We start from the raw sequence: 57,671 nt of genomic DNA, 5'->3' as shown, positions 1-57,671 counted from the left end.
GCAACATGCTGCATCTCATGTTCGACCCGGCAGGCATGCGCCCGTTTATTGCCAACTGGGAAGACGTTGCCCAAAGCCTGATCCAGCGCGTTTATCGTGAATCGGTCGGACGCATTATTGACGAAAAGACCCAGGAATTACTCGCTGAGCTGCTCGCCTACCCCGATGTCCAGACCGGATGGAAATCCCCTCGGTCCCTGAGCACCACGGCCGCTACGCGCACCATGCCTGTCATACCGATCAGCTTCGTCAAAGATGACGAAGTGCTGAGTTATTTTTCCATGGTCACCACCGTCGGAACCCCGCAGACCGTCGCCGCGCAGGAACTGCGTATTGAATGTATGTTTCCGGCGGACGATGGCACAGAAACTCGCCATGTCGCAATGCTCGGCAAGGTTCCAGCGGAGTGACGAGAAAATGATGTCCGTCATGCAAGACTAACCTGTTCTTCGGGAGTTATCCGCGAGACGCTGGAAAGCGTCCCGCAATCGCCGTCATTTATTGCGGATAAACGCTCACCAGAAACTCTCCAAATGTATCGAATACAGGCCTGTTTTCGAGCACTACGTCAACCGTGGGCAGCTCCGCATTTTCCTCTTCGACGACCATAAAGCAGAACTCGGGCGCCGCCGACGAAAGCGCTGCCCGGGCATCGGCCAAATTCCGTTCCGCATCGAGAAGCAAGCTTGCCTCTTCCGTAGCCGAAGACCGTCCAGACGAAGGCGGACCTTTACGAATCATATGCACGGTCAGTCTTGGTTCGTTGAGCAACGAAGGGGGCACAAGGTGGAACTCGCAAAGCGAGAGCGTCCCCCGGGTCTCTGCAATCTCCAGAATAAATTGCATGCCCTCATAGGTCGCTGTATATCGTTTTGCCTCGCCAACCACCGTGAAACCGCCTCTCGTAAAGTGGTTTTTGAATTCGGCGACTGCCGTGCTTTTGGCCTGAACGACGGCTGCGTTCAACCGCTCGGCGAATTGCCTTTGCAACGGCCCGACCTGAGCCTTCAATTTTGCGATTTCTTTAACGGTTCGAAGATCCATCATTTTTCTCTGTGGGTTGCCAGCCGGACGGGCCGTTCTGGCGAAAGACCATTGGCACGAAATGCTCTTGTACCGGTTGCATCAGGCCGGAAGTTCCTGCGCTGTTCGAGAGCCGGCCCAGGGCGTCGGCGCCGCTATCCATTGCGCGGGATGAACAACAGTCCGCCTCCGTGCGCCGCCAGCGGATGACATATCCATTGCACGGCTGCCTTGCTCGAACGAGGCCGTCGCGTGCCTGGAATGGCGTGCGACGGCTCCATCGGTTCCGTCTGGACGAACACGCTGCCGAAGGCACGACGTCCAGCGCCGGCTCTTGCATGATCGACAAACCCGACGAAACCGACGAAACGTGACGGCTCTTTAGTCGAATGGACGGACGAACACATCCCGCCTGGTCGGGTCTGAGACAAACTGAAACAATGACATCCCTGCAGGTTTGGCTCGCAGATCGCCGTTTATGGCGGTATGTACGGCCGCGAAGGTCTGCGCGACTGCATCGCCCAGTCCGCTCGTACCGGCGAGGATAGGCGCCCGGGCACAATAATCCCGGACGAACGTATTTCCCGACGCTTGCAACATTGAAACCATGACTTCGAAGTCAGTGCCGTGTATGCGATGGCTTACAACCAATTTCCCTTCTCCGTGCCCGGCTAGCAACTCTTCAACGATCTGGCGATTCATTTCTACTGACTTCTCCTTTGGCCGTCATACAGCGACGCTGCAAGACCGGCACCCGCGACTGATACCGACATAGTGGATGCCTCCTTCAGGGGAACACAAATCGGGCAAACAAAGGCAATTCTTTTTTCTGACCTTGTTCTTGCGCAAGTCATGCATCCGTCACCGATGTGGGAAAACGCACTGGTTCGTGCATTTCAGTGGCACTTTAGGTGCGAAAACGCAAAAAACAACGCGAACGAGTCGACTAGGTGGCGCGCTTGGCGACGCTCTCTGCGGACTCGCTTTCGGTGAGGTGTGCCCAAACATGCAACGCCTGTACCCACCTTGACCGATGCGGCCCACGCCCCCGCCAGAATTCGACATTTCGCTTTACGATCCTTCGCGCTCGCTTATTGCCTGCTCTTGATAGAATCGATTCAGTCAATGGTTGTTTAACGATTGATCACACCATTGGAGTTCAATTTGGCAACGTACGAAGTCGATTTTTTCCATAGCTCGGCGGAAGCGCCGGAAGCTTACAACCAGCACGTTACTCACCATACGGTCTCCGGCGTGCCGGATTACCTTCTCGGTGAAGCCGCAGTGGCGCATATCACTGCCCGCTTGCTGCATGACAATCCTACGTTCAGGCGGATCCGCAACCTGAAAATCCTGAACACTGTGGTTTCACCGAATTCAAGCAAGTCGAGCGGCGAGTGAATCGGCTTCACGCCTGCGGTATGCAAGGGTTGAAGCGGGCAAGGGTCAACACCGGTTTCGGCTTGTTCGTGGAATTGATGACTGAGCGTTGCGCCGCTGACTGGTGAGTTAATCAAGCGGCTTAATCAAGCGGCTTAATCGAGCGGCTCAATCATGCGCGCTTCCATAGAACGTTAAAGCACCCTTGCCCCCACCTGCACACCGATCAAGCCGCGCATGGTTAGCGCTTGCATGCGACTGTCGTAGCATGATGGCTTACGAAGCGAGAAGCGAGACGTGTGCTCATGTCCGAATACCTGTCGAATCAAAAGCTGCGCCGGTTCGCCTCGATCATGGCGCTCGTTGTCGCCCTCGCTCTGGTCGGTGTCAAGGCCTGGGCATGGCTTGCGACGGGCTCGATCGCGCTGCTCACATCCGCGGCCGACGGCCTGGTCGATGTCGTCGCATCCCTCGTCACCTTTGCGGGCGTCCGCTATGCGGGGCGCCCTGCCGACCGGGGGCATCGCTATGGACATGGCAAAGCGGAAGCCGTGGCCGCGCTGGTGCAGGCGTTGTTGCTCACGGGCGCGGCCGTGGGACTTGGGATTGAATCGGTAGAGCGGCTGTTCATCCCCCAACCGCTCACCGACATGGGGTTCGGCCTGTGGGTGATCATTGCCAGCCTGTTTGCTGCAAGCGGGCTCGTCGCATTGCAAACCTATGTGGTCAAGCGAACGGGGTCGACAGCAATTGCTGCAGATCGCGCGCACTACGTCACCGACGTCGCAGTGAACATCGCAGTGCTGGTCGCGCTGGCGCTTGAGCGATTCCTTGGGTGGACCCGGGCCGACGCAATAGGCGCGCTGGCCATTTCCGGCTACATGCTGTGGAATGCGCGGGGCATGGCCCTGCATGCGTTGAATCAGTTACTCGATCGAGAGCTCGATACGTCTGACCGGGAGCGAGTCCGGTCCGCTGTGCTCGGTTGCGAAGGTGTCCGGGGCGTTCATGACATCCGGACCCGAAATGGCGGAGATCGTGTGTTCGTGGAATTCCACGTTGAGGTGGACGGTGCCATGTCGGTTGAACAGGGCCACAGCATTGGAGATCACGCAGAAGACGCCGTGAGATCGATATTTCAGGCCGCCGATGTGGTTGCTCATCTGGAGCCCGCAGGCATTGATGACCGGCGGCTGGACGATTTGGTCAAGTGATTGCGCAAGCAGCGCGCGGCCGAGGTCGACTACTAGCACGCCAGGAGGTGCGCGACGGCGTCTCGCGTGCCGGTCGGCGGCTCCCGCATGCCGTACAGGCTCAGCAGCCGATACAGCGTGACCCGGGAAATGCCGAGTTGCTGCGCGGCATCGGCGAGACGGCCCCGGTTGCGTAACAACGCAAGTTCGATAGCCCGGCGCTCGCCCACTTCCCGAGCGTGCGCCAGCGACATCGGCGCGACCTCCGCGTACTCGCCGAGCTCGAGATCAGACGCACTGATCTGCCGTGCGTCCGACATCACGATCGCGCGCCGCACGCGGTTGATGAGCTCGCGAACGTTACCGGGCCAGCCGTAGTTGTAGATTGCCGCGATCGCATCGGGAGCAAAGCCGCGAACACGTCCGGCCGCGTCGTTCTTGAAGCGGTTGAACATATGCTTCGCGAGCAACTCGATGTCGGGTCCGCGCTCACGCAGCGGCGGTTCATCGATCCGCAACACGCATAGGCGGTGATACAGGTCGGCGCGGAACCGGCCGTCGATCATCGCTTTTTCCATGTCGATGTGCGTCGCGCAAATAATGCGCACATCGACCGGCGTCGAAGCGAGACCACCGAGGCGTTCAATCTTGCGTTCCTGCAAAAAACGCAGCAGGCTTGCCTGGCTTTCCAGCGGCAAGTCGCCAATTTCATCGAGGAAAAGGGTGCCCCCGTTCGCGGCTTCCACACGGCCGATCTTGCGTTGATCCGCACCCGTGAAAGCGCCACGCTCGTAACCGAAGAGTTCCGACTGCAACAGATACGCCGGAATGGCGCCACAGTTGATCGCGATAAACGGTTGATCGCGTCGTGCAGAGCGTTTATGGATCGCTACCGCGGTCAGTTCCTTGCCCGTGCCGGATTCGCCCGAAATGAACACAGGGGCATCGGTCATTGCCACCTTGCCGATAGAGACAACAAGCGCGAGCATGGCGTCGCATGAGCCGAGCATGTCGCGCTCAAGACCTGGCTCGTACGATCCCGTCTCGTGCAGGGACACCATGCCAAAAGCGTGACGAACGGCACCCACGATCCGGTCACTCTGTATGGGCAGCGTAATGAAATCGAAGCAGAAATCGCGGATGAGTTGCCTCACTGTCTCGTCTTCGATCTGGCCGGGACTGACAATGGCGACCCAGGCAATCTGTGAGCGCGATAAGAGATCGGATAGAGAGTCAATATCCTCGGGCAACTGGCAAGTCGAAAAATCCACGATGCCTGCCGATGCAGGCAACGAATGAGGCACCTTTTTTCCGGCCAGTTGCGGCCGGACTATTTCGATGTCCCAATGTTCGGCTTCAAACCGCGCGCGCGAAGCCACAGCAGCGCTACGGGACACATAAAACAACTTGCGGACGTCATGGATCATCGTTCATTCCTTTCTGCGCAAGAATTCACGACATCCGCGACGGCGATTCGGTGCGACAGCGTAAGCCTATTGGGGTAATCAAGTACAAGAAGAGATTATGGTCGCCGCGCCGAAGCTGCAACAAGACGCAAACGTTTGGCACGCCAACAAATATATTGATCGATGCCTGCGATGCATTGTAGAAATTGAGGGAAATTCTCCGTGCTTTGCCCCTTCAATCAGCGAGCAAGTAACTGTTGCTCCCTTTGAGCGGTCGTGGCACAGCCGCGGATGGAAAGCGCCAGCGGATCAGCGAACTCGTCTTTCGCGGCATAGCGCGACTAGGGCGCTCAACTGGCTGAGGTCGGCCGGCTTGATCAGGTGGTGGTCGAAACCCGCTTGCGTGGCTCGCTGAAGATGCTCCTCCTCGCCATACCCGCTATGGGCAATCAGCAAGGTGTCGTGTTGACCCGGCATGGAACGTATGCGGCGAGCGACCTCGTAGCCATCCATTTCAGGCAGGCCAATATCGAGCAACACCACCTCAGGTTTGAATTGTTCGACACAGAGAAGCGCGGACGGACCGTCGCGCGCGGTCTGTACCTCGTGTCCGTCGATGCTTAGCAAAGCGGCGCTGCTCTCCAGCGCATCAAGATTGTCGTCAACCACAAGAATACGCATGGCTCCTAGCGACGGTATGGAATGAAGCGCCACATGCACCGGCTCTTCAGCAACCGTGCCGCGCGGCATGGCCGGCAGGCGCACCACGAACTTGCTGCCCCGGTTGGGTCCTTCGCTGTATGCGCGCACGTCGCCGCCATGCAATCCGACCAGACGATGCACCAGCGCGAGGCCAAGGCCGAGACCCGCAGCCTTGCGATCCAGCGAGCGTTCGGCCTGCACAAAGATATCGAAGATCGTCGGAATGAGTTCGGCCGTCATGCCAATGCCGCTGTCGACCACGGTCAGCACCGCGTCGTCGAGATACCGCTCAATCGAAATCCGGATATGTCCGCCGTGCGGCGTGTATTTGATCGCGTTGCCCAACAGGTTGGTCACGACCTGTTCGATCCGCATTGCGTCGCCGTTGACGGGCAGCACGCCCGTTGGAAAAGCGAGCGTGATTTCATGCGCATAAGCCTCGAATTCCGGACGCATGGCCTCAATGGCTCGACGCACCGTCTCGACGAGATCAATCGATTCGGTCTTGAGAATGATGATGCCCCGCGTGATTCGCGACACATCCAGCAGATCCTCGACCAGCCGGATCTCATGGTCGAGTTGCCGCTGTGCGCCCAAGCGTGCAATCTTCTGCGTTTCCTTGTCAGCGCTGTCGCGCTCCCAGACCTGCAGGCCGTTGCGAATAGCTGCGAGCGGATTGCGCAGCTCATGCGCGAGCATCGCCAGGAACTCGTCTTTTTGTTGATCAGCCGATTGCAAGCGGCCGAATGCCTGGTGCTGCTGGGTTACATCGGCGATGGTGAGCAGGATCAGCGCCTGCGCGGGCCATGCAATGCGCATGGCGCTGAGTTGCATCGTTCGTAGCCCGATGCCCGGGAATTCGTGCGTGATCTGATAGTCGCGAACGCTGGTTCTTTGCGGCACGAGCTCCTCGAGCAGCTCACGCAGCGCCGGAATATTCCACTGCTCGTTGCCCAGGTCATACAGCTTCGTGCCGATGGTTTTATCGGGCGATGTCTGGAAGGTCTGGTAAAACGCACGGTTCGCCAAGGTGATCTTGAGATCCGCCTCGAGCACGAGCAAAGGTTCGGACATGGTCTCCACAATCGCTTGCGAGAAGTCACGCGCGCGAGCGACTTCGTCGTTCGCGGTCTTGAGCTCATGGTTGCGATACCGCAGCTCGTCATTGGTCGTCGTCAACTCTTCGTTGACGGACTGCAGCTCTTCCTTGGCGGTCTCGAGTTCCTCGTTGGTGCTCTGGAACTCCTCATTGCTCGACAGCAGTTCCTCCTCGCTTGCCCGCAGGTCCTCCCGTGCCCGCTCGTGTTCCTCGAGTATCGCCAGCAGATGCCGGTGGCTGCCCTCGAGTTCGGCGTCCAGCCTCGCGATTTCGAGGTCCTTGCCGCTGGGGGCTCCGCGCTCGGGCTGCCGCGTGACTTGCTGCTTCACTTGCTGCTTGACTTGCCGCAAAGCCTGCGCGACGAAGTTTGTCAGCGGTTCGCGCCCTGGTCTGGACGACGGAGTGACGCCCTCAGCGGGTGCTTCGAAGAAGATCAGATACCAACGTCCCGGCACGCCCGCGATCTGCACCGGATGCACCTCGAGCGTCACGCTTGCAACGCTGCCAGAGGTGTTCAAACGCAGACTCGCCTTGCGGATAACGGTGGCTTCGCGGCGCGCCCGTCTGACTGCCTCGTCGATCGCGAGGAAAATTTCCGGCCGGGCGAGTCGCTTGAGACTGCTGCTCGGCGGCCCGTTCGGATTGGCCAGATACGCTGAGGTATCGCCGCGAAACTCGAGAATATTCAGTTCCTCGTCGCACAGCACGCTTGGCGGTGTGTACCGCTCCAAGGTCATGCGATTGACTTCGTTACGCAGCAACTCAGCACGCGTCGGGACCTCGCGACGGCCGTCCAGGGGTCTGGCGGAGACAAACGATTGTGGCATCACCGTCGACGCAGGCAGGCCCATCCTCGGACGTCCGGGGCTGGGGTTCTTGCTGTAGAGCTTGCTCGACACGCTGGGAATCACGCTGAATAGCTCAGACGACGCGCCCACCGATTCCGACGGTCCCAGCATCAGTACGCCATCGGGGGCCAGCGCATAATGAAACAGCGGCATGACCGTCCGCTGCAGCATGGGATCCAGGTAGATCAGCAGGTTGCGGCAGCTAATCAGGTCAATCCTCGAAAACGGCGGATCGGTCGCCACGTTGTGGCGGGCGAACGTGCAGAGGCTCCTGACCGACTTTTTGACACAATAGTGGTCACCATCGCGCACAAAGAACCGTTCAAGCCGCTCGGGAGAAACATTACGCGCGATATTCTCGATATAGCGGCCCGCGCGTGCGGTTTCCAGCGCATCGACGCTGACATCGGAACCGAAGACCTGAATCTTGGTACCGGCGAGACGCTCGCCCAGATACTCCACGAGGCAGATGGCGATCGAGTACGCCTCTTCTCCACTCGCGCAACCCGGTACCCAGATCCGGATGCTTGGCGGGGCATCATGGTCGCTGATCAGGCGTGGAAAGACAGTCCGGAGCAGTTCGTCGAACGTTGCGGGATCGCGGAAAAACTCGGTCACGCGAATCAGCAGGTCACGGCCCAATGCAAGCGTTTCGGCGGCATCGGAACCGAGCAAGGCGACATAGTCCGCGACCGAGGTCATTTCGCGCAATGCCATCCGGCGCGATAACCTGCGTTGGACCGTGCCGCGCTTGTAGTAGGTGAAGTCGATGTTGCAGGCGTTGCGCAACAGGCGGAACAGAGGGCGCAGGCCCTGGTCCCCGGGGTCCGTTTCCAGCCCCATGGATTCGAGTTCGTCCAGTGCGTGCCTGGAATAGCGCCCGACGCGAGCGATTTCGCGAGCGATGTCACGCGGCGCAAGCACGCTGTCGACACAACCCAGCCCCATGGCCGCGAGCGGCATGCTGCTGTGGCGCGCCGACGCCGTGTCCTGTGCAAACGTAATGCCGCCCCCGCCTTGAATGGCCTGGAGGCCAAGCGCGCCGTCCGAGCCGTTACCGGAAAGAATCACGCCGATCGCATTTGTGCCCAGGTCGCTCGCGAGCGAATCGAACAGGTCGTCGATCGGCATGGGCGGACCCAGGGTCTCTCCCCGCGGCTGCAGCGTGATTCGGTGATGCGCGATCGACATGCTCTTGTTGGGCGGGATCACGTAGACATGGTCGACTTCAATGGCCATGCCGTCGGCCGCTTCTATGACGGGCATTGAAGTATGTTTCGACAGGATTTCCGGAAGCAGGCTGGGCCGAAACGGCGAGAGATGCTGGACGATCAGGAAGGCCATTCCGCAGGACGGCGCGATTTCGCCGAGTAACTCCGAGATAGCCTCGAGTCCACCTGCTGATGCGCCAATCCCCACCACCGTGAAAGATTGAGCAGTAGCTTCGTCTGCTGTGGCACGTGTTGTCACTGTTGCTCCTGTGACGAAGTGCGGTCGTCTTTCATTCGCCGGCTCTTGTCCCGCGACAAGGAGCGATAAACGAAGTTGGCCATCCAACGTAATTATTTGAAAGGCGAAGAAGCTGTTCCGGCAATTTACAAAGAGTGAACCGCCGCAAAGCAAAGACAAGCTGGCCGTGCCCCAATTATGCACCAGTCGGCTTAACCGGGTGCTTATATAGCCATTGCTTACGGAGGTTTACGGCGCGCGTGGGGTCGTGCGCTGCGCGGAGAGCCAGGTTGGACTCACCGTCGAGTCGCCGTAATGCACAGCTTTCCTGCAGTGGGAGTTAAACCGTCGCAACCGGGCTGAGCGGCGAGCCGACTGCGCACGGCAAATGCAAGGGGGGCGCGGTCAGCAGAAAACGATTCCGCCCGTTTGCTGCAAGCCAATCCGCCAACGGACTCAATAGCCACAACTCGCCAGTCAAGCACGTCACGAAACATCATGGATCGCATTGAATAGATGCCTTTCTGTCATGTGTTTCGCGATAGCATCAAACTCTCTTTTGTGATGACTTTGGAGCTGGCATGCCATTCGATGAACGCTTGCTAAACGGGATGGGCGTCTTGTCGGCCATCGTCGACTCCGGGAGCTTTGCGGCAGCCGCGGAGGCTCTCGACATGTCGCAGTCGGGTGTCAGCCGCTCGGTGGCGAGACTGGAAGCACGACTGGGTATCAGGCTGTTCGACCGGACGACGCGATCCGTGACTCTCACTGATGAGGGTCGCCGTTTCTATACCCAGATCGTGCCCTTGCTCAACGGCCTCGAGGAAGCGGCGGCGTCTGCTACGCAAGGCGCAACGGCGGTGCGTGGGCGTTTGCGCGTGAATGTGGACCCGTTCTTTTCCAGGCTGTTTCTGGGTCCTCGCCTGGGTGCCTTCGTGGCCGACTATCCCGATCTGCAAATTGACCTGATTACCCGGGATCAACTCGGCGATATGGTGGCTGACGGTTTCGATCTTGCTGTCCGTTTTGGGCCGCCGCGGGCTTCAACATTGATCGCTCGCAAGTTGCTGGACACACGTATCATGACGGTCGCCTCGCCGGCTTACATCACGAAATACGGACGGCCGCTCACGCCTGCGGACCTTGAAAGCGATCCTCATGTCTGCATCAATTTCAGGGATCCTGAAACGGGCCATCCGTTCCAGTGGGAATTTCACCGTGGCCGCAAGAAAGTGAATGTATCAGCCCTCGGACGGCTGACCGTCAACGATGTAGGCACCATGCACGGCGTGTGTCTTGCCGGGCACGGCATTGCCCAGATCATGGCGCTAGGGGCAGAGCAATTGATCGCAAGCGGACGGCTGGTAGATCTCTTCCCCGACTGGCCGGACGAGCGCTTTCCGCTCTATGCGCTGTACCCTTCTCGGCAGCATGTGCCCGCGAAAGTTCGTGCGTTCTTCGACTTTATTGTCGCGGTTAGCGGAGCACTCGTGAGCACGGCGGCGTTGGTCTGATGCGAACTGACCCGGGTCCCTCCGCAGCTCAAACGCGCTGCACCCACTCCCGCTGACTCTCACTGGGCTTTGACCATGTCGGTCAGCGCGCGAAGTTTGCAACAGCGGTAGCTGATAAAGACGGCTGGCACCGGCCATTGAATCTATTCATTGGCCGGCATGACTGACGCACGTCCTGTCCAAATTCTAATCGGCCCCGCATTTAGTGAATATTTTTCGCTCAAGTTTCGTCGATAGCTGTCGATATTGTATGAGGAATTCAGCACTTAATACATCGTCGCGGCTGCCTTTATCCGCAACATCCAAGGATCGGTGCAATAGCAGGATAAGGCCGAGCGCGATGGAATCAGGCATCAGCGATGCCGCCGGTAGTCACTGCGAATCATGTGACTAAACGTTGTGGGGACTTACACCATGTTTCGCCGCGTTAGCACGAAAGTACTTGTCCTCCTGTGCGTGATGTACTGCATTACGTACATAGACCGCGTAAACGTCAGCACCGCGGCCGCCCAGTTTGGTAAGGAATTCGACCTCTCGCATACGCAAATAGGCTTTGTATTTTCAGCCTTTGCGTATCCGTATCTCGTCATCCAGATCTTCGGTGGCTGGCTTGCGGACCGCTTTGGTCCGCGCCGGACGCTTACCATCTGCGCGTTCGTCTGGGCCGGTGCAACCGTGTTGACGGGGCTAGCCGGTGGTCTCGTGTCGTTGGTGTTTGCTCGCCTGCTGCTGGGTCTTGGCGAGGGCGCGACCTTCCCGGCGGCCACCCGTGCAATGTCGAACTGGACAACGCCCGAGCGCCGCGGCTTCGCGCAAGGCATCACCCATGCGGCCTCGCGCATTGGCAACGCGGCCGCGCCGCCACTGGTGACGTGGCTCATGCTCACGACGAACTGGCGCGCAGCATTTGTCATTACCGGCATTGTCAGCGTGCTGTGGGCGCTCATCTGGGTCTGGTACTTCCGCGACAACCCGCGCGAGCATCGCTCGATGACCTCAGTTGAAGCGAACCGGCTGCCTGCCTACAACCTGGCGAGAATAAACGGTCCGGTACCTTGGCGAGCCCTGCTTCGACGCATGCTGCCGGTCACCGCCGTGTACTTCTGCTACGGCTGGGTCCTGTGGCTCTTTCTCGGCTGGGTGCCGCAGTATTTCCAGCATCAGCACATGCAACTGGGAAAGTCAGCGCTGTTCGCGTCAGGCGTATTTCTAACCGGCGTGTTGGGCGACTGGCTTGGTGGCGAGCTGACCGATTTCATCATGCGTCGAACGGGCAATCTGCGACTTGCGCGCAACGTCATGGTCTCGTCGTGCATGTTCCTCGCGCTACTGTCGCTTGCACCGATCATGCTGGTCCATTCGCTGTCCATTCCCCTTGCTGCGCTCGCGCTGTCGGTGGGCTTCTTCTTCAACGAGATGACGATCGGACCGATGTGGGCCGTGCCGATGGACATTGCCCCTCAATACGCGGGTACCGCGAGCGGCATCATGAACATGGGCTCGGCTGCCGCTGCGATTGTCAGCCCGGTGGTCGGCGGCTGGATTATCGATCACACCGGCAACTGGAATCTCCCGTTCATTGTCTCGATGGCGCTGATGCTGAGCGGCACGTTGCTTGCATTCGTGATGCGGCCAGATCGGCAGTTACCAGGTGAAGCGAGTAGCGGCGCGCCCTCTACCGGGTACGCTTGACGAGTACGCTTAAGTCGGCCCGTCTTGAACGTTTTGTCATGCGTTAAGGCGCATTTCATGCGTCACATCACGGGCCACATCAGGCGCCACATTACGTGGCATTTTTCCGGACCATCAAGACCCACGCGGTGGGGAGCGGGACACAACGAATCTGCGCGCGACACAGCAATGAGCTTGCCGATCGGCGCGGTAAAAAAGGAAGAAGAAATGCTGAGAAACCTGTCCATTCGCACCTGCCTGAGCGCGATGATTGCCTTCTTCGGTGTGGTGCTGCTGCTTGGCGCCGCGGCCGGCTTGCTGTCGCTGCGCGCGAGCAATGCGTCGCTGCAGCAGATGTACACCGTCGATACACCCGCCGTCGCCGACCTGGAGGGCAGCGCCGGACAGTTGCTGCGTCTGCGCCTGGCGCTCGCAACCTACGCGTCGCTCGTTGATCTCAACGATCAGGACGGCGCCGCAGCGGTGCTCAAACGCTTCGATCAGTATCTGAAGGTATCGAACGACCGCCTTGGGCACTATCTGAGCAACGCGGGGACGGACGACGACGAGCAGCGTCTCATCAAGGACATGCAGGACAAGCGTGCCACGTTCCTGCATAACGGGATCGAGCCGGCGATGGCCGCGCTCAAGGCCGGCGACAAAACCGCGTTCCAGCAGTTGCAGGCTCACCAGCTCCCTTCGCTCTACAACGGATACGAAAAGGCGATGCTCACGCTTGAGCAATTGCAGATCGATCACGGCGCACAACGCTATCAAGATGCGCACGATCGCTTCTATGCCATCAGTATTGCCGTCGCGGTGGGCATGGTGCTGGCGCTGCTGTTCTCGTGGCTGGGACGCGTCGTGCTGGTGCGTGCGATCGTTCACCCGGTCGATGCAACCATCGCGCAATTCGAGCGTATTGCGAGTGGTGACCTCACCGGCCGCATCGCCGTGACGAGCGACAATGAAATGGGCAAGCTGGCGAGCGCACTGCGCAAGATGCAGGACTCGCTGATCGCAACGGTGAACACGGTGCGCGCCGGCACGGAATCGATCGACACTGGCGTGCGTGAAATTGCATCGGGCAACACCGATCTGTCGCAACGCACCGAGGAACAGGCGGCGTCACTGGAAGAGACCGCCGCGAGCATCGAGGAACTGAACTCCACGGTCAAGCAAACCGCCGAGAACGCCAGGCAGGCCAGCTCGCTCGCACAAGGCGCGTCGAGCCTCGCCGCCGAAGGCGGCGAGTTGACCCAGCAGGTGGTTGGCACAATCCATCAGATTGTCGGCGACTCGCACCGCATGGCGGATATCGTAGGTGTCATCGAAGGCATTGCGTTCCAGACCAACATCCTTGCGCTCAACGCGGCGGTCGAAGCGGCTCGCGCAGGTGAACAAGGGCGCGGCTTTGCCGTGGTGGCAAGCGAAGTGCGTTCGCTTGCGCAGCGCAGCGCGGCAGCCGCCAAGGAGATCAAAGGCATGATCGGGGAATCAACGGCACGGGTCCAGTCGGGTGCGCAACTGGTCGAGCGCTCGGGATCGACAATGACAGAGATCGTCAAAGCCATTGCCCGTGTCAGCGCGATCATGAGCGAAATCGCCGCGGCAGCGATTGAACAGAGCTCGGGCATCGATCAGGTGAACGTAGCAGTCGCGCAGATGGACGAGGTAACGCAACAGAACGCAGCGCTCGTCGAGCAGGCAGCCGCTGCAGCGGGCTCGCTGGAAGATCAGGCGCGTCGGCTTACGGCGGCGGTGGCCGTGTTCCGCACGGACGCATCCCGGGTTTCGAATGCGCCGGATGCTCGCGGGCGCGGCATTGAACGGGAGCGTGCAGTGCACGCACTGGCGCACTCCTTCGATACTCGTTGACCGGCGCCGAGGTCGGCGCACGACGCTCCCGGCGAGGTTCTCAGCCACGCGTCGGGAGCCTTCGCCTCAGTGCTTTGACGGGAAACCTGATTGGGCCGAAAGAACGGCATTCCGCAGAGCGGATGCATTGGTGCCTTTCAGGTAGCGCCTTGCAAATGCGAAATATCGGCTCGGTGCAGGTCAGCGTGTTTGATTATCTTCCGCCCGATACCACTTCGGGTAGAACGTTTTCACGGCGTCCCCGTTGGTTCGCAACGCATGGCAGCCATCGAGCTGAAACGGCTGCTCGTCGTTCGACGCGTTGATCTCCTCACTCATGGTCTGGAACGCGGCCGTTGCCACCCCGCCAATCAACTCGGTCAAATGCGTGCAGCCCTTCGTGCCGCCGAATAACGCGCGCGTCTCGCGCGTGAAACCAGCCTTCAGCGTCAAGCCGATCAGCTTCCTGTACTCCGGCCCAATCACATCGCAGAAACCGGGATAAGGGACGACCTCGGACTCCGCATGGGCATCGACGATCAGGAAATCCGTGTTGACCGTAATCCGCAGGCGCATCTGATGAATTGCTGCACCAGCGAGGCGCGCTACACCGCTCGAATGGCGATCGTAGGTCTTCGTATCCTTGAGTATGCCTTCAATGTCGTACAGTCCGTCCGCGCGCCGGAAGCCACTCAATTCAATACGGCGCAGGTGGAGAAGTTCGCGTTCCATAGGCTCAATCAATGCGTGCAGTTCGCGACAATCCGGCTCGCGACAATTCGTTTCGCTCGATCGACAATGGGTTTATCCACCAGCTTCCCGTCAACTGCAATTGCGCCCTTCGGATTCTCCGCGAGCTTCGCCAGCACGCGCTCGGCCCACGCAACATCCGCGTCGCTGGGTGCAAAGCCCTGGTTCACCGCCTCGACCTGTCGCGGATGAATGCAAAGCTTGCCGCCGAAGCCAAACCGACGGCCGGCAGCGACATCGGCGGCAATCAGATCAGCGTCGTCGATCGATAAGGTCACGCCGTCAACGGGCGCCGCCAGCCCGGCAAAACGTGACTCGATCACGAAGTGCGAGCGCACGTAATCGAGCTCACGGCCACTGTCTTCCACGCCGGCATCGACGCAATAATCGAACGAGCCGAATGCAAGCCGAGAGACCGATTTTTCATGCGCGATACTGCGCATCTGCACAACGCCGACCACGCTCTCAATCAATGCGATCAGCGACACTCCTTCGCCGCAACGCAATGCAATATCGGCCAGTTCGCTCGCCTCTTCGGCCTTGGGCACCATCACCCGCATGACCGGCGACGCGCGCACCATCTTTACATCGTCTTCATGCCACGGCGTGCCGAACGCGTTCACCCGAATCATCACGCGCGGCTTGTCCGCATCCGCGAGACCGGTTTCAAGCCACTCTGCGAGACTTTCGCGCGCCTGGATTTTTGCATCGGGTGCGACCGCGTCTTCGAGGTCAATCACGACCTGATGCGCGGCCGTCGCGAGCGCCTTTGAAAAACGTTCCGGGCGATCTCCGGGTACGAAAAGATAACTGCGTTGCAACATGCCTGTCTCCTGACTTGAAGCGTCATCGTTCAAGGTGTTATCCGGCATTCCAGTCGCGCTGGAACGTCTCGGAATAACTGAATCGGTCGGCCGGATGAATGCTGATTGCCGCTTCGACCACTTCGCCGCGCTGATTGAGATATCGGCGGCAAAGCCAGAGCGCAGGTGTTCGCGGTTTGGTGTTAACCAGCGCGGCGATAGCCGACGGCATGGCGATAGCCCGGATCTCCTGCTGCACTTCGGTAATGCGCTCGCCAAACTGCTTCTCGATCAGCGTATAGATCGGCACATGTGATTCGCTTTCGTGCACCACCAGCGATCGAAACGCCGGTTGAATAAAAACTTCGGTATGACAAATTGGATCGGGACTGTCGCCCGAGCGCCGCAAGCCCGCAATTCGCAGCCACGTTTCGCCGGGCCTGGCCTTCAGCATGTCGCAAATCGCGGGATCCCGAACCTCGGATGTCTCCTTCGATAAAATCTGCAGGACGGTATCGGCCGTATAGCGATGCAAATCGCTCAGTTGCTGCATGACCTGCCGATACCCTCCCTCGGATCGGACGGCTTTCACTGTCGTGCCGACCCCCGCCTGTCGCACGACCATGCCCAACTGCACCAGTTGCTTCACCGCTTCGCGCACGGTCGAACGGCTCGCGCCGAACTGCTCGCACAGTTCGAACTCGGTTGGAATAGTGGAGCCGACCGGAAAGCGGCCGTTCTGAATTTCGTTGATGAGCGTCTGCGCCAATTGCATGTAACGCGGTTGCTGACCCAGGACTGTGACCATCGGCTCTTGCGTGAAGGTAGGTGAACGGGATGAATGCGCCCGTCCAGACTCGTCACGCAGCGCTTCGGCGCTCATTGCACGACGGCCTTCTCGCGGAGCGAGGCGATCCGATCAGCATCGTAACCGAGTTCCGCGAGCAGCCTGTCCGTGTCCTGCCCTAAATCGGGCGCCGCGCGCAACGGCAATGGCTCGTCCACGCGTACCGGCGCCGCTACACCGCGAATCTTGCCGAAGCGCGGATGCTCGGCATTAACCACCCCCTCGCGCTCGGCCACGAACGGATTGTCAAGCGCCTGCTTGACGTCATAGACCGGCGCCGCGGGCACGCGGCCGCCAAAGCGCTTCAGCCATTCTTCCGTGGTCGCAGTGGATAGCGCCGCGTCGAGCTCCTTTTCCAGCAAGTCGCGATTGGCCAACCGAGCCTTGAAATTGTTGAAGCGTTCGTCCGTGACCCACGACGGTTTGTCGAGGACTTCGGCCAGCACGCCCCAGAATTTCTCCTTGTTGCACATCAGGAAGATCCAGCCGTCCTGAGTCTTGTACAACTGGCTCGGCGTCAACGATGGGTGCGACGACCGGCGATCGCGACCGGTCACTACGTCACCATTCAGATACCACGTCGCGACGTAGGCAAGATTGTGCATGGCGACATCAAAGAGACTGACGTCCATGTCGCGACCAATGCCGGAGGCGCGCGCCTGCACGATTCCCGCGAGCAACGCCATGGCGGCCGTCGTGCCCGTCATCAAGTCGATGATCGACAGGCCGAAGCGCGCCGGCGGACTATCCGGCTCGCCCGTGACCGACAGATACCCCGCCTCTGCCTGCATCAGGTAGTCATAACCGGGCCATGCCGCGCGGCTTCCCGTGCGCCCGTAAGCCGACAGATGGCCGCAGACAATAGCCGGATTCGATTCCTTCAACTGGTCATAGGTCAGCCCGAGTTTGGCCGGCAGGTCGCCACGCAGGTTGTTGAAAACGGCGTCGCTTTTCTTGACCAGATCGTGCAGCACCTCGCGCGCTTCCGCCTTCTTCAGATCAAGCGTCAGGCTGCATTTGTTGCGATTGAAAGCCTCAAAAAAATGGCTGTCGCCTTCGCCGAAGAAGTACGGACCGACAGCGCGACCCACGTCGCCGCCTTCGCGGAAATTCTCGACCTTGATGATTTCTGCGCCGAGGTCGGCCAGATGCTGGGTCGCGAATGGACCCGCGCCGTATTGTTCGACCGCGACAATACGCACGCCAGAGAGCGGCAAAGTCATACCGGATTCCTCGCAATCAAGTTCTTGGCGATAATGATTCGCTGCATCTCGTTGGTACCTTCGCCAATGCATAACAACGGCGCATCGCGATACAAACGCTCCACATTGAATTCCTTCGAGTAGCCGTAGGCACCATGAATCCGCATTGCCTCAATACTGTTTTCGAGCGCCGCCTCGGTCGCGAAATACTTCGCCATGCCGGCTTCCATATCGCAGCGTTCCCCGCGGTCATAGGCAATAGCGGCCGCTTCAGTCAACAAACGCGCCGCCTGCACCCGGGTCGCCATTTCACCGAGCTTCAACGCAATTGCCTGATGCTCGCAGATCGGCTTGCCGAAGGTCTTGCGCTGCTGCGAATAGGACACGGATTCGTCAAGCGCCGCTTGCGCCACGCCTACGCCGCGCGCCGCGACATTGATGCGGCCCAGTTCGAGTCCGCCCAAAATTTGCTTCAGGCCGCGCCCTTCTTCCCCACCGATCACTTGCGAAACCGGCACGCGAAAATCCGTGAAGGTCAGCTCGCACGTATCGATGCCCTTGTAGCCCATCTTTTCGAGCTTGCGGCTGACTTCGAAGCCCGGGCCTTTTTCGACTATTAGCAGCGTCATGCCCTTATGACGCGGCTCCGCCTTAGGATCGGTTTTCACCAGCAGCGCAAGCACGTTGCCATGCAGGCTATTCGTGATCCAGGTCTTGCTGCCGTTGACCACGTACTCATCGCCTTCACGACGTGCGACCGTGCGGATTGCCTGCAAATCCGTGCCGCAATCCGGTTCCGTCAAGCCAATGCCGCCGCGCAATTCACCCGTCGCCATGCGCGGCAGATATTGGCTCTTTTGCTCCGCCGTGCCATTGCGCTGCACGGTCATCGCCATGATCAAATGCGAATTGATGATGCCGCTCACCGACATCCACACTGCCGAAATCCGGTCGACAATTTTTGCGTACGTCGATGTCGACAGACCCAGTCCCCCATATTCCTGTGAAATCAGGCAGCCGAACAAACCCATGTCCTTCATCTTCTCGACAATCTCGTGCGGGTATTCGTCGGCGGCCTCGAGCGCATGAACGTGCGGCTTGACTTCGGTCCTGAGAAAACGATCGAGCATGTCGAGAATCAATACCTCGTTTGCCCTCGCCTCTTCCGCTGTTTCTGTCGTTTCTACATCGATGGTAGCCATGAAATCTCCTGCCTTGAAGGCGTGAAGCATTAATTAGTAAGGACGGTTCAATCGGGACGGCGCAGCACACCTGCGAGCGTGGACACCGGCATACGTTCGAGATCGAGAACCGCATCGCGGACTTGGGCGGCACGTTCGTGCGAGACCGCGCGCTGGGCGTTGTCGAAGAACTTGGCAACGATGTCGTCATTGCTCAGCGGCCGGTCCGACGAGCCGCGATTGATCGCTTCACGCTGGACCAGACGACGCCCGTCGCGCGTGAAGACGATCACCTCACCGGTGTAGTGGCGCGGGAATGTGGATTCGTGATCGACCTCGTAGTCGACGCGTTGCGCCAGCGACAACACCGCGGGATCAGCGAGCGAAGCATCATCGAGATCGTCTAGCGTGAAGCGTCCCTTGAGCAGGCCGGTCGCCACGATGTACGGAATGCTGAACTGCGCGTCGTAGCTGTTCGCCGGCCGCTTCTTGTTCGAGACCGGCTCGCAGACCACGTCCACGGTCGGCCCCGGTACACGCACGATCACGTTCTCGATCTCATCGCCGGTGAGGCCATGCTGCTTGTGCAACTCGACGGCGGCGTCGGACGAAGCATGCGTGAAGTGGCAAGCGGGAATCGGCTTGAGCGCGACATGGTCAATTTCCCATTGCTCGCCAAGCCCGGTTGTCGCGATGGAAAGATCCGGCATGGCGTCGTCGTTCAGATGCAGCGCATAGAGGCCGTAGCGGCCTTCGTACGGCGCACCCGGCCCTACGAAGCCATGCTTGGCCAGCGAGGCCGCCACGGTGCCGCTGACGGCGGCCCAGCCCGGATGCAGACGCTTGGTCCAGGCGCCGTCCTGCAGGAACTCAAGACTGCCTGACGCCATGGACAGCGCAATCCCCTGGGCATGGGTTGCCCGCGCTTCGTCAAGACCGAGCAGGCGCGCAGCCGCCAGCGTGCAGCCGAACGCTCCGGCGAGTCCTGTCGGGTGAAAGCCGGCCTTGTGAAAGCCGCCTTGTGCAACAGCCCCTACTCGTGTCGATACCTCCATTGCACAAAGATACGCAGTGAGCAGATCGGCGCCGCTCGCGTTCTCGCGCTCGCCGAGGCCAAAGACGCATGGCAAGGCACTGGCAGTCGAATGGATCACGCCGCGTGCGTGGGTGTCGTCGAAATCGAGGCCGTGGATCAAAACGCCGTTCAAGAGCATCGCGTCGCGCATGGTGAGACGCTCCGAATGCGCGAAGACCGACGCGTTGCCACTGCCGAGTTCCTGCATGGCGGCCAGGGTGATGCGTGAATAATTGAATGTAGTGGTCGCGAATGCCAGGCCGATGCTATCGAGCATCAGATGCTTGGCGCGTTCGCGTACCGCTTGCGGTACATCCGGCAATTGCAGGTTGGTCGTGAAGCGGGCAAGCGCGGCGGAGATGGACGTTGTGTTCACTGTGCAATTCCTCCTTGCTTGAAATCGAGGTTGATGTCGAGTGCATCTTCATCCGGCGACGCCGCTTCAAGCGAATACTGATTCGCATCCACACCCAGCGACACGATCGCTATGATCAACAAGACGAGCACTCCGGATACCATGCCAAGCACACCGAACAATCCAAACTGGGCATAAAGCAGGACGGCGACATAGGACGTGGTCATTGATGCAAGCCGGCCGCACACGCCGGCCGCCCCCGTTCCCCGCAAGCGCAATGCCGTGGGGAACAACTCAGGCACGTAGCCAAAAAGCCCAAGCGTGACAATCGCGAAAATGCAGCTCACGAGCACGAAGCCGACACAGGCAATCGCGGCGTTGGCGACCATCTGCGGATAGATAAAGCCAAGCACGATCGTCATGACCGAGAAGAACACGAGACCCTTTGCTCGACCCAGGCGGTCTGCACTGAGGAAGCCCAGTACCGCGCCAAACGGAGCGCCGAACGACATCAGCGTGGTAAAGCCAAGCGATGTCACCACGTCGCGCCCTTCCTTTACAAAGAAGGTCGGCAGCCACGCCACGAAGCCGTACACCGCAACATTCACGGCAATCGCGGTCAGGGCAGCCGTCAGCGTACGGCCGATCATGCCGCGCCGGAACAGCGCACTGAACGGCAATTGCGGAACCTCGAGATTCTGCGTGCGCGCGCATTCAGGCAACGGCCCGCGCTGCTTTGCGACCTCGGCTTCGATAGCACTGACGGTGCGCTCGGCCTCGTCGAGCCGGCCGACCGATTCCAGCCAGCGCGGTGACTCGGGCATGCTGTGGCGCAGCGCCCAGACAATCATTGCGCCGACTCCCGCGATACCGAACATCCAGCGCCATCCCAGCATCGGGATCACGACATAACCCACGCTCGTTGCGATCACGAGTCCCGAATTGACGATCAATCCGAGCAGCGATATCCATCGTCCGCGATACGCCGGCGGGATGAATTCGCACAGCGTTCCGGCCGCGACGACCAGCTCGGCGCCCAGCCCGATGCCCATCAGGAAACGACATCCGATCAACCAGTAAATGCTCGGCGCAAAGGCCGCTGCTATCGACATCACGCCGAACAGCGCGAGGTTGAATTGATACGAGGAACGACGTCCAAAGCGGTCGCCAAGATAGCCCGACAGGCCCGCGCCAATCACCATCCCGCAGAATCCCGCCGACACAAACAGCGCGTTGAGCTGCAGCGTCGAGAAGCCTTGCTTCATCATCGCGGCCGCAACGCCGCCGGCGAGATACACGTCGAACGCATCGAGGCACGCGCCCGCGCTGATGAGGCCGAGGATCTTCCAGTGGAAAGTGGCCATCGGCAATCTGTCCAGCCGCGCACCTGAGCTTACGAGTTGATTCACAGTTGTCTCCTTACTGTGAGAGAGAGAGGTGAAACGCCGTTCGTTCTTGAGCCGATTCGACATTCCTTGACCGAGCGACGGCTTGCTAGTCCCCTGTGCCGTAGCCCTTCTTGGCGATCAACGCGGTGCGCACGAAATCCATGACAGGTGTGCCATCCTGCTTGAATGCGCGCGTATGGACCGTGACGATGCCTTGCGTGGGACGTGACTTGGATTCGCGTTTTTCAAGCACTTCAGATTCGGCGTACAGGGTATCGCCGCAAAATACGGGACCTGTCAGCTTGATCTCCTTCCAGCCGAGATTCGCGATGGCCTTGCCGCTGACGTCGTTCACCGACATGCCGAGCACGATCGCGACCGTCAGGCCGCTATTCACCAGCAGTTGCCCGAACTCGCTTTTGGCGGCATGCGCGGCATCGCAGTGCATGGGGTGGAAGTTCATTGTCAGCAACGAGAAATGGATGTTGTCGGCCTCGGTGATCGTCCGGCCAGGGCGATGTTCGTAGATATCCCCGACCGTGAACTCCTCAAAATAGCGCCCATAACTCGCGCGATACCGTTGCTTCCCCACTTCTTCGGCTTGCATATTCAGTGCTCCTGTCTCAATTGTTTGTTTGTACGGACAAAGTATCTTCCTGGATTATTTGCACGTCAATCGAGGGTATCTACCGAGAAGCAGCGAACGGGGTTTTATATGAGGAATTGAGCCCGGTCGTCGGTCTTGTACGATCGCGGCCGGGTTTGCAAGGTGATGTTTTCGGCGAGGGTTGGCTGGAGGTTTATATTTGGGCGCGGAATTGATGGACGCCGCCATGCCTTTTGGCACAGGCACTTGCCAGAGTGAAGGGATCGTCCATCACATCGGAGGCATGACTCGAAACTTCCGTGTCTCGAGCGCCTTGGACCCAGATCAGAAGGTACGTGCTTTCGGCGGAATTGATTCAACGGTCAACGGTTTCATGTGAACCGGCTTGTAATCAATCCGGTCGCCGCGGCTGAACCACAATGTATGCCGAAGCCAGTCGCCGTCCTCGCGGTTTGGGAAATCAGCGTTGGCGTGCGCACCACGACTCTCTTTGCGCGAGTCCGCGGATACAACGGTGGCGCGTGCCACTTCGATCAGGTTGGCCAGTTCCAGCGCTTCGACCCGCGCTGTGTTGAAAACCCTCGACTTGTCCTTCAAATGGATGTGATTCGTGCGCTCAGCCAGTTCCCTGATTTTCTCCCGACCCTCTTGAATAAGTTTCGTAGTACGAAATACCCCTGCGTGTGCCTGCATCGTCGAACGGATGTCGTTGGCGATCGTCTGCGTGTATTCGCCCGAAGTCGATTTATCGAGCTTGTCAAGACGCGCCATCGCGAAATCGGCGGCATCGGCCGGCAGCGGCTTGTGTTCCTTCATATCCAGCGCATGCTTGATGATGTGGTTGCCGGCTGCGCGGGCGAACACCACCAGGTCCAGCAGCGAATTCGTGCCCAGGCGGTTCGCGCCGTGCACCGACACGCACGAGCATTCGCCGACCGCGTAGAAGCCATTGACAGGTTCTTCATGACCCTTCGACGTGCCGACGACCTGGCCGTGAATGTTCGTCGGAATGCCGCCCATCTGGTAATGGATGGTCGGTACGACGGGGATCGGTTCCTTGATGCAGTCCACGTTCGCGAATTTCATCGCGATCTCGCGGATGGACGGCAGCCGCTTCATGATCGTCTCGGGACCGATGTGCGACAGGTCAAGCAGCAGGTGGTCCTTGTTGGGTCCAACGCCACGCCCTTCCTTGATCTCTTGCCCCATGGAGCGACAGACCATGTCGCGCGGCGCCAGATCCTTCAGCGTCGGCGCGTAGCGTTCCATGAAACGTTCGCCGTCCGAATTGCGCAGAATGCCGCCTTCGCCGCGCACGCCTTCCGTAATGAGCACGCCCGCACCGGATACACCAGTCGGGTGGAATTGCCAGAATTCCATGTCCTCCAGCGCAATGTCCGCGCGGGCCGCCATGCCAAGTCCGTCGCCAGTATTAATGAACGCGTTGGTCGACGCCGCGAAGATCCGGCCCGCGCCGCCCGTGGCGAACAAGGTAGTCTTACCTTCGAGAATGTGGACGTCGCCGGTTTCCATTTCCATGGCGGTCACGCCGAGCACGTCGCCGTCGGCGTCGCGGATCAGATCCAGCGTCATCCATTCAACGAAGAAGTGCGTCTTGGCCGCCACGTTCTGCTGATACAGCGTGTGCAGCAACGCGTGGCCGGTACGGTCGGCGGCAGCGCAAGCGCGCTGCACCGGCTTCTCACCGTAGTTCGCCGTGTGGCCGCCGAACGGGCGCTGATAGATCGTGCCATCCGCGTTGCGGTCGAACGGCATGCCCATGTGTTCGAGTTCGTAGACAGCACCGGGCGCTTCACGGCACATGAATTCGATCGCATCCTGGTCGCCGAGCCAGTCGGAGCCTTTGATGGTGTCGTAGAAGTGGTAGTGCCAGTTGTCTTCGCTCATGTTGCCGAGCGAAGCGCCAATACCGCCTTGAGCCGCCACCGTGTGCGAACGCGTCGGGAACACCTTCGACAGCACCGCGACCGACAAACCCGCACGAGCGAGTTGCAGCGACGCGCGCATGCCGGAACCACCTGCACCCACGATAACGACGTCGAAACGGCGACGCGGCAGGGACGTTTTAATTGCAGCCATTCTTTACACTCTCCAGAGAATCTGTGCCGCGTAGCCGATACAACCGACCAGCCAGAGGATCGTCGCCACTTGCAGGAACAAGCGCAAGCCGACCGCCTTCACGTAGTCCATCCAGATGTCGCGAATGCCGACCCACGCGTGATAAAAGAGCGAGAGCAAGGCTACGAACGTGGCAAGCTTCATCCATTGCATGGCGAAAATGGATGCCCAGCCGTCGTACGAAAAATCACGCGCGCCGAAGAACCAGAACAGCAGGACCAGCGTGTACAGGACCATCACGACGGCGGTAATGCGTTGCGCCAGCCAGTCGCGCAGACCGTAGTGCGCGCCAACGACAAGGCGCTTGGGACCAATTCGTTTATTAGCAGCCATTCCTTAACACCCTAAAGAGTTAGAGGGCGAAAGCGATCGCGCGGAGCGCCGGCACGACGAACACGATCGTCGAAGTCTGCTTGCAGTAATGTCCTGGCTCAACAGAGCCTTCGTGGCCGTCGACTAGCAGGCAGCTAAAAGCCTAAAGCAGCACAAACGAACCGGTACGGCTTCCCGAGCCCCGTTGCAACGAGGCACGCTGGACTGAGGATTGCAACCGGGCCTCGCGGTTCACTCTCCTTGAAAGAAAGGTCGCTTACGCGGCGAGCATGAGTGCTCCGAACTCCGATCGTGCAATCTCGACGAAAGCATGCATTGCGCTCGAGGCGTAGGCATCGTGTCGTCGAATGAAAAGAGTTTGGACTAGCGCTTTCTCGGGAGCGATCGCGTGGATAGCAACGAATCCCTGCTCCGCCGCGTTCGAGACGACACCTCGAGGCAGAAGCGTGATACCAATACCGGCTGCAACGCACGCAATAATTGCATCCATCGAGCCGAACTCGAGGGGCGTTGCCGTCATTATTCCCATTTCAGCGAGAAGAGTCTCGAGCCGCTGGCGGTATGAGCAGCCCAACCGGAAGACGATCGTCTTGAGATCATGGAACGAACGGAGCGCCTCCAACGAGCACATGCTACGCGGCGTGACCAGGACCAACTCTTCCTGGAAAACCATCTCAGTGTGGAGGTCCGGATGATCCAGCGGTCCAGCCACGAATGCACCATCGAGTCGACACTCAGCAACGTCTGCGCTCAGGCTGCAACTCGTGCCAGTAATCAGCGATAACCGGACCTGAGGGTAAGTTCTCGTAAAATTGCTCAGTATTGGAGAAAGCCGCAGCGCCGCCGTGGTCTCGAGTGTCCCCAACGCAAGCGGCCCCTTGGGGAGACCGTCATCCAGCGCGGCGAGCCTGGCATCCGCGACAAGCTTCGCGATACGCGCCGCATACGGCAGCATCCGTTGCCCGGCCGGGGTCATACTCACGCCGCGCGCGTGCCTCTGAAACAGCGCAACACCCACGTCCCTTTCCAAAGACCGGATTCGCGCTGTCACGTTTGACTGGACAGTATGTAACTCCGTACCTGCCCGGTTCATGCTTCCAAGACGGGCAACTGCTTCGAATACCTTGAGGTCGGCGACGTCCACGCTTTGCACCTCTACGAAATAACCAAAATTCTCACAAAGCCTGCGCTAGCGCAAACGCAACCATCTCAACACATATTCGATGAAGTTAATCGATCTCAACGCTCGTCGAACCGTGGCCGCGGCTCAACGCAGACCTCGCAGAAAGCTAAAGTGTGCCGTTAGGCAATTACTCGGCGCCATCAAAGCAACTGAATCAGAAATGAAAGTAATCGTCGCCGACCCAATGCCGGTTGTACTCAGGCGCACTTTGAACTCGGTACTCATGCTACACCTTCGAAGAATTGAGCGCCCGCTGGCGGCAGTGCCAGGTCACCTTTGCACAGTGAACGCAATTCTCTTTTGGGCGCATCGCGATGCATTGCCTTTACCCGGTTGCCCGCCGCACTTTTTTAACCATTTATATGAATCTGTATTTCTTCTAGGCGACTATTCCAGGCTGGACGAAAATGGCCCGGCGGCATCCGCCAAGGTCACCGCCTCACGTCCACGCTAACCGACGCTTAGCCCTATCGCGCGGCTTGATCAGCCCGTTTTCGTCAGCTTGAAGTCCTCTCCATTGATCCTGCTGGAAATGCTTATATTTCCCGCCGGGTGTTCATGCAAGATGACATTGATGATTTTCGGATCGGACCCGATAGAGTCGTGCGTGACCTGGATGATGTCCTTGATGAGTTGTTCACGCTGAACCTGCGTCAGACCGTTCTTGATATGGCATTCGATAAAAGGCACGATATTCTCCAGATGCCCCTATTTGAGGCGGTCGACGAGTTCTTTGTCGTTCGCAGCGCCTTCTACATACTCCGGAAGGTGCTCGCCGTGTTCGACGAAATTTATTCCCCGTCCTTCGCGGATCACGAAAAATATGTCGTCCCTGGTCTCACCTGTTGCCGCGCTGACCACGCGCAGCAAGCCAGCAGCAAGTTGTCGCTTCTGTTCGTCTGTCCGTCCGTACCGCATGTCACAAGAAATGAGGGCCATTTAAATCTCCTAAGGATAACTATGGTCATTGAATGCCCGGATGTTTCGCCGGGAACCGTGGTTCTGGACTTACCCTCGCCATGAGTTGCATGAGCTCCTTAACCGGGTGTTGATCGAGCTTCGAGACCAGATCAACAATCTGGTCTCGAAGCTCCTGGTCCGCGTATTGCTCGCTCAACCAGTTGAATTTCTCGACCGTACGCTCCCACGTGAACGGCTTATCAAGGCCACCTTCGAAGCCGACGTGCTCCTTGGAGAAAACGCGGCCGTCGTTGCATTTGATCGTCACCCTGACGTTCAATGCCTGCGGATACTGCGCCGTGAATCCGGCGTCCGGCCGCACCGTCACTTTCCTGAGCAGCGCCCGCGCGTCGGCCGCCTGGACCCGCGCCGGTTCAAGTTGAGCGGGACCCACCTGATCATCAAGCAATGCCACTGCAATCAGATACTTGAGGTTGTAGTCGGCCTGCTCCTTGGTCTGCGGATCATCCTTTGGGCCGAAGCTGCCACCACCCGCAATATCGAAACCGCTCTGGAAGATGTCACAGAGGACTTCGTCGACCTCATCGCTTTTCACGTCGTGGCTGCGCTTGAGATCAAGCGTTGCCTCAAGGACGGGCTGACCATGAATAAGCGAGCAGTACTTCTTCATGACCGTCTGGTGGATGATCTCCAGCTGGTGGTCATCCCAGTCCACATCGATAGGCTGATTAAACATTCGCACCAGCCCATTAGGCCCCTCGAAGAGGCGAAGCGGACCTGTGAAACCACGTTTGGCAAGGGACGCGGAGTAGATAGCTCGCATGCCGGTAATGGCCGGCGAAAAACCCTTCCACTGCGAGACCGGCTCGGAGTGGACACACGCCAACGATACGTTATCGACGGTCGCAATCGCGATTGCATGAGCGATTTGATCGGCATCGAGACCGAGCAGTTTGCCCGACCCGGCGGCAGCCGAGACGGCGAGTTGGATGGCATGGTTGAACCCTTTCGCCATTACCGGGACAATCGCGGTGATGCGGCACCCAATTTGATAGGCAACTGCGAGGGCGAGCATGAAGTCCTCGCCACTGGCCGACGCGTGGTCAGCCGCGGCCAGGATCGTGCCGAAGTTGTCACTCGGATGACAGAGCCCCCCTGGAGACATATAGCTGTCCAGGAGATCCACATATCGAACAAGGCCTGAGTTGTACAGCGCGGCCTGGTCCGGCGAAGTAGTGCCGCCCCCGATCAATGAGCACGATCCCGAATGGCCGTACTCTTCGAACTGCTCTCGAAGAGCCTTGAACTGCGTCCCGGGTAGCGCGGCAATCGCGCAGCCCAGACTATCAAGGATATTTCGCTTGAACACACTCCGGGCAGGTAGCGTGAGTTGGCTCACACGCGCGTCGTAAGCGAACCTTCCGATACGTTGAACGGTCGTGGGTGTACTCATCTGGAAAAGGCCTCAAGAAAAATTGTGGATCTCATGGAGCGACAAGGCGTTTTGCAGCGTCAGGTTGGCGCCTTATCTTCAGACGACATCAGCTCTGGCCAACGCATGAGTGCCTGGCTTACTTCAGGCTTGCCCGCTCCCCGAAAGCCGGTGAATTGACGCTGCCTGCTTCGATATTTTCATTCCGACCGGAATCCAGCCCCGGATCGCCATGCGATCGATACGTAAAACCTCATGCAAATTCTCACCCAATCCCAATGAATATCAAGCGAATCTATTAGATAGGGTTATCTATGCGGGAGATACCTTCCGCTGCTTTCAAACTCGGCGGCAGCACGCCACTCACCCACGCATGGGCTCAATGCTATTCAGGTTTGCGCATTTTGCACGAGCTATCAGCGTGCTCCATTCTGTCATTCATACAAATTTAGTTATACGAATTTAATTGCCATACGTCCAACATTGGGTTGGCGAAAGCGAGCGTGAGTCCACGCGCATCGAGTCATTTCCGGAGCGCGTGCTGGTCGCTCAAGAAAGACATACTTCCATTGAAAATGGCTAGAACGACATGCGATGAGAAAGGACTTGGAGCGAGATTGTTCGCTAGTGGAAACAATGATTTTTCACCCGGACGATTCCTCGAATCGCCCGGGTGTCCTAGACTAGGTTCATCCGGAATCAGCCACGTTGATCACGTGAATTCCCGCGCCCCTACTACTGGAGTAAGCTCATGCCGTTAATCCGCTTCGACATTATTGAAGGAAGAACAGACGCCGAGATCACGACCTTGCTCGATGCCGCGCATCGCGCTGTTCTGACTGCCTTCGCGGTTCCAGAAAGAGACCGCTACCAGGTAGTCACGGAACACAAGCCTTCGCGCGTTATCGCGCAGGATACTGGCCTCGGAATCACGAGAACCAGTAATCTCGTCCTCGTATCCGTTGTTACCCGTGCGCGCTCGCAGGGATCGAAGCAGATATTCTATGCGGAACTCTGTCGAGAGCTCAAAGAAGCATGTAACGTTGAGCCGAGCGATGTGATCGTATCCTTCACAACCAACTCCGACGATGACTGGAGTTTCGGAAACGGAGTCGCGCAATACCTGACGGGCGATCTTTGATCCCTTTGGTCAGTTTGGTCCCTTTGGTCTGTTTGGTCCTAAAGCCAGTTCTGACCATGCCCTTTTGTCCTTGGCACGTGGCTCTACGGATCAAGTCAGATAAGACGGCAACAGGTCAGCCGAGGTCCTTTATGCGCCTAGCCTTTCCATCACGAAGTCCACAAAACTGCGCACGCGCGACGACAGATGCCGGCCATGCGGATAGAGCAGGATGAACGGTCGCGAACAACCGCCATACTGAGGGAGCAATTCATTGAGCGTTCCGTCCGCGATGTCTCTCTCGACAACGAACCGATAAGTCTGGAATATCCCTGCGCCGTGACGCGCCAAGGTCACCCCGGCAAGCACATCGCCCGACGATCCATAACCTCCACGCGTCGCGATTTCCACGCAGCTGCCGTCTCGACTGAACTGCCACGGTATGTTGCGACCGCTACTTGGCAACTCAAACTGGATGCACTCGTGGTTAATCAGATCGTCCGGGGTTTGCAGTTTGTGGGCTCTCCGCAAATACGCAGGAGACGCCACGACCACAAGTTCCGAATCCTCGAGCTTTCGCGCGATAAGACCCGAATCCCGAGGCGCACGCCCCCGGATCGCCAGGTCAAAGCCTTCGTCCGCGAAATCGATGTTGCGGTTACTGAGGTGCGTTTCGACTGTGACGCCGGGATACCGCTCACGGAATTCTGCCAGCAGGGGAAGGACCCGATAGTGGGCATACGGCGTTGGCATGCTGATTCGCAGGACGCCCGCCGGAGTCGTTTGTTGCCCTGTCGCTTCCCGCTCCGCATCCGCGAGATGTCCAAGCGCCAGCCGGCACTGCTCAAAGTACCGCTTTCCCGCGTCCGTCAGTCGAATCTGTCGCGTTGTCCGGACGAACAACTGGACGCCTAGACGTTTCTCAAGACCCGCTACGGTTCGACTGGCCGCCGCAGGATTCACGCTCGCAGCCGCGGCAGCGGCCGTGAAACTTTCCAGTTCAGCAGCCAGGCAAAACAGTTCGATACTGCCCAGAAGAAGGCCTTCAAATTGACGCTGCATAGTCTCTCGATGATATAAATTTCTACTCTTTTCGGCGCGACGGTTCCCTGTTTGGAACGATAAAGATGTGGCCCATTGATCATGAAATGGTGCCCTAATTTGAGCATTCTTGCCTGCCTTATCGTCACCATCACAGTCCTGACGCGACATTCCAATTGCCGGCTGCACGCCTGATTTGTTCTCGCCACGCAAGACTGTTTGTCCATGGAGGGTATTCGAACTCGACGTCCACGCGCCTAGACTGCGTTCAGCACTTCCGGATGCCGTCGGCCCGGACGGCCAGTAGAGCTGAATCCACTTATTTAGAGGTCTACCATGAGCACTTCACAAAAGGTTGTAGTCGTCACTGGTGCGTCCCAAGGCATTGGCGCAGAACTGGTCAAGGCTTTCCGGGAACGCGACTACCGCGTTGTCGCAACAGCACGAAGCATCAAGCCGTCGGATGACGCGAACGTTCTGACGGTGGCGGGTGATATCGGCGATCCTGATACGGCCCATCGCGTGATTAGCGAAGGCGTGGCACGCTTCGGCCGCATCGACACGCTGGTCAACAACGCTGGCATTTTTATCGCTAAACCTTTTACCCAGTACACCGCAGAAGACTACGCAGCGATTACAAGCGTGAACCTCTCGGGGTTCTTCTATATCACGCAGCTTGCGATTGCCGAAATGGAGAAGAATTCGAGCGGCCACGTGGTCAGCCTCTCGACCACCCTGGTCGAGCATGCCATCAGCGGTGTGCCATCGGTGCTGGCATCGCTGACGAAGGGTGGTCTGAATGCGGCCACGAGATCCCTCGCGATCGAGTACGCAAAGAGCGGTATTCGCGCGAACGCCGTTGCGCCGGGTATCATCAAATCGCCGATGCACGCGCCTGAAACCCACGCGGCGCTCGGGGCGCTTCATCCTATGGGTCATATGGGCGAGATGAGCGATATCGTGAATGCCATCCTGTATCTGGATTCGGCGCCTTTCGTGACAGGCGAGATCCTGCATGTCGACGGCGGCCAGAGCGCTGGTCACTAAGCATTTCCGGGCGCCGACAGTCGGCGCCCCTTTAGTTGAGTACTGGAGGAGAGAGCGAGATGCCTATTGTCACTATTCAAGTTACCCGCGAAGGGACCAAGCCTGGGAACGACTCGGTCACAGCCGAGGAGAAGGCGCAGCTTATCAAGGGCGTGAGCCAGGTACTACTCGACGTATTGAACAAGCCACTTGATGCGACGTTTGTCGTTATAGAAGAGGTCGACACCGAGAACTGGGGTTGGGGTGGATTACCGGTTGACGAATTCCGCAAGCAGCGACGAGCGAAATCGACGTGAATGTTGGGCAGTGCGTTTTGCGTTCAGATTGATCATGCTTTGCACCGCACCGCGCGCATCTGTCGACAATCTGGTGAGCCGCGCGCTTGTCGTGCCGCGGGCGCTCGCGGATTCAAATCGCCCCGCAGTGCCGCTCGATGGTTTTACGCTGCGAGTAAAACCACACCCTAGAAAATCTTGCCGGGGTTCAAAATGCACGCCGGATCCAGCGCTTGTTTAATCGCGCGCATCGACGCTACATCCGCCTCCGAACGCGTCAGGTGCAGGAAGTGTTTCTTCTTGACGCCGATCCCATGCTCCGCGGAAATGGACCCGCGGAAGTCTCGCGTCACGTCGTAGATAACCTGGTCAATTGCATCGTGATCGTGCTTCGGCAGCCCGGGCACGTCCACTACGATGTGGATATTTCCATCGCCAAGATGGCCGTAGATCATGATCGTGGCATCGGGCCATCGGGCGCGCAGTTGCGCCTCGCAGCGTGACGCGGCGTCGCCCACTTGCGCGATAGAAAAGCTGACGTCGTAAGCCGCGTGATTCGGAATGAACCGTTGATATTCGCCGGGTGCATCGCGGATCGCCCAGAACGCCTGTGCATGCGCCTCGTTCGAAGCTAGCGCCGCGTCGGTCACTACACCCTCGTCCAGCATCGCGCCCAAAAACTCTTCGAACGCGTCGCCGTGCCGGACGGGATCGGTACCCACACTTTCCAGCAACACATAGAACGGATGCAGCGAACCAAGCGGAGCACGCAGGGTGTCCAGGTTGGCGAGCACGGTATCGTGATAACCCGCCCACATGACCTCGAATGCCGACACGCCTGGAGCCAGCCCTGCCTGAGCGCGCCGCAGCAGCGTGGTGACGGCGTCGAAGCTGGGCAAGCCACACCATGCGGTAGCCGTTGCCGTGGGCTTCGGACGCAGACGCAGCACCGCGCGGGTGATGACCGCGAGCGTGCCTTCACTGCCAATCAGCAAGTTGCGCAGATCGTAGCCGCTGTTGTCCTTGATCATCTTGTTCAGGCCACCTACGATCGCACCGCTCGCCAGCACGGCCTCGATGCCCAGCACCTGATCGCGCATCATGCCGTACTTGATGACCCGATTTCCACCCGCGTTGGTGGCGAGATTGCCGCCAATAGAACAACTGCCGCGCGCACCCAGGTCAAGCGGGAAATAGAAACCCGCTGCGCTGGCCGCTTCCTGAACCACCTGCAGCGGCGTGCCGGCCTGAACCGTCATGGTGGCCGACACAGTGTCGATCTCCACAATCTGGTTCATGCGATCAAGGCTTAGCGCCACCTCGCCGCCACGCAGATTGGCGCCGCCCACGAGCCCTGTCAGGCCGCCTTGGGTGACGACCGGTTGGGCATAGCGAGCGCAAATCCCGAGCGCAGCCGCGACCTCGCTGGTGTCGCGCGGCCTGATGAGCGCCAGCGGCACCGCGCTCGGTAGTCCACTCCAGTCCTTGACACGGCGATCGCCAAACTCATCCGGCAGCGCTACAACCTGCGCGCTGAGCGCTTCTCGCAACGCACTGACTGCTTCGTTTGGTGCTTCGTTTGGTGCTGCACTTACAGCCATGTCTGTCTCCCTCGATGCACGGCTTCAATCGCGCCGTCGCACTCTGTATCCGATCACCCAATGATATGTCCGCCAACTAACACTACACCGTCACTACACCGTCGATTTCAGCGCAGGCGAATCACCCTACCATCCCGACGGCGAAGTTGCTTACGAACCTCCGTCAAGGGCTTACCCCATATTGCATTTTGTATCGCCCGGTTAGCACGCCGGGTGCGCGATGCGTCATGTAAAAGTCCATGCCTCGTTGCCCGCCGTCTGTGGCAAGCGTGCGGACCGGTTTTGCAGAGGGAACCGTCGTTATCGTTTGGTTACTCGCTGTAGCAAGTGGCTTTGGTCGAAGCTGATAAGTTCGGGACAGTCATGCCGTTCATGCGACATGTCGAGTGCGTGGACAAGTGCATGAATGAGTGCAGCTCACCGGAAACTAAGGGGAAATATGAAAAAGATTGCAGCTATGGCAGCTCTCGCGACAGCGACATCGTTACTTGGCGGTTGCTGGTGGGGACCGCCGCCGGGCCGAGGCGGTTGGGGAGGTCCCGGACACGGTGGCCCAGGCGGAGGGCCAGGCGGTGGAGGTCCGCAAGGCGCTGTTATCGTGCCGCATACGACTTCTGTGACCTGAACATCCATTCAACGCGGTCGGCCCCACCCATCGATCGGTGGGGCGCGCCTGGCATCACTAACAAGCCGCGAAGCCGGAGCCTTCATTCCATAGCCGGTTTGACAGTGCCTTCCAGTTGATAGATCTCCAGCTTTCTATACAACGTGCTGCGCGAAACGCCAAGCGAACGGGCAGCCTGGGCGAGATTGCCATGAGCGCCATACACCGCGCGGGCAATGGCCGCGCGCTCCGTTTCTTCCAGGCTGGTCGACTGAAGCAGTGCCGGTTCCGTCGCGGTGACGGTTGCCGTTTCGGCGAGCAGTTCCGCAGGCAATTCGTCGAGTCCTACCTCCTCTTCCCGCGACGTCAACAGTAAGTTTTCGATGATGTTGCGCATCTCCCTGACGTTGCCCGGCCACGAATAAGCCCGCAGCACGGCCATGACTTCGGGGTTCAGCCGCCTCAACGGAACCGCGTGGCGAAGGGCAAGTCGCCGGTTGAAATGTTCGACCAGGAGATCAATGTCGATGTCCCGCTCGCGCAGCGGCGGGATTCGTATGCGGGTGACGCTAATGCGGTAATACAGATCGCCGCGGAATCGACCGGATTTTACTTCGTCATGCAGATTACGATTGGTCATTGCCAACAAGCGCACATCGACGTGCCGTGGCTGCGTGTCTCCTAACCGATAGACAACGCCCTCCTCAAGCGCGCGCAATAGGACAGGTTGTAGTTCGAGCGGCAGTTCGCCGATCTCATCGAGACAGAGGGTTCCGCCGTGCGCCAGTTCGAACCGGCCGGGTCGGCCCTCTGCAGTCGCTCCGGTAAATGCGCCGTGCACGTGGCCAAATAACTCGCTGCCGATCAGTTCCCTCGACGCCGCCCCGCAGTTGTAGGCGACGAAAGCTCCGCCCCCACGTTCTTCTCCGTGTATTGCGCGCGCGAACAGTTCCTTGCCGACTCCCGTCTCGCCCTCGATCAAGACCGGTACACGTCGGCGGGCAAGCTGGCGACCTCGATTAACGGCGGCGAGCATGACAGCGCTCTGCCCGAGTATCTGGGCGAAACAGTTGCGTTGCGGGTCGGCTTCACTACCAGCCTCGTTACCCGCTTCATTGCGAGCTTCGCTACCACCCTCACCACGCGCTCCGTTCCCAAACGCATTGATGCGCTCGGCAGTCCGCTTGCCCGAGGACCGCGACCGGATCGCGGGAACGACGAGCATTGCACCGATCGTGCTGCCTTCCACCACGACCGGGCTGAACCATTCGGCGCGCAATCCTTGCGGCAGGTGCCGAGCCCAGTCCTCCACGGCGGAGTTCTCGTTCATACCGGGGAACCGCTCTCCTATGCCGACGGGAAGCGGCACCCTGCCCGTCGTATGGACGAGTCGGCCTCGCCGGTCGATGGCGATCATCCCCGCTGCGTCAGACGATGAGAGCCGCTGCAAGCAAAAGGCCAAAAGACGCATATGCTGACGGGCGGACTGCTCGGCGAGCACCATTTCTATCTGGCGGGCCGCCGTAATCGCCAATGTCAGGTTATTGATCTGATAAGTCGAAGGAGGCCCCGAAATATCGAGTACACCTATGATCGCGCCAGTTCCGGGTTCGCAAATCGGCGCCGCCGCGCAACTCCATGACTTGATCCCTTCGCAGAAATGCTCTGAAGCATGAATGTACGTCGGCTCGCCGGTGGCGAGCGCGGTGCCGATGCCGTTGGTGCCCGCCATTGCTTCACGCCAGTCGCCGCCGGTCGTCAGGTGAATCTTCTCGCCGGCCGTCAACGTGCGCAGATCCCCTGCCGCCTTGAGAATCACACCATCCTGATTGGTCAGAAGCAGCATGGAATGTGAATCAGCGAAGAGATCCGCAGTCGCGGCAAAAAGACGATCGGAAGCCGCAAGCAACTCCCGATGACGCCAACGCAAAGCCTCGATAGCGTCCCCATGTACAGCGAACGGGGCAAGGCTTGCAGAAGGATTGACGCCGGACTCCAGGCTACGTTGCCAGGATGCAATGAGAGCAGAGGGAACCGCGACCGCCGACTCGCCCGCCAGGAAACGCTCCCATGCGCGCATGGTGTCGCGGTCGGAGTGGAGGACGTCGGCTTGCTGCGCCTGGGCCATCAGGCCATGCATCACTGCCTGATCGCCAGGACTTGATGCGCTCTCAATTTGATGTCTCGCCACAAGTCTCCTCCGATGCGATTGGTCAACGCGAAACCCCTCTAAGGCAGGCTTCGTCGCGACTCGCTTTTCTGGCATTGCAGCTGGCGCTTCTCGCTATTGAATTCTGTAAGCTGGCAGCAACACCACTGACTAGTATATGCCTAGCTTTTGATCAGGTCCGCTCGGGAAAACACGGTCCGGCCAACCCGACCAACTATTCTTTTACATGACACATAGCGGACACAGTCCAAGCCCTTGCAGCGCAATTCCTGGAGAAAATGACTCAGCGGTTATCGACGTAATAGCCCGCTATTACAAAGCGCGGGCAACCGCGCCAAGCGTTCACGTAAAGCAGGCTTGATGCGTTGTAAGGCTCACCAAGCGGGGAAGCCGGCAATGCATGTTTGCCGCCCGCCGACAATGAAACTCTGTCATTTCGTTCGGATCACGTATTATTTATATTTTGCAACCGGACTCCGCATGGCGACCGGTTCGGTTGCAGTCCGATTATTTCCGGCCGAACAGTTCAGCGCCCCCGCCAAGCGCAGGACCGGCTGTAGGATCAACCGTCTCCGGTTTCTTGGCGATCAGGGTCTGGGTGGTCAGGATCAATCCTGCAACCGATGCGGCATTGCGCACCGCGCTGTAGCTGACCTTCACCGGATCGATGATGCCCGCCTCTATCAGGTTCACGAAGGCACCGGTGCGCGCGTCGAGTCCCATGCCCGGTCTGGATCGCACCGCCTCAGCCACAATCGCCTCGCCGTTCAGGCCGCAGTTTGTCGCGATGTGAAACAGCGGTTTCATCAGTGCCCGCTGCAGCAGTCTCGCGCCCTGCTGGACACTCCCCTGGGTCCGTGAAACGATCCCTTCCAGTTCGGAGGACACGCGCAGCAATGCCATTCCTCCTCCTGGCACGACGCCCTCGGCAATCGCCGCTCGCGCCGCGTTGATCGCATCCTCAATCAAATGAAGCCTGCGTTTCTGTTCGACCGGTGTGGCCCCGCCGGCCAGGATCATCGCCGTGCCACCGGACAGCTTGGCGAGGCGCACCTGGAACTTGTCCCGTTCAACATTCTCGGGCGCCATCTCGTACTGGCGTGCGACCTGCTGGCGACGCGCAACGATGCCGACCGGATCGCCGCCACCGGCTGTAATGATGGTCTGGTTGGCCGAAATCCGTACTTGCCGGGCGCTGCCAAGATCTCGCAGCTCCGTGGTCTCGAGTTTTCCACCGAGGTCGCGGGCGATCACCCGGCCTCCCGTGACGATGGCGATATCCTCGAGCATCGCCTTGCGCCAATGCCCGTATTCGGGTGGATGGATGGCCGCCACGGGAACGCCGCCGTTGTCTCGCCAGGCGAGCAAGCTCACCACACACGCCGGCGCAACCTCTTCCGCAATGATCAGCAGCGGGCGTTTGCTTTTCGCTATGAGCGCCTGGATGGCGGCCACCTCTTCCACCGACTGCAGCCGCTGATCGGTCATCAGAATGAGCGGGTTATCGAGCACCACCTGCATTCTTTCGAGGTCCGTGACCATGTGATGAGACAGGTAGCCACGATCGAACGCCATGCCGTCAACTACCTCCAGACGCGTTTCAACCGTCGTTCCATATTCAACGTCGACAATGCCGTCGGGGCCGACCCGCTCGAGCGCTTCGGCCACCATTGCGCCCGTGACCTCGTCGTTGGCGGCCACTATGGCAACGGCACGCACCTCTTTGCTGCCGCGCAGCGGAGTTGCTGTGCGCTTGAGCGCCGCGATCACCTCGGTGACAGCGACCTCAAGGCCCTGGACCAGTTCGACCGGGTTAGCCCCTTCCGCGAGACAGGCAAGGCCGTCTTGCACCAGTGCATCGGCCAGGACGGTCGCCGTCGTGGTACCGTCGCCGGCCACTTCATTGGTCTGCTTCGATACCTCCCTGACGACCTGCGCGCCAATGTTTTCGAACACGTCTTCCAGTTCGATCTCGTTGGCAATACTCACGCCGTCGCGAGAGATGATCGGCGTGCCGATCGGCCGGTCGATGATCGCATTCATCCCACGGGGTCCAAGCGTGCCGCGTACCGCCTTGGCGAGCTTGGCCACTCCGCGGCCGAGCGCCATGCGAGCCTCATCGTCGTGCAACATGATGTTCGGCATGATTGCGTGTCTCCTTTTATGATTAATTCGTATGACGAATAATTTTAAGTTGATCTGGCCATGCCGATAGAACGAACGAAATGCACCGGCTTGACCTCGACTTGGGGCGCGCATTCAGCTCCGTATCGGGTGGCCAGCAAACCGCGGCATAGCGCACTGTTGAATTCCGCGTTGACGCCAACCCGTCGCAAGGCCCGCAGGTAAGCATGGATCTGGCCGGCATCGAGCAATGCGCCATCCTGGTCGACGAAGGCCAGTTCGTCAGCATACGACTGGACGACCATGCGTCGTTCCAGATAGCGAACGATCAGGCGACGGCCCGCGGAATCGGAAGACAGCGTGGCGAGTTCCGCCACGGTTAGCCGCAGCAGCGTTCCTGACTCATGCCCGTGATCTAGCAGATACGTCAGGAGCGCTTCCTGCCTTCGCTGAAATGCCTTGACCATGAAGGTCCGGCGAACTTCCTCCAGTTCGCCGCTGGCTTCGCTGCCAAAAGTAGCCTGGAACGACAGCCCGGCCGCGACACCGCGATTGATCTCGTCGGCATACATGTGCTCGCCGAGACCCACCGTGACCTTCCTGACCCACGGCAAGGCCGCGACCGCAATACGCATGTCGTCGGCCATCAGGAACGCGAAATTGGCGGCGCACCAGTAGGTCGGCAAGCGGAAATCGATACGAACCTCTCCGCCGGCATGGACCTCCACGCCAGTGACGAAACCCAACTCCGTCACCGACTCGTCGAGTTCGGGGTCGATCACGGACTGGAGCCGCGCCCAAACCTCCTCGGTCCGCTCAACGGTAGCTTCGGCTTGCATGATGGTCATGCCGTGGCCGTCTGGCGCGTGTCAGCCAGCAGCTTCTTCTGCGCATCTATATCGATCCCATACAACCGCGCCGCGTTGAGCCCGAGGATTTTCTTCTTCGCTGTCAGCGACAGTTGAACGCCAGTCTCCTTGCTGACGGATTCAGGGAGTTCGAACGCCATGAACTTCTCGATCAGCCACTTCGGCGACCAGATACCGTAGTCGCTGCCGTACAGGATCTTGTCTTCGCCGATCCAGAAAAGCAGTTCCGAAATCACATGAGCGAAATACTCCGGGCGCGTATGAATGAACGGCAGCACGACCGCGAGGCCGCCATATACGTTGGTTTCCTGGGTCGCGATCCAGCAGAAGTCGTCCAGGCGCGGCAAGCCGCAGTGCTCGACGATGAAGTTCAGGTTCTGAAAGCTCGTCGCTGCATCGTCGACGTCGGCAACATCGAAAGCGTCGCGGTTCAGCGGCAGAATTGTTGGTCCCTTGTGGACATGGATGTTCCTGATGCCCAGTTTTTCACAGCGCTCGAAGTATCTCTGTACGCCCGGGTCCGATAGCTTGTAACCCTTGCTGTCACCGCGCCATTCGGCGGTATATAGCTTGACGCCCTGGATCTTGTAACGCTCGGACAACTCGTCCAGGCGGTCGAGCCCGGCCTCGCCGTCGCGGGGGTCGAACGCGCCGTTGACGATAAACCGATGCGGGTATTTCCCCTTCAACACATAATTCGCCTCGGTCGTGTTGAAGCCGTTCTTGTAGAAGTCCGTCAGATACGTCGGCTGACAGATTGCCATGTCGTCGTAACCTTTGACGAACAGGTCCTCGTACATGGCTTCTTCGCCATATTTGTCGAACTTCTCCTTGGGCCACAAATACTCCTTGGGGCTCAGGTTCGAATGATAGGCATAGAAGCAATCGATGAACTGCTGGCCATGCACATTCTTCAAGTTGGCCTTGCTGCCGTCCCAAAGATGGACGTGCCCGTCGATAATAAAGATCTCTTCACCGTCCGTGGTTCGATACATGACATTGTCTCCGTGGTTGTGCGAAAAGCGACCGGCTTAATTTCATCCAAAGCCAGTCGCGAAGTGCGGTACGGCAAGGACCGGTTCGTCACTCGTAAGCCATGGCGTCGTCCATATTGCCGAACAGCACGACGGTGTCGTCGTCTATCATCACCATCCGCCCGTAATGGGTCGAGGTGGAAATCTCGAACAGATGCGGAGTCATTTCGCGACCAAGCGATTCGCTGATCTCGCTCATCCTGAACTCGATCTTGCCCTGCCCGTCTATACGAATCATCGCGGGCAGGTAGGTCACCGTGATGCCGGGTTTATGCGCCATCAACTCCGCAATGGCGCGTGCCTCGACACTATCGTTCATGGTGACGCCGCACTGATGAGAAATGGTCTGCTCGAAACGAACGTCCTTCATCGACTTGAAGATGTTGTCGGTATGCACTGACATCGTGTACTCCTCTTCCCGGTTAGGTCGTATTACTAAATTGATTGACAAAGGATGGTTCAGACTATGGTTCAGGCCCGGATCGTTAGTGGAAAATGAATGCCGATCTCTCGGGCAATCATCTCGGCACGCTCTATGGAACTGTTCTGGCAGTCATTGAACTGCACCACCTTGACATGCGGAATCGACCAGATCGGCTGCAGGTGCTTAGCGGCCTCGGATGCCAGGGCGCCGTGCTTTTCCAGCCATTCGCCAAACAATTTTCGGTTGGCGTCTCCATGCTTCGGGTCGTTGGCAAGCATGTGAAACAACTCCACCGCGTTGGCCAGATTGCGCTCATAGTCACCCTCGGCTGCGGAAACCACCGTGGGCGTCAGGAAGTCGTTTTGCGACGCGGCCATCTGCATGATGAAACCGCTGCGAAACAGGTCGGCCACCAGCGGCTCGAAGACCACGTTCACCGCGAAGTACTTTTCGAGGAAGTCGGTCGCGCCGCCGATAGCCTCCACTGCCCGGCGCGTTTCCTGCCAGATCGGGTCGTTCAGCCAGTGAGACTTGCCGGCGTCGAGGTCGAGATTCGGCGCGTCCAGTGCGATCTCTCCCAAGTACAACGTCAGGTCCTGAGCGAAACGCAGCTTGTACGATGCGTTCGTCAAGATGGCGCTGTTGATCATCTGCGTCACGCCATAGCGCTGCGCGTGCATGGTCGCGGTACCCAGGCCAAACTCTGCATGCTTGTATGCGCCAAGATGCTGCTCCAGAACCTTGAGCCACGTCTTGTCGAACCGCTTCACCGCACCCGAGCGCCGGGCATTGCCAATAGCGCCGCTGATCATGCCGATGATCGTGGACTGGCGCTGGTAATGAGTGCGCTCCCATTCCTCATCGACCGCGCGGAACTTGTGCCAGTCCGTGCATTTGGCAGCGGTCCATGTTTCGGAATAGGTCGGCGTGCCATCGGCGAACGAGATGATCCAGTCCTGCAGCAAGTAGCGCTTCGGGTCCGGCTGAACGTCGACCGTCATGTCCTCGTAGTGGGTTGCCTTGCGCCCCTTGGGCTCGTAGTAGTTGTACTTGCGGCTGTCCCAGCCAGCGAACTGGGCCGCACCCGCCGCGCCTGATGCAAGCGGTGCCGGTTGCTCTATCGTGGTGCTCATGTCGATCCTCCTTCGTCTTTCAGTTATCGGAACTTCGGGGCTGCAGCGCAGCCGCGAAGCCGGTTATCGGACTATCGGACAGCCTGGGTAAATTTGTCGAAGTAAAGCCGCTCGGGCGAAACGCCAGCCATTTGCAGCACGGGCATCACCGCGTCGATCATCGGTGTTGGACCACACGTATAAGCATCGATCTCACCGGGAAGCGCTTCCTCGCGCAAAGCCCGTCCGAGCACCTCGTGAATGAAGCCGGTCTCGCCGGTCCAGTCATCGCCTGCTTCAGCGTGCGAAAGCGCCGGGATAAAGCGGAAGTCGGGCAGTATCGCAGCGAGTTCAGCGAAGTCGTCGAGGTAGAACAAGTCGCGGCGGGTACGGGCGCCATAGAAGAAACGCACCGGCCTTTGCTCGCCGCTCTGGACGAGATCGTTGAGGATCGACCACAGGGGAGACATGCCCGAGCCGCCGCCCACCAGCACCATTGGCCCCGGTTGTTCTTCCCGACGGAAGCACGTGCCATATGGTCCTTTCGCCACCAACCGGTCACCCGGCTTGAGGCCGTCGTCGAGTTGAGAAGAGAAGGCCCCATTGGGGTATTTCTTGATGATGAACGCAAGACTCGTCTGGCCGCCTGGCTCGCTCGGTACGCTCGCCATGGAGAACGACCGCGTGATGTCCATCCCCGGAATGGTCAGGTCAACATACTGGCCGGCCCAAAACCGCAGCGGTTGGTCCAGTTCCACTTCGAGCAACCTGATGTCGTGAGTGAGAGCGGTTATTTTCGTCAGCGTCGCTCCGAATTCCTTCACTGCGATGGAGCGGCGCATCAGGTCTTCGTCGTAGTTCAGCAGTTCCACCGTCAGGTCACTGAAGGCGAGCGTCCGGCACAGCAAGATGTGATTCGTCTCACGCTCATAGTCGGGCAGCGCGAAGGTTGAATACTTCTTCAACTCCACGTCGCCTTCGATCAACAGGGACTTGCAACTGCTGCACTGTCCTTCCTTGCATCCGTGCATCACCGAGATGCCCTGGCGGAACGCGGCATCGAGCACGGTCTCCCCCTCCGCAACCTCCATCTCGACGCCGACAGGCTCGAATCGCACTATATGAACCGTCTGGTAGTCGACTGTTTCCGGCATGGCATCCCTCTTCCATTGCGTATCGTTCATCCCACTCATCGTGCTCTCCTGATTCGTCCGGGAGCGGAGTCATACACTCAACCACTCCCGGGCGACATCGCTTCTTCAGCTAACCGGATTAATCTTGAAACCGGCTTTATATTCCGCGATATGCTTCTCGCGCTGCTCCGGCGTCATCCCCCGCAGCAGAACGATCGGGCTCTGGATGATGTGACCGCGAACATGGTCGAGCGTCCACATGTTCTTGTCGTCAAACCGAAGATGCGGTTGCGGCACCAGGGTCTTGCCGTCGCTGCGCACAAAACCGAGATCCTTGATGCAATCGGCCAGATCCCAGCCGTGGTAACACTCTTCCCACTCGCGGCGTCCGCTGAAGCGCCCCATGGCAGGCGTCGGCCGCCCTTCGTATTCCGAGGCGAACGCTACCTTGTGAGTCCAGCGGCACAGCTCCGAGCAATAGGTGTATAACTGCCCGTCAACTTCGTCGACTACGAAGTCTTCCCGGATCAGGCACGGCACCAGGCAACTCCAGCAGCGGTGCGGGTACACGTAGCCGTTCTCCTGGTCGAACAGCATGTTCGTCTCGCCCGGCACGCTCTTCTTCGCGTACCACTTCCAGTAGTCGCCGAATTCAGCGTACCAGCCCGGGTACTTGTGCTCGAACCACTCGAAGTCCTTTTCAGTCTGCGCCTCGATACGCCAGAAGTTGACGGGCCAGCCCACGGAGAAGAACTGTGCGACCTTGTGGACGTAATTCTTCTTGACCAGGCGATCCCACGCCGCCGCAACGTCATCGTGGTGAATCTTGATGCCGTACTTCTCCAGCGGCAACATGTAAGTACGGTAGTAATCCTCATAGATCCACCGGTGCCACAACTCGGCGTACGATTCCTTGTTCTTGTCCCGGTCGGTGGTGCCGTATTCTATGAACGTGCCAATCGCCGCATCAACAATCGCGTGGTTTTGCCAGAAGGCGTAGCGAAGATCGCGCTCCAGCAAAAGATGGTTATCCGGATCATTAATGACCGACATCACGAGCGAATGGCCGTTGCCAATATGCCGGCTTTCGTCAGACTGCACCGAGAGGAACACCGTCGGCAACGCGTAATCGCCGTTGCGCGCGGCTTCCGATGGCATGGCGACAAACAGCGTGTTGGTGAACGCCGTCTCTGCGACCACTTGCAAGAACACGTTCGCCGCGGTGACGGCGTCGCCAGTGAGGAACCCCTCGGCAAACTGACGGCCGATCGTGGTCGCGTAGCACTTGCCGAATGCCGCCTCCGTTATATCGAAGCCGGCCGGGTCAATATAGTTCTCCATGTACCACTTCTTGAGATTCATCTGGATGGTCGAGTGCCGGAACTCGTCAACCATCTGCATGGTGAAACCTGTGCGCAGTTCTTCGCCGGGCGCAAGGCGTCCGAGCATAGCCATCGACCGTGCCGCTGAGATTTCCGGGAACGGAATGATCGCCAGGAACAGCTTCATCCATTCCACCCAACGCGGCTGGACGTTGCGGAACATATCGCCGCGCAGCGCGGCATCGAGCGCGCCGTAGACGCGATTATCCTTTTCCTCCTGCATCGGAAAATAGGAGCGCAGCACCTGTTTCATCGGGTCGCGCGGCGCCTTGCTGATCTTGTAGTCCGTCGGGAAGGTCATCGCCTCCTGAACGTAACTGGGCGTCCAGCCGAGATCGGCGACGCGGCGTGCCGCTTCACCAATGCTGATCCCGCGCTGGGACGTGATCTTGTTGAGGGTTAATCCATCAGACATTGAGCTCTCCTTTTTCATTTCACAAGTCACCGTCGTATTTCACCGCCGCATTTCAACTTCGTACGGCGGCGCTACGGGCAGGGCCGGGTGATGCCACGGCCAGAGTCAACAATCAACAACACAGGCCGGTGGTCACGGTCGCGAACAAAAAGTGGCGCGGGAATGTTCAACAGCCGGGTGTCCCGTTCCGGTCTTCGCCATCCATGCCTCCTGTCGTTTTTTTGCAATTCGGATCATCGACACTTGGGTCTCGACCTGTACTCATACAGCGATAAGCGTGCCAACTAGGTTCGTATCCCATCTCATAAGGCTGTGCGGTACGTAGCGTCATTTCCGCAAGACGCCGGCACCGAATTCTGTTTTGTTATGCGACATTCGCATTGACTGGATCTGTCCGATATTGGGACGCTGCTGGTTGCCGTGCGTCGCCGCTCTGCAGAGAATTTAGCGACGATGCAGCGGTATCCATATTCTTCATATAAATAAGGATACCGAATTATTGGCGGGAAAATAGAAAACCCGGTATTAGTCGCATCCGACATCTGATTGACTAACCCTGAGCCTCGATACAGGACCGCTTACAGCCCGAGACCTCCATGCCGCTCGCCCGTGTAAATCACGCTCTGGGGATTCTCGCCACGAGACTTCCCCTCGGCGATGAAACGCGCGGCGAGGACGAGGGCGCCCATCGCGAAGTCCCGCCCGTAAGCCGCGATCATTTCGTCGCCAATCGCTCCCAGTTGCTCGAAGAACTGGTCCTTTGAGAGATGTTCGTTAGTCATGGTTGTCTCCTTTATGTAATGGATGTTGTCCGTTCCTTCATCGCGGGCTTCCGAAATGAAACAGCGTCTCCGGCAAGGACACGAGGCCAATCTCACCGGCCTCTGTACCCATTGCCAGCCGTCCGCCATCGGGAGACCAGGCGATGGCACTGACAGGACTGCGGTCAGCGCCTTTGACGAATAGAACATCATTGCCGCCCGGCTGGCACAGCAGTACGGTGCCATTCTGGTAACCAACGGCAATCAATGGATGCGTAGGATGACACTCAACCTGAGTGACCGGAGTCTTGCTCGCAACACCGCATTCTCGCGGCTGGTCGTCGCCGCCGGGCGGGTCGAATCGCCAGCAAACCGCTGGCGGACCGCCACTCGTGACCAGCACCCGCCCATCGGCCGAAAACGATAGCGACCGGGGTTGCCCGGGATAACCGCCCATCTCGATATCGCCGCCGTCCGGCAAACGCCACCCGTGCAGAGCGTTCTCTTCCATGCCGCTCACTAGATAGCGGCCGTCAGGACTCCAAATAACGCTGCGGTGATAGCCGGGCCATGCAAGCAGACGGGGAACATGGGTGTGAACCGGCCATAGCGTGACTCCACCGTGATGAGCGATCGCCAACTGATCGCCGGTAGCATTGAAAGCAAGAGCGGTTGCCGAACCCGTTAACGCGAGACTGGCTGGCTTCGCTCCCAGCCAGTGAACCCTGCGGCCGGTTGCATAGGCCCGACCGGCCGGACTGGTGGCCACGAGATCGATCCACTCACCGTCGAGATCGACGAGGACCTCGCTCGTACCATCCGCCTTCAGGTGGATCAGCCGGCCGTCGTCCCCACCACTGAGAAAACCTCCTTCAGGATCGGCAGCAAGCGCGAGGCAGGTGCCGTCATGCACGCTGAAGCGCGCCACTGGCGCCGGGGGTTCCCGCGCCTGCACGAACTCGACTCCCCCACTCTGCCGAGGCTTGAGCGCCGGGCCACCAGGCCACTCACCAGTTGCGAGCGCCACCGTACCGTCGCCCAGCGCAAATCCCGTATGGAGTCCGGAAACGTCCCACGCAAGCGCGACAACGGGCGCCTCCGTCACCCAACGGGCTCCGAGCAACTCGATCAGCGGCGGTGGCGCATTCATCGCATTCATGAGTCAGTCTGGCAGTGCCCAATACTTTCCCGCAACCCACGCCGATCGAGATTGCGGCCGATAAACACCAGCCTGCTATCGCGTACTTCGTCCACCCGCCACGGCCGGTCGAAATCCGTATCCATGGTCATATGCACCCCCTGGAACACGAAGCGGCGGTCCGATCCCGCCATGTCAACGATCCCTTTGGCTCTCAACAGATCCTGACCTTGCTCGACCACGAGTTGTTGCAGCCATGAAAGGAAACGGCTGCGCTCCAGTGGTTTATCGACACACAGCGACACGCAATCTATGCCATGGCTGTGACGCCCGAGACCGACGGATATATGACGGAAGGGCCGTTCATCACGGGGCAGCTCGTCTGCATCCTCTGGCGAGTTGGCAAGATGAAGACGCTTGAGATCGAATGCGCCTCGATCAAGCAGCGAAGCAAGCGGCACTGCGCAGCGAACACTGTGCAGCAACGCCGCAGTCGGATTGATGTTTCGAATGGATGTCTCGACGGAAACCAGACCGGTTGCATCGACAATATCCATCTTGTTCAGCAGTACGATATCTGCCTGCGCCAGTTGCTCCGCGGCCTCACGGCTGTCGACCAGACGTGCTTGCAGGTGCCGCGCGTCGGCCACGCAGATCACGCTGTCGAGCCGCGTGCGCTGACGAATGACATCGTCGACAAAGAATGTCTGCACCACCGGCGCGGGGTCTGCCAATCCCGACATCTCGATCAGGATTCCGTCGAAGCCGCCCTTGCGTTTGATGAGCCCCGACACCACGCGGATCAGGTCGCCGCGCACCTTGCAGCACACGCAGCCGTTATTCAGCTCGATCACCTCATCTTCAGCGCCCACCACTAGGCCCCCGTCAATGCCGAGTTCGCCGTATTCGTTGACGATCACCGCATAACGCCGGCCGTGCTGCTCGCTCAGTATGCGATTGAGCAGCGTAGTTTTGCCAGCGCCGAGAAAGCCGGTAAGAACAGTGACCGGAATTCGATTCATTGCCACTCTCCGGGTTTCTTGCTGGACTCTGCCGTGTCGAAATTCGCCAGCTCGTTCTCAAGCCAGTCACGCTCGGCTTCAATAGCCAGTAACTCGATTTCTGATGCGTCCAGCCGCGCCCGCAATTGCACAATGTCCCGTGCCCTGTCGGGCGTGGTGCCTTCGCGCTTCTCGCACGCCAGCGCGCATGCCAACTCGATCTCGGCGCCGGCGCAGCGATTTTCGCCGCGCAAATAGCGGGAATTTACCTCGGTCAGTGCAATGACCAGGCGCACGCGGTCGGGAATCGGCATTGAATCTTGCTGCGGCGCCACGGCGCCCTCCTTGTCGGTTTTATCGCTATGGAATCAGGACCGCGCGGCCCCTGACCTTGCCGTGATGCAGGTCCTTGAGCGCCTGGTTCGCGTCGCTCAAACGGTATTCCTTCGTCGCCAGATGAACGAGTCCACGATCGGCCAACGCCATCAACTCGACCAGCTCGGGATAGGTGCCGACCAGATTGCCGACAATGGTTTTCTCGCTGGTGATCATGTCGATGGTCGGCAACTCGATCTTCCCGCCATATCCGACGATGTAATAGAACCCGGCGTTGCGCGTCATCGCGAGGCCTTGGGCGACCGCGTCACCTTCACCGACAAAATCGATGACGGCCTCCGCGCCATTGCCGCTAGTCAACTCGAGCACGCTTTGCACTTCGTCGCTGCCGCCCTTGACCGTATGGTCCGCACCGCATTCCTTGGCCAGTTGCAACGCGGTTTCCGAGCGGTCGACCACGATGATTTCCGCGGCGCAAAGGGCCTTCAATACCTGGATGCCGATGTGCCCCAGGCCGCCTGCGCCGATCACGACGGCGAACTGGCCGGGTAGCAAGTGACGAGATGCCTTCTTGGCAGCGCGGTAGGCGGTCAATCCTGCATCGGTATAAGGCGCGACGTCCTTGGGCGCCAGCGACTGAGGCAGCTTGATCAGCGAACGCTCACCCGTCAGGAGATATTCCGCATAACCGCCATTGGCATTGATGCCAGGGAAACTGCTGTCGGTCGCATGCATGTCGTCACCGCGCCGGCACGCCAGGCAGTAACCGCTTGTCACGAGCGGATGGCAGATCACAGCGTCGCCCACCTTGACGCTCTCCACGGCAGAGCCCACGGCCTCGACCCAGCCGGCGTTTTCGTGGCCCATGATGTAGGGCAAGGCCACGTCGACCTTGCTGCGCCAAATGCCTTCGACAACGTGCAGGTCGGTGCGGCAAACACCGGCGCCTCCAATACGCACGATCACGTCGGTGGGCCGCCCGATCTTCGGATCAGCGACCTCTTCGTAACGCACGAACTCGTCGCGGCTCAATGATTCATCGTACTCATGCAGCACTGCAGCTTTCACGTTTCGTCTCCTTGTCACCGCCTCACGGCTTGCATGGGAACTTGCCGGCCCTGGATGTTGCAGGCAGGCTCGCCGGTTCTTCCAACGCGATTTATCGCTTTGGCTTATGCAATCTCCATGCCGATAATGCGCACTCCCTCGAAGCAGGGCCTTGGCGCCTGACAGACAAAAGGAATCAGATGGATGGACAGGCTTTCTGGTCAGCTTTGGGAATTCGACCCACTGTCGCAGAATCGGACGCTTGATCGAACGGCGGCTACGGAACCTGTAGCGAAATGAGACATATGCAGCGTGCGAGTTTGTCAGTGTCTAATCATTAGCGTTATTGGCATCCTCGCGGACGGCCTTAGCTTGGTCGCCCCGAACGACGCTCCGACGTGACACCCTACAGAAAATCGGCTGGTTGCAATCGGTGCGCGGTTGACCAACCGAGAGCAGTCTCTCGCACGGCCTGCGGGGCTCGAAGTGGTCACCTCGAACTGACGGAACAGATGCTTATGTTCGGGACAATTTGATGGGGCGAATTGCTTGCGAACTATCGTCAAGCGCTTATCGCCAATTTCCGTTTGTATCGTAGTCCTGTTCATAGCAACCGAGCAGCAAGCGACCGTGCCCGCTTGCGTGAACAACAACCCGGAAGCGGGCTGCCTCAACGCGACAACACGGTCGCTAATTTGATCGACCCATTGACGTGCGCGGACGCGAACCTACCCTCGCGACCGCCGATGCCAACCGTGTACTTGCTGCCGAGGTTCTCACCGCCGTCGTGGGTCTCCGTCGCGGAACTAGCGGATTTCTCTGGCCACGTTCTGCAACTGCTTGAATGCGCGAAACCGCGCCTCGTGCAGTGCCGCGATATCGCCTGCGTCCGGCTCGTAGGTCTTGCTGATGTGCGACATCCTGGTCATCGCCGAGCGCACGTCGTCGAACAAGCCGCCGGCTACCCCGCCCAGCATCGCGGCACCTAGCAGGACGGGCTCTTCCGCCTGTGTGGCGAGCACAGGCTTTCCCGTCGCGTCGGCGAGCAGTTGCCGGACGAGATCAAGCCGCCCCGCGCCGCCACTGATCACCACCCGCTCGATGGGAGCGCCGGCCAGGGTCTGCGCTTCGATGATCTGGCGAAGGCCGTAACCGATACTGCAAATGCCGGCAATGTAGAGGGCGACCAGACTGTCGAGGTCGCTCTCCATTCCGAGGCCCGCAATCACGGCGCGTGCGTGGGGGTCGGCCAGCGGAGCACGGTTTCCCAGGAACTCCGGAACGACATGCAAGCCCTTGGCCAACAACACGGCCCCCGACAAACTGTCCGCCGCCTGCTCAGCCAGAGCGGCGAGCATCACCGGCAAGGATTGGCCCGCTCGCTCCGCTTGTTGTCGGGCGTCGGGCGTAGCGGAGTGCATCGAAAGCAGTTGTTCGATCGCGGCGCCCGCCACCGATTGGCCGCCCTCGTTGAGCCATGCATCTGGCACCATCGCCGAAAAATAAGGCCCCCACACGCCGGGTACGAAGACAGGACTCCGGGTCGTGGTCATCGTGCACGATGAGGTGCCGAAGACGTAGGCGAGATTGGATTCGGGTTCACCATCGGCGCCCACCGTGCCAATTCCGCCGGCATGGGCATCGATCACGCCTGTCGCAACCGGCGTTCCGGCTCGCAGGCCGAGCTCCGCGGCCGCAGTCGCTGTTAGCCCGCTCCCCAACGGCGTTCCCGGGTCGACGACAGTCTGACCGATGCGGGCAAAGGCCTCGTCCGCCAGCACGCCAAGGCCGACGCTCCGAAAGTAACTCTCGTCCCAACGCCGTTCGTGCGCCAGGTAGGTCCATTTGCAGGTGACCGTGCAGGTGGATCGGGACAGATCCCCGGTCGCGCGCCAGGTCAGGAAGTCGGTCAGATCGAAGAATTGCCATGCCGCCGCGAAGACGCCCGGCCTGTTCTCGAGGAGCCATAGCAGCTTCGGCGTTTCCATTTCAGGCGAGATCTTGCCGCCGACAAATTTCAGCACCTCGTGCCCCGTCGTGTTGATGCGCTCCGCCTGCGCCACGGCGCGGTGATCCATCCAGACAATGATGTCGCGTTCGGCTTGCTCGGATGGACCCACAGGCAAGGGCTGACCGCCCTCACCCAGCACGACGAGCGAGCAGGTGGCGTCGAACCCGATGCCGGCGACCTGATCGGGCGACACTGCAGCCTGCGACAGCGCGTCCTTCACGGAATCGCAGACCGCGTTCCAGATCTCGCCGCTCGATTGCTCGACGATGGAGCCGCTGGCATGGAACAGGGTAATGTCGCGTTTGGCCGAGGCCATCATGCGGCCGGCAAGGTTAAAGATGCCGGCCCGGGCACTGCCCGTGCCCACGTCCACGCCGACGACATAACGTATATCGCGTACATCTTGCATGCTGTCTGTTGCCCCGGAGGTCGGGTTTTTTGAGGTCATAACTCGCCTGCTCAATGCCTGCTCAATTGCCTGTTATGGGAGGCGTTCCAGGGAGACGGCGAGCTGCATCGGGCACAACCCGGGCTCGCCCCTGTCACGCGTTTCAGAGATCAACGCTGTTTGGAAGGATAACGATATCGCGGATAGTCACGTTGCGGGGCCGCGTCAACATGAAGAGCACCGCGTCGGCGACCTCCTTGGGTTGCATCAGACTACCCGAGGCCAGCGCCTCATCCATCTTCGCCTTCGGCCAGTCGTCGAGCAATGCAGTGACGACCGGGCCCGGGGCCACCGCCCCCACCCGCACGCCATGCTTGGAGAGCTGGCGACGGATAGTGTGAACGAACGCCTGGACCGCGAACTTGGAGGCGGTGTAGATCGGCTCCCACACGACCGGGACGATGCCCGCGATCGAACTCGTGAAGATAATGTCGCCCGATTTCTGCGCGACCATGTGCGGCAGCACGGCGTGGACCGATCGGAATGCGGCGTTGATGTTGAGGTTCAACATGCGATCCCACTCGTCCGGATTTCCGTCCAGCACGTCGCCGCCAACGTAGGCGCCGGCGTTGGCATGGAAGATGTCGAGGCCGCCGCCGAGATCGAGGATTTTCGGCAGCATCGCGGAAACCTCTGACGGCTGCAGCAGATCCACGACGAGCGGAAATGCGTTCGACCCTAGTTCCGCGCAGAGTTGCGTGAGCCGGTCCTTTGCCCGGTCGATCAGAACGACCTTCGCGCCTTCCGCGATCAGCGTGCGCGCGCACTCCAGGCCGATACCGGATGCCGCGCCCGTGATGGCGGCAACCTTTCCTTTCATCATGTCAGTCATTTACTGCTCTCCTTGTCGACCAGAGTTAGCGTGTCGACCAGAGTTAGCGCTTACTCTGGTCCCATGCAATAGTTGCCGGGTTTCTGGAATTACGCGCGGCCATGCGAGACGCGGGACTGCCGCGCGAGCGAGTCGACGATCACCGCGATCGCGAGCACCGCGCCGGTGATCATGAAGCGCAGTGACGACGACAGGTTCAGCAGGGTGAGGCCGCTTGCGATCGACTGGATCACGATGATGCCCAGCACCGCCGAATACGCGCTGCCGCGCCCGCCAAAGAGGCTGGTACCGCCGATCACCGCCGCTGCAATGGCGTTCAGGTTCACGTCGCCGCTGCCGGCCTGCTGGCTGGCCGAGGCGAGCCGCGCCGCAGTCAGCACGCCGCCGAGCGCGGCGAAACTCGCGCACAGCACAAAGGCGCTGGTGTAGATGGCGCCGACATTGATACCCGCCCGTCTCGCCGCTTCGTGATTGCCGCCGACTGCGTTCATTGACCGACCCCATCGCGTCCTCTTGAGCGCATAGTCCATTGCCACCGCGAGGCCGAGGAAGACACCGAACATCAGCGGCACGCCTCGCCCCTGGTTAAGGTAGACAACCACGACCTCCAACAATACGGTAAGGGCCACGCTGCGCACGAGCAGGCTGCCCACCGAGGGCGCAGAGAGATTGGACGCGCGGCGGCGTTCGCGGGTACGCAACCCGAGCAGCATCATCACGGCGCCCGGCGCCAGCGCGAGGAGGTACGAAACAACAGCGGGGATGATGATGAGTTGCCCGAGGTTCACCAGCGCCGAGTCATAGGGCAGGTTGATCGACCCGGTGGCGCCAAGGACGTATAACTGCATCCCGAGGATCGCGAGCAGCCCTGCCAGCGTCGCGACGAAACTCGGCATGCCGAGCCGGTTGAGCAGCAGCGCGTAGATAGCGCCGACCAGCGCACCCACCCCGATGGCGACGACGATGGCCAGCAGCACTGGCCAGCCATGATTGACCCAGAGCATGCCTACGAGGGCCGAAGCGAAACCGCTCATCGAACCCACTGACAGGTCGATCTGCCCCACCATCAGCACGCAGACAATACCCAGCGAGATCACGCCGACCGTCGAGCAGTCGAACAGCAAATTCACCAGGTTGTTGGCTGAGAGGAACACCGGATTCAGGCTCGTGAACACGGTCCAGATAATGACCAGGCCCGCGATAACTGGTAAGGATCCCAGATCGCCTGAGCGCACTCGTTCGACGAAGGCACCCACGGCGCCGCCTACTCCCGTAGCGTGCTTGACGCGGATATCGCTGCGGTCGAGCAGCGTGGGCGGCTGTGCGTTGCCTTGCGTTTCAGGCCGCGGAGCGCCTTGCGTTTCATTACTCATGATCGTTCCTTTGACTAGACGCTCTGTTCAGCCTGACGACGGCCGGCGCGGCGCGACACCGCGTTCTCGGTGGCGCCGGTAATCGCGGCCACCAGCTCTTGATTCGAGGAGTCGGGATAGAAAACGCCATTGTTGCGGCCAAGCCGCAGCACCACGATCCGGTCGGCCACGGCGCGCACGTCCTCCATGTTGTGGCTGATCATGATGACCGCGTGGCCGCGGTCACGCACCCGCTCGATCAGGTTCAGCACCTCGGCGGTCTGGGCTACCCCCAACGCCGCCGTGGGCTCATCGAGCATGATCAGCTTCGGGTCCAGCAGCAGCGAGCGCGCGATCGCCACGGTCTGGCGCTGCCCGCCCGACAGCGAGGCGACCACGTCGCGCACGCTCGGAATGCGGGCCGATAGCTCATTCAGCAGCGTCCACGCCTTCACCTCCATTGCCACCTCGTCGAGGCGCAGTGGATTGAGCTCGCGTCCGAGGTAGATGTTCGCGACGACATCGAGGTTTTCGCACAGCGCGAGATCCTGGAACACCGTGGCGATGCCGAGATCGAGCGCCGCCGCCGGATTGGACAGAGTGACCTCCTTGCCGCCGAAAGTGATCGTGCCGGTGCTGGGTTGGTGGACGCCGGCGAGCACCTTTACCAGTGTCGATTTCCCGGCCCCGTTGTCGCCTACCAGGGCGACCACCTCGCCCGCATGCACGTCGAGCTCAATGTCCGTCAGGGCCGAGACCGCTCCGAAGTGCTTCGAGACGCCGCGCAGGCTCAGCACCAATTCGCCGCGCGTGGACCGGGTTGTGGAGTCATCAGTCATGGGACGGATACCTCATTAAGAGTAGAGGGACCCGGCACGAGCCGGATCCCGTCCGGCTCGTGCCGGGTCAGTTCGTGACGGTTCAGTTCGTGATGCCAAGCTTCTTGCACCCGTCTGCGTAGCGATCGGTGCACAGGTCCTTGGCGCTTGCGAAGCCCTTGTCGACGACCTCCGTCTTGAGGTTCTTCGCCGTGATGACCGCGGGCTTGAAGAGTTGCGACGGCGTGTTGAAGAGCGTTGTTTCACCCTTCGGGGTTTGGCCGGACAGGAAGCCGACAGCCACCTTCGCCGCCGCAGCCGCAACGATCTCGCTCGGCTTCAGGATCGTGTTGTACTCGTCGCCCGCGATGATCAACTGAAGTCCCGCGAGCGTCGCGTCGTTGCCGGTCACTGGCGGCACCGGGTTGACGCCGGCCGCCTTGAAGGCCGCGACGGCCCCGCCGCCCGTACCGTCGTTCGCGGCCACGACACCAACAATCTGCGTCCCGAAACGGGTGATCTGCCCACTCACCCACTGCTGGGCCTTCGGGGGCGCCCAGTCGGGCGTGTCGTACTCGGCCAGTGTCTTGTAGCCGCTGCCCGCCAACCCGGCATGGATGCCCTTCTTGATCAGTCCTGCCGCCGCGTCGGTCGGCGAACCGTTGACCTCGAGCACGCCGCCCTTGGTCGTCGGTACGCCCGTGTCTTTCAGGTGCTGGACGAGCGACTGCGCGATGGACTTGCCGATGCCTTCGTTGTCGAACGACACGTAGTAGTTGGCCGGTGTCGACGGCACGGGCCGGTCATAGGCGATAACCTTGATACCCTGGCCCTGTGCCATATGGACCAAAGACGCGGCGGCAGTGGAGTCCACCGGGTCAAGGACGATCACCTTTGCGCCTTGCGCGATCACCGAGTTGAACTGCTGCTGCTGCGTTGCGACGTCGGCATTGGCGTTCTGGTAGAGCACCTTGCAGTCGGGGCAGAGCTTGGTCATTTCGGCCTTGAAGCCGGGGAAGTCATGCTGTTCGTAGCGCGTCGACGCCTGGTCGGGCATCAGAAAGGCGACCGTGCCACTGGGCGCGGCCAGTGCCGCCGTGCTGCATATCAGGCTAAGGCTAAGGCCCAGCACGCTGGCGCCAATCTGTTGGTTCGAAAGTCTGGTCATCGAATGTCTCCGTTTTTTAGATAAATTCCGGCGCGGATGCTACCGTGCTTGGGGCTTGCTTGGGACTTGCTCGAGCTGCGGGTGAAGCTTCTTGTTGAAGTTCGTTCGTTTGTCCGGTGATGTCGGTATCCCAGCAAGTGCGAATCGTGCGTGTTCATTTCGCTTGCATTAGCGCAGATACAGGCCATTCACTGCTTCGAAATCCATTTACTCTGTAGTACACAATACATTCACTCAACTCCCACAAGAACGTTGATTACGTAGTGGAAGAAACTTGGTAACCCCTTGGCAATCCGCAAAGACGAGTTCGCGTCGCGCGATGCGTTTTCCAATCCCGCGTTCTGCGGTCTACCGGTAAAACCACGCGCTAGACCAGCACTTCCAAGGCTTGAGCAGCGTCGGGCGATTCAGTCGCGCTGGCAGCATTGAGCTGCTGATACGCGCGCCATCGCGACGGCGACATGTCCTTCAGCAGCAGGAACTGGCGGTTAAAATTCGAGAGATTATTAAAGCCGACCTGATAGCAGATATCGGTGATAGTGAGTTCGCCCGACATCAGCAATTGGCATGCGAGGTTAATGCGCAGCCGGTTCACATACTGCACGAAGGGCACGCCGGTATGCCGGCGGAAATATCGCGAAAAGGCGCTGGCGCTTTGTCCCGCGAGTTCGGCCAACTCCGTTTCGCGCAATTCTTGCGACAGGTTCTTTCCAATATAAGAAAGCACATGATTGATGCGCGTCTCGGCGTAGCGCGCCGGGTCCGCACGATAAGCGGCGCTCGCCAGCTTGACCTGTTCTGTACTGTGCACGAGCAAGTCAAGCAACTCCAGAAACAAGGTGATGCGCCGCATGCCTTGCGCGCCCAGCATCTCACGCATGATCGGCTCGGCGGCTGCGCCCGTTTTCGGTGTGAACAGCACACCCCAGCGCGATGCATCCAGTAAGGACTCCACACACTTGAGCTCCGGGAACACTTTGATGGCGTTAGCAACGACCTCGGCATCGAATTGCAGGATGAGACAGCGCTCATCCACACGCTCGCCTGGTGACACATTGCTGACCCAGTTGTGCGGCAGATTCGTTCCGGTCATCACAAGATTGCCGGGCGCGAAGTTGCCGATGTAATCGCCTACAAAGTATTTGCCCGTCGTCGATGTAATGACCTGAATTTCGTATTCCGGATGGAAGTGCCAGCGCACCGTGCGATACGGATAACCGTGCGACCAGACCTTGAACGACTCATCACGCGGCACGGCGACCAGCTCCAGGTCCGGCTGGACAATGTTGGCGCGCCGGGCATCCGTGCGCGCCGCGCGGCAATAAGCGCAGGTTCCGCATGTGCAACCCGTGGCACTCAGAATAGTGTCCATCTGTCCTCCTCCTGACCCGCTCTTTTTTGGGGCTGTTCGCATAAACCGCATTGCGCCACGCCATGTGTGCAAGTTAGCCCTGTCACGAATATTTCACCACTGAAATTGAAACCGCAAACTGATACTAATTTGCATTCGGGTAAGTCCGTAGGGTGCCAAGAGTCAACTTTTGTGCAACGCAGCAGCTATGGGAGCGATCCGCGCTAACTAATGTTTTCGTGCAATTGGTGGGCCTGCTGGCGGCGCTCACGGGCGTGCAACGGCGTCGACGCGGTGGCCGGCTACGCTAAAGAATTGTGTGAACTACTCGCGAGCGTCCGTTCGCGGGAAGGACTGAGCTGGACGAGAACACAGCACATCTGACGTCGGCACATGGCGTTTGATGCACGTTATAAGTGCAAGTGCTGCGTCTTCCGTCATGTCATTCGCATCGATATATTCCACGTATCGACTCATGACCGAACGCGTGGTCCCTCAAAACCACGTTCACTCGGGTCTCACTTGGGTCTTACTTACAGAGAGAGCTATCAATGCAAAACACATCTCCACAAAAAACCGTCCTCCTTATCGGTGCATCGCGCGGCCTCGGATTCGCCATGGTCGAGGAATACCTCAAGCGTGGCTGGCGAGTGATTGCCACTGGAAGAGAGGGCTCAACAGAAAAGCTGCGCCAACTCT

General features: G+C 59.5%; 49 protein-coding genes and 1 pseudogene (2 of these 50 cut by a window edge). 10 read left to right on the top strand and 40 right to left on the bottom strand.

Features of this window, described 5'->3' with window-relative positions:
- A protein-coding gene (locus SBC1_RS30990) for a helix-turn-helix domain-containing protein (RefSeq protein WP_165104082.1) crosses the window boundary here: on the top strand, positions 1-410 show its 3' end. It extends 442 nt beyond the left edge of the window; only the last 410 of its 852 coding nucleotides appear in the window; its start codon lies beyond the left edge, outside the window; the stop codon is at positions 408-410.
- A gap of 88 nt (positions 411-498) precedes the next feature.
- Here SBC1_RS30990 and SBC1_RS30985 read toward each other — a convergent pair whose 3' ends face one another.
- On the bottom strand, positions 499-1,047 hold the full coding sequence (locus SBC1_RS30985; RefSeq protein WP_165104080.1) for a hypothetical protein: 549 nt from the start codon (positions 1,045-1,047) through the stop codon (positions 499-501).
- A gap of 357 nt (positions 1,048-1,404) precedes the next feature.
- On the bottom strand, positions 1,405-1,725 hold the full coding sequence (locus tag SBC1_RS30980) for a hypothetical protein (protein ID WP_165104078.1): 321 nt from the start codon (positions 1,723-1,725) through the stop codon (positions 1,405-1,407).
- 462 nt (positions 1,726-2,187) lie between these two features.
- Here SBC1_RS30980 and SBC1_RS30975 point away from each other — a divergent pair, with 462 nt between their 5' ends.
- Positions 2,188-2,424: a hypothetical protein gene (locus tag SBC1_RS30975; RefSeq protein WP_165104075.1), complete on the top strand. Its 237-nt coding sequence runs from the start codon at positions 2,188-2,190 to the stop codon at positions 2,422-2,424.
- 284 nt (positions 2,425-2,708) lie between these two features.
- Positions 2,709-3,617 (top strand): cation diffusion facilitator family transporter, encoded by a 909-nt coding sequence (locus SBC1_RS30970; protein ID WP_165104072.1) that lies wholly within the window; start codon positions 2,709-2,711, stop codon positions 3,615-3,617.
- A 32-nt stretch (positions 3,618-3,649) separates the two neighbouring features.
- Here SBC1_RS30970 and SBC1_RS30965 read toward each other — a convergent pair whose 3' ends face one another.
- The 3 genes and pseudogenes from SBC1_RS30965 to SBC1_RS40160 form a co-directional block, all read right to left on the bottom strand.
- Positions 3,650-5,023 (bottom strand): sigma-54 dependent transcriptional regulator, encoded by a 1,374-nt coding sequence (locus SBC1_RS30965; RefSeq protein WP_165104070.1) that lies wholly within the window; start codon positions 5,021-5,023, stop codon positions 3,650-3,652.
- 288 nt (positions 5,024-5,311) lie between these two features.
- The gene (locus tag SBC1_RS30960; protein WP_165104068.1) at positions 5,312-9,121 is read right to left on the bottom strand and encodes a chemotaxis protein CheB; all 3,810 of its coding nucleotides are present in this window, start codon (positions 9,119-9,121) and stop codon (positions 5,312-5,314) included.
- Between the two features lie 319 nt (positions 9,122-9,440).
- A pseudogene (locus SBC1_RS40160) lies at positions 9,441-9,575 on the bottom strand (cyclase family protein); the annotation flags it as partial.
- Between the two features lie 106 nt (positions 9,576-9,681).
- On the opposite strand from SBC1_RS40160, the gene SBC1_RS30950 reads away from it, so the two are divergent.
- The 3 genes from SBC1_RS30950 (at position 9,682) to SBC1_RS30940 (ending at position 14,163) form a co-directional block, all read left to right on the top strand.
- Positions 9,682-10,614: a LysR family transcriptional regulator gene (locus tag SBC1_RS30950; protein WP_165104065.1), complete on the top strand. Its 933-nt coding sequence runs from the start codon at positions 9,682-9,684 to the stop codon at positions 10,612-10,614.
- 414 nt (positions 10,615-11,028) lie between these two features.
- On the top strand, positions 11,029-12,306 hold the full coding sequence (locus tag SBC1_RS30945; RefSeq protein WP_165104063.1) for an MFS transporter: 1,278 nt from the start codon (positions 11,029-11,031) through the stop codon (positions 12,304-12,306).
- Positions 12,307-12,513: 207 nt separating this feature from the next.
- Positions 12,514-14,163 (top strand): methyl-accepting chemotaxis protein, encoded by a 1,650-nt coding sequence (locus SBC1_RS30940; protein ID WP_165104906.1) that lies wholly within the window; start codon positions 12,514-12,516, stop codon positions 14,161-14,163.
- Between the two features lie 180 nt (positions 14,164-14,343).
- Here SBC1_RS30940 and SBC1_RS30935 read toward each other — a convergent pair whose 3' ends face one another.
- The 14 genes from SBC1_RS30935 to SBC1_RS30870 all read right to left on the bottom strand — a co-directional run bounded on the left by SBC1_RS30935 (position 14,344) and on the right by SBC1_RS30870 (position 28,379).
- Positions 14,344-14,874, bottom strand: coding sequence for a DUF2889 domain-containing protein (locus SBC1_RS30935; RefSeq protein WP_165104061.1), 531 nt, complete (start codon positions 14,872-14,874; stop codon positions 14,344-14,346).
- 8 nt (positions 14,875-14,882) lie between these two features.
- Positions 14,883-15,716 (bottom strand): CoA ester lyase, encoded by an 834-nt coding sequence (locus SBC1_RS30930; protein ID WP_165104059.1) that lies wholly within the window; start codon positions 15,714-15,716, stop codon positions 14,883-14,885.
- A gap of 37 nt (positions 15,717-15,753) precedes the next feature.
- Positions 15,754-16,578, bottom strand: coding sequence for a GntR family transcriptional regulator (locus tag SBC1_RS30925; RefSeq protein WP_370469700.1), 825 nt, complete (start codon positions 16,576-16,578; stop codon positions 15,754-15,756).
- Complete coding sequence (locus SBC1_RS30920; RefSeq protein WP_165104056.1) at positions 16,575-17,765, bottom strand: CaiB/BaiF CoA-transferase family protein; 1,191 nt, start codon at positions 17,763-17,765, stop codon at positions 16,575-16,577. The genes SBC1_RS30925 and SBC1_RS30920 overlap by 4 nt, the downstream gene beginning before the upstream one ends.
- Positions 17,762-18,946, bottom strand: coding sequence for an acyl-CoA dehydrogenase family protein (locus SBC1_RS30915; protein ID WP_165104054.1), 1,185 nt, complete (start codon positions 18,944-18,946; stop codon positions 17,762-17,764). The genes SBC1_RS30920 and SBC1_RS30915 overlap by 4 nt, the downstream gene beginning before the upstream one ends.
- Positions 18,947-18,993: 47 nt before the next feature.
- On the bottom strand, positions 18,994-20,376 hold the full coding sequence (locus tag SBC1_RS30910) for an MmgE/PrpD family protein (protein WP_165104052.1): 1,383 nt from the start codon (positions 20,374-20,376) through the stop codon (positions 18,994-18,996).
- Entirely contained in the window at positions 20,373-21,719 is a 1,347-nt protein-coding gene (locus SBC1_RS30905) for an MFS transporter (protein ID WP_370469713.1), read from the bottom strand. The genes SBC1_RS30910 and SBC1_RS30905 overlap by 4 nt, the downstream gene beginning before the upstream one ends.
- Before the next feature lie 130 nt (positions 21,720-21,849).
- Entirely contained in the window at positions 21,850-22,350 is a 501-nt protein-coding gene (locus SBC1_RS30900) for a MaoC family dehydratase (protein ID WP_165104048.1), read from the bottom strand.
- Positions 22,351-22,674: 324 nt separating this feature from the next.
- On the bottom strand, positions 22,675-24,450 hold the full coding sequence (gene sdhA / locus SBC1_RS30895) for a succinate dehydrogenase flavoprotein subunit (RefSeq protein WP_165104045.1): 1,776 nt from the start codon (positions 24,448-24,450) through the stop codon (positions 22,675-22,677).
- 3 nt (positions 24,451-24,453) lie between these two features.
- Entirely contained in the window at positions 24,454-24,822 is a 369-nt protein-coding gene (gene sdhD, locus SBC1_RS30890) for a succinate dehydrogenase, hydrophobic membrane anchor protein (protein ID WP_165104043.1), read from the bottom strand.
- A gap of 256 nt (positions 24,823-25,078) precedes the next feature.
- Entirely contained in the window at positions 25,079-25,966 is an 888-nt protein-coding gene (locus tag SBC1_RS30885; RefSeq protein WP_165104040.1) for a LysR family transcriptional regulator, read from the bottom strand.
- A gap of 522 nt (positions 25,967-26,488) precedes the next feature.
- Positions 26,489-26,695: a tautomerase family protein gene (locus tag SBC1_RS30880; RefSeq protein ID WP_165104037.1), complete on the bottom strand. Its 207-nt coding sequence runs from the start codon at positions 26,693-26,695 to the stop codon at positions 26,489-26,491.
- Between the two features lie 18 nt (positions 26,696-26,713).
- The gene (locus tag SBC1_RS30875) at positions 26,714-26,944 is read right to left on the bottom strand and encodes a tautomerase family protein (RefSeq protein ID WP_031365149.1); all 231 of its coding nucleotides are present in this window, start codon (positions 26,942-26,944) and stop codon (positions 26,714-26,716) included.
- Positions 26,945-26,969: 25 nt separating this feature from the next.
- Entirely contained in the window at positions 26,970-28,379 is a 1,410-nt protein-coding gene (locus SBC1_RS30870; RefSeq protein WP_165104034.1) for an MmgE/PrpD family protein, read from the bottom strand.
- A gap of 730 nt (positions 28,380-29,109) precedes the next feature.
- Here SBC1_RS30870 and SBC1_RS30865 point away from each other — a divergent pair.
- The gene (locus SBC1_RS30865; protein WP_165104031.1) at positions 29,110-29,499 is read left to right on the top strand and encodes a tautomerase family protein; all 390 of its coding nucleotides are present in this window, start codon (positions 29,110-29,112) and stop codon (positions 29,497-29,499) included.
- A gap of 129 nt (positions 29,500-29,628) precedes the next feature.
- Here the strand turns inward: SBC1_RS30865 and SBC1_RS30860 are convergent, their stop codons facing one another.
- Positions 29,629-30,540 (bottom strand): LysR family transcriptional regulator, encoded by a 912-nt coding sequence (locus tag SBC1_RS30860; protein WP_165104029.1) that lies wholly within the window; start codon positions 30,538-30,540, stop codon positions 29,629-29,631.
- Between the two features lie 315 nt (positions 30,541-30,855).
- Here SBC1_RS30860 and SBC1_RS30855 point away from each other — a divergent pair, with 315 nt between their 5' ends.
- Together SBC1_RS30855 and SBC1_RS30850 are read left to right on the top strand one after the other, a co-directional pair.
- Positions 30,856-31,566, top strand: a complete 711-nt coding sequence (locus SBC1_RS30855) for an SDR family NAD(P)-dependent oxidoreductase (protein ID WP_165104027.1) — start codon at positions 30,856-30,858, stop codon at positions 31,564-31,566.
- A 59-nt stretch (positions 31,567-31,625) separates the two neighbouring features.
- Positions 31,626-31,862 (top strand): 4-oxalocrotonate tautomerase family protein, encoded by a 237-nt coding sequence (locus tag SBC1_RS30850; protein WP_165104024.1) that lies wholly within the window; start codon positions 31,626-31,628, stop codon positions 31,860-31,862.
- Between the two features lie 167 nt (positions 31,863-32,029).
- Here the strand turns inward: SBC1_RS30850 and SBC1_RS30845 are convergent, their stop codons facing one another.
- From SBC1_RS30845 to SBC1_RS30745, 20 genes are all read right to left on the bottom strand, one after another.
- The gene (locus tag SBC1_RS30845; protein ID WP_165104022.1) at positions 32,030-33,442 is read right to left on the bottom strand and encodes an FAD-binding oxidoreductase; all 1,413 of its coding nucleotides are present in this window, start codon (positions 33,440-33,442) and stop codon (positions 32,030-32,032) included.
- Between the two features lie 707 nt (positions 33,443-34,149).
- Complete coding sequence (locus SBC1_RS30835; RefSeq protein WP_165104904.1) at positions 34,150-36,186, bottom strand: sigma-54-dependent Fis family transcriptional regulator; 2,037 nt, start codon at positions 36,184-36,186, stop codon at positions 34,150-34,152.
- Positions 36,187-36,723: 537 nt separating this feature from the next.
- Complete coding sequence (locus SBC1_RS30830) at positions 36,724-38,361, bottom strand: molecular chaperone GroEL (RefSeq protein WP_165104018.1); 1,638 nt, start codon at positions 38,359-38,361, stop codon at positions 36,724-36,726.
- A gap of 44 nt (positions 38,362-38,405) precedes the next feature.
- Complete coding sequence (locus SBC1_RS30825; RefSeq protein WP_165104016.1) at positions 38,406-39,188, bottom strand: metal-sulfur cluster assembly factor; 783 nt, start codon at positions 39,186-39,188, stop codon at positions 38,406-38,408.
- Positions 39,185-40,204: an amidohydrolase family protein gene (locus SBC1_RS30820; RefSeq protein ID WP_165104014.1), complete on the bottom strand. Its 1,020-nt coding sequence runs from the start codon at positions 40,202-40,204 to the stop codon at positions 39,185-39,187. The genes SBC1_RS30825 and SBC1_RS30820 overlap by 4 nt, the downstream gene beginning before the upstream one ends.
- Before the next feature lie 88 nt (positions 40,205-40,292).
- A complete protein-coding gene (locus SBC1_RS30815) occupies positions 40,293-40,646 on the bottom strand; it encodes an MmoB/DmpM family protein (RefSeq protein WP_165104012.1) in 354 nt (117 codons plus the stop codon).
- A 68-nt stretch (positions 40,647-40,714) separates the two neighbouring features.
- Positions 40,715-41,800: an aromatic/alkene monooxygenase hydroxylase subunit beta gene (locus SBC1_RS30810; RefSeq protein WP_165104010.1), complete on the bottom strand. Its 1,086-nt coding sequence runs from the start codon at positions 41,798-41,800 to the stop codon at positions 40,715-40,717.
- Between the two features lie 71 nt (positions 41,801-41,871).
- Complete coding sequence (locus SBC1_RS30805; protein WP_165104903.1) at positions 41,872-42,963, bottom strand: FAD-binding oxidoreductase; 1,092 nt, start codon at positions 42,961-42,963, stop codon at positions 41,872-41,874.
- Between the two features lie 75 nt (positions 42,964-43,038).
- Positions 43,039-44,709 carry an aromatic/alkene/methane monooxygenase hydroxylase/oxygenase subunit alpha gene (locus SBC1_RS30800; RefSeq protein WP_165104008.1) on the bottom strand — a complete coding sequence of 557 codons (1,671 nt, stop codon included), beginning with the start codon at positions 44,707-44,709 and terminating at the stop codon, positions 43,039-43,041.
- A 578-nt stretch (positions 44,710-45,287) separates the two neighbouring features.
- Positions 45,288-45,491: a hypothetical protein gene (locus SBC1_RS30795; RefSeq protein WP_165104006.1), complete on the bottom strand. Its 204-nt coding sequence runs from the start codon at positions 45,489-45,491 to the stop codon at positions 45,288-45,290.
- A gap of 37 nt (positions 45,492-45,528) precedes the next feature.
- Positions 45,529-46,629: a WD40 repeat domain-containing protein gene (locus SBC1_RS30790; protein ID WP_370469699.1), complete on the bottom strand. Its 1,101-nt coding sequence runs from the start codon at positions 46,627-46,629 to the stop codon at positions 45,529-45,531.
- Positions 46,626-47,630 (bottom strand): GTP-binding protein, encoded by a 1,005-nt coding sequence (locus SBC1_RS30785; protein WP_165104004.1) that lies wholly within the window; start codon positions 47,628-47,630, stop codon positions 46,626-46,628. The genes SBC1_RS30790 and SBC1_RS30785 overlap by 4 nt, the downstream gene beginning before the upstream one ends.
- Positions 47,627-47,944, bottom strand: coding sequence for a hypothetical protein (locus tag SBC1_RS30780; protein WP_165104002.1), 318 nt, complete (start codon positions 47,942-47,944; stop codon positions 47,627-47,629). Before SBC1_RS30780 ends, SBC1_RS30785 begins: the two co-directional genes overlap by 4 nt.
- A gap of 25 nt (positions 47,945-47,969) precedes the next feature.
- Positions 47,970-49,013, bottom strand: coding sequence for an NAD(P)-dependent alcohol dehydrogenase (locus SBC1_RS30775; RefSeq protein ID WP_165104000.1), 1,044 nt, complete (start codon positions 49,011-49,013; stop codon positions 47,970-47,972).
- A gap of 785 nt (positions 49,014-49,798) precedes the next feature.
- The gene (locus SBC1_RS30770) at positions 49,799-51,451 is read right to left on the bottom strand and encodes an FGGY-family carbohydrate kinase (RefSeq protein WP_165103998.1); all 1,653 of its coding nucleotides are present in this window, start codon (positions 51,449-51,451) and stop codon (positions 49,799-49,801) included.
- Between the two features lie 103 nt (positions 51,452-51,554).
- A complete protein-coding gene (locus SBC1_RS30765; RefSeq protein ID WP_165103996.1) occupies positions 51,555-52,283 on the bottom strand; it encodes an SDR family oxidoreductase in 729 nt (242 codons plus the stop codon).
- 89 nt (positions 52,284-52,372) lie between these two features.
- Complete coding sequence (locus SBC1_RS30760) at positions 52,373-53,656, bottom strand: sugar ABC transporter permease (RefSeq protein WP_206366148.1); 1,284 nt, start codon at positions 53,654-53,656, stop codon at positions 52,373-52,375.
- A 14-nt stretch (positions 53,657-53,670) separates the two neighbouring features.
- On the bottom strand, positions 53,671-54,474 hold the full coding sequence (locus tag SBC1_RS30755) for an ATP-binding cassette domain-containing protein (RefSeq protein WP_165103994.1): 804 nt from the start codon (positions 54,472-54,474) through the stop codon (positions 53,671-53,673).
- Positions 54,475-54,556: 82 nt separating this feature from the next.
- On the bottom strand, positions 54,557-55,621 hold the full coding sequence (locus SBC1_RS30750; RefSeq protein WP_165103992.1) for a sugar ABC transporter substrate-binding protein: 1,065 nt from the start codon (positions 55,619-55,621) through the stop codon (positions 54,557-54,559).
- 367 nt (positions 55,622-55,988) lie between these two features.
- The gene (locus SBC1_RS30745; RefSeq protein ID WP_165103990.1) at positions 55,989-56,993 is read right to left on the bottom strand and encodes an AraC family transcriptional regulator; all 1,005 of its coding nucleotides are present in this window, start codon (positions 56,991-56,993) and stop codon (positions 55,989-55,991) included.
- Positions 56,994-57,523: 530 nt separating this feature from the next.
- On the opposite strand from SBC1_RS30745, the gene SBC1_RS30740 reads away from it, so the two are divergent.
- Positions 57,524-57,671 carry the 5' end (the start) of an SDR family NAD(P)-dependent oxidoreductase gene (locus SBC1_RS30740; RefSeq protein WP_165103988.1) on the top strand. 557 nt of this gene lie beyond the right edge of the window, so only the first 148 of its 705 coding nucleotides appear in the window; it begins with the start codon at positions 57,524-57,526; the stop codon falls past the right edge of the window.

This window comes from Caballeronia sp. SBC1 (genome assembly GCF_011493005.1).
Lineage (GTDB): Bacteria > Pseudomonadota > Gammaproteobacteria > Burkholderiales > Burkholderiaceae > Caballeronia.
This window is presented reverse-complemented; position numbering and strand designations above follow the sequence as displayed.

Excerpts from the sequence above, each read along its gene's own strand:
- SBC1_RS30805 (WP_165104903.1), bottom strand. The coding sequence starts at position 42,963 with ATGAACGATACGCAATGGAAGAGGGATGCCATGCCGGAAACAGTCGAC.
- SBC1_RS30835 (WP_165104904.1), bottom strand. The coding sequence starts at position 36,186 with ATGCATGGCCTGATGGCCCAGGCGCAGCAAGCCGACGTCCTCCACTCC.
- SBC1_RS30845 (WP_165104022.1), bottom strand. The coding sequence starts at position 33,442 with ATGGCTGTAAGTGCAGCACCAAACGAAGCACCAAACGAAGCAGTCAGT.
- SBC1_RS30900 (WP_165104048.1), bottom strand. The coding sequence starts at position 22,350 with ATGCAAGCCGAAGAAGTGGGGAAGCAACGGTATCGCGCGAGTTATGGG.
- SBC1_RS30965 (WP_165104070.1), bottom strand. The coding sequence starts at position 5,023 with ATGATCCATGACGTCCGCAAGTTGTTTTATGTGTCCCGTAGCGCTGCT.
- SBC1_RS30745 (WP_165103990.1), bottom strand. The coding sequence starts at position 56,993 with ATGGACACTATTCTGAGTGCCACGGGTTGCACATGCGGAACCTGCGCT.
- sdhD (WP_165104043.1), bottom strand. The coding sequence starts at position 24,822 with ATGGCTGCTAATAAACGAATTGGTCCCAAGCGCCTTGTCGTTGGCGCG.
- SBC1_RS30785 (WP_165104004.1), bottom strand. The coding sequence starts at position 47,630 with ATGAATCGAATTCCGGTCACTGTTCTTACCGGCTTTCTCGGCGCTGGC.
- SBC1_RS30855 (WP_165104027.1), top strand. The coding sequence starts at position 30,856 with ATGAGCACTTCACAAAAGGTTGTAGTCGTCACTGGTGCGTCCCAAGGC.
- SBC1_RS30945 (WP_165104063.1), top strand. The coding sequence starts at position 11,029 with ATGTTTCGCCGCGTTAGCACGAAAGTACTTGTCCTCCTGTGCGTGATG.
- SBC1_RS30970 (WP_165104072.1), top strand. The coding sequence starts at position 2,709 with ATGTCCGAATACCTGTCGAATCAAAAGCTGCGCCGGTTCGCCTCGATC.
- SBC1_RS30980 (WP_165104078.1), bottom strand. The coding sequence starts at position 1,725 with ATGAATCGCCAGATCGTTGAAGAGTTGCTAGCCGGGCACGGAGAAGGG.
- SBC1_RS30905 (WP_370469713.1), bottom strand. The coding sequence starts at position 21,719 with ATGGCCACTTTCCACTGGAAGATCCTCGGCCTCATCAGCGCGGGCGCG.
- SBC1_RS30800 (WP_165104008.1), bottom strand. The coding sequence starts at position 44,709 with ATGTCTGATGGATTAACCCTCAACAAGATCACGTCCCAGCGCGGGATC.
- SBC1_RS30820 (WP_165104014.1), bottom strand. The coding sequence starts at position 40,204 with ATGTATCGAACCACGGACGGTGAAGAGATCTTTATTATCGACGGGCAC.
- SBC1_RS30790 (WP_370469699.1), bottom strand. The coding sequence starts at position 46,629 with ATGAATGCGATGAATGCGCCACCGCCGCTGATCGAGTTGCTCGGAGCC.
- sdhA (WP_165104045.1), bottom strand. The coding sequence starts at position 24,450 with ATGGCTGCAATTAAAACGTCCCTGCCGCGTCGCCGTTTCGACGTCGTT.
- SBC1_RS30935 (WP_165104061.1), bottom strand. The coding sequence starts at position 14,874 with ATGGAACGCGAACTTCTCCACCTGCGCCGTATTGAATTGAGTGGCTTC.
- SBC1_RS30915 (WP_165104054.1), bottom strand. The coding sequence starts at position 18,946 with ATGGCTACCATCGATGTAGAAACGACAGAAACAGCGGAAGAGGCGAGG.
- SBC1_RS30870 (WP_165104034.1), bottom strand. The coding sequence starts at position 28,379 with ATGAGTACACCCACGACCGTTCAACGTATCGGAAGGTTCGCTTACGAC.
- SBC1_RS30930 (WP_165104059.1), bottom strand. The coding sequence starts at position 15,716 with ATGTTGCAACGCAGTTATCTTTTCGTACCCGGAGATCGCCCGGAACGT.
- SBC1_RS30795 (WP_165104006.1), bottom strand. The coding sequence starts at position 45,491 with ATGACTAACGAACATCTCTCAAAGGACCAGTTCTTCGAGCAACTGGGA.
- SBC1_RS30850 (WP_165104024.1), top strand. The coding sequence starts at position 31,626 with ATGCCTATTGTCACTATTCAAGTTACCCGCGAAGGGACCAAGCCTGGG.
- SBC1_RS30815 (WP_165104012.1), bottom strand. The coding sequence starts at position 40,646 with ATGTCAGTGCATACCGACAACATCTTCAAGTCGATGAAGGACGTTCGT.
- SBC1_RS30750 (WP_165103992.1), bottom strand. The coding sequence starts at position 55,621 with ATGACCAGACTTTCGAACCAACAGATTGGCGCCAGCGTGCTGGGCCTT.
- SBC1_RS30830 (WP_165104018.1), bottom strand. The coding sequence starts at position 38,361 with ATGCCGAACATCATGTTGCACGACGATGAGGCTCGCATGGCGCTCGGC.
- SBC1_RS30760 (WP_206366148.1), bottom strand. The coding sequence starts at position 53,656 with ATGAGTAATGAAACGCAAGGCGCTCCGCGGCCTGAAACGCAAGGCAAC.
- SBC1_RS30985 (WP_165104080.1), bottom strand. The coding sequence starts at position 1,047 with ATGATGGATCTTCGAACCGTTAAAGAAATCGCAAAATTGAAGGCTCAG.
- SBC1_RS30875 (WP_031365149.1), bottom strand. The coding sequence starts at position 26,944 with ATGGCCCTCATTTCTTGTGACATGCGGTACGGACGGACAGACGAACAG.
- SBC1_RS30865 (WP_165104031.1), top strand. The coding sequence starts at position 29,110 with ATGCCGTTAATCCGCTTCGACATTATTGAAGGAAGAACAGACGCCGAG.
- SBC1_RS30755 (WP_165103994.1), bottom strand. The coding sequence starts at position 54,474 with ATGACTGATGACTCCACAACCCGGTCCACGCGCGGCGAATTGGTGCTG.
- SBC1_RS30860 (WP_165104029.1), bottom strand. The coding sequence starts at position 30,540 with ATGCAGCGTCAATTTGAAGGCCTTCTTCTGGGCAGTATCGAACTGTTT.
- SBC1_RS30770 (WP_165103998.1), bottom strand. The coding sequence starts at position 51,451 with ATGACCTCAAAAAACCCGACCTCCGGGGCAACAGACAGCATGCAAGAT.
- SBC1_RS30940 (WP_165104906.1), top strand. The coding sequence starts at position 12,514 with ATGCTGAGAAACCTGTCCATTCGCACCTGCCTGAGCGCGATGATTGCC.
- SBC1_RS30920 (WP_165104056.1), bottom strand. The coding sequence starts at position 17,765 with ATGACTTTGCCGCTCTCTGGCGTGCGTATTGTCGCGGTCGAACAATAC.
- SBC1_RS30765 (WP_165103996.1), bottom strand. The coding sequence starts at position 52,283 with ATGACTGACATGATGAAAGGAAAGGTTGCCGCCATCACGGGCGCGGCA.
- SBC1_RS30810 (WP_165104010.1), bottom strand. The coding sequence starts at position 41,800 with ATGAGCACCACGATAGAGCAACCGGCACCGCTTGCATCAGGCGCGGCG.
- SBC1_RS30925 (WP_370469700.1), bottom strand. The coding sequence starts at position 16,578 with ATGAGCGCCGAAGCGCTGCGTGACGAGTCTGGACGGGCGCATTCATCC.
- SBC1_RS30950 (WP_165104065.1), top strand. The coding sequence starts at position 9,682 with ATGCCATTCGATGAACGCTTGCTAAACGGGATGGGCGTCTTGTCGGCC.
- SBC1_RS30825 (WP_165104016.1), bottom strand. The coding sequence starts at position 39,188 with ATGACCATCATGCAAGCCGAAGCTACCGTTGAGCGGACCGAGGAGGTT.